Origin of the sequence: Leptospira limi, from assembly GCF_026151395.1 — a bacterium.
In the GTDB taxonomy this organism is placed as follows: Bacteria; Spirochaetota; Leptospiria; order Leptospirales; family Leptospiraceae; genus Leptospira_A; species Leptospira_A limi.
Genome location: NZ_JAMQPV010000003.1, coordinates 173,014 through 230,223, shown reverse-complemented (window position 1 = coordinate 230,223; position 57,210 = coordinate 173,014). Strand labels below are relative to the sequence as shown.

General features: G+C 39.1%; 62 protein-coding genes (2 of these 62 cut by a window edge). 26 read left to right on the top strand and 36 right to left on the bottom strand.

The genetic code is table 11. The features are described from left to right. Positions 1-1,117, top strand: the 3' portion of a protein-coding gene (locus tag ND812_RS16265) for a hybrid sensor histidine kinase/response regulator (RefSeq protein ID WP_265376402.1). The gene continues 149 nt to the left of window position 1, outside the view; the window shows 1,117 of its 1,266 coding nt (coding positions 150-1,266); its start codon lies beyond the left edge, outside the window; its stop codon occupies positions 1,115-1,117. Positions 1,118-1,135: 18 nt separating this feature from the next. Here the strand turns inward: ND812_RS16265 and ND812_RS16260 are convergent, their stop codons facing one another. Continuing rightward, the gene (locus ND812_RS16260; RefSeq protein ID WP_265376401.1) at positions 1,136-2,281 is read right to left on the bottom strand and encodes a hypothetical protein; all 1,146 of its coding nucleotides are present in this window, start codon (positions 2,279-2,281) and stop codon (positions 1,136-1,138) included. 64 nt (positions 2,282-2,345) lie between these two features. Further along, positions 2,346-2,678, bottom strand: coding sequence for an STAS domain-containing protein (locus tag ND812_RS16255; protein ID WP_100716593.1), 333 nt, complete (start codon positions 2,676-2,678; stop codon positions 2,346-2,348). Between the two features lie 61 nt (positions 2,679-2,739). Between ND812_RS16255 and ND812_RS16250 the strand changes: the two genes are divergently transcribed. After that, a complete protein-coding gene (locus ND812_RS16250; protein ID WP_265357105.1) occupies positions 2,740-3,045 on the top strand; it encodes a hypothetical protein in 306 nt (101 codons plus the stop codon). Here the strand turns inward: ND812_RS16250 and ND812_RS16245 are convergent. Both ND812_RS16245 and ND812_RS16240 read right to left on the bottom strand, forming a co-directional pair. After that, positions 3,042-3,956 carry a hypothetical protein gene (locus ND812_RS16245; protein ID WP_265376400.1) on the bottom strand — a complete coding sequence of 305 codons (915 nt, stop codon included), beginning with the start codon at positions 3,954-3,956 and terminating at the stop codon, positions 3,042-3,044. The two genes, ND812_RS16250 and ND812_RS16245, sit on opposite strands and share 4 nt — an antisense overlap. A gap of 58 nt (positions 3,957-4,014) precedes the next feature. Beyond that, positions 4,015-5,427, bottom strand: a complete 1,413-nt coding sequence (locus tag ND812_RS16240) for an LA_3751/LA_3752 family putative glycosyltransferase (RefSeq protein WP_265376399.1) — start codon at positions 5,425-5,427, stop codon at positions 4,015-4,017. A 45-nt stretch (positions 5,428-5,472) separates the two neighbouring features. Between ND812_RS16240 and ND812_RS16235 the strand changes: the two genes are divergently transcribed. After that, entirely contained in the window at positions 5,473-6,588 is a 1,116-nt protein-coding gene (locus tag ND812_RS16235; RefSeq protein ID WP_265376398.1) for an SGNH/GDSL hydrolase family protein, read from the top strand. 7 nt (positions 6,589-6,595) lie between these two features. Here ND812_RS16235 and cueR read toward each other — a convergent pair whose 3' ends face one another. Beyond that, entirely contained in the window at positions 6,596-6,985 is a 390-nt protein-coding gene (gene cueR, locus ND812_RS16230; RefSeq protein WP_265376397.1) for a Cu(I)-responsive transcriptional regulator, read from the bottom strand. Between the two features lie 122 nt (positions 6,986-7,107). Between cueR and ND812_RS16225 the strand changes: the two genes are divergently transcribed. From ND812_RS16225 to purT, 6 genes are read left to right on the top strand one after another with little or no spacing between them, the layout of a single operon-like run. Next, on the top strand, positions 7,108-7,533 hold the full coding sequence (locus tag ND812_RS16225) for a hypothetical protein (RefSeq protein WP_265376396.1): 426 nt from the start codon (positions 7,108-7,110) through the stop codon (positions 7,531-7,533). Next, on the top strand, positions 7,526-7,729 hold the full coding sequence (locus ND812_RS16220) for a heavy-metal-associated domain-containing protein (protein WP_265376395.1): 204 nt from the start codon (positions 7,526-7,528) through the stop codon (positions 7,727-7,729). Before ND812_RS16225 ends, ND812_RS16220 begins: the two co-directional genes overlap by 8 nt. Beyond that, positions 7,701-9,917 (top strand): heavy metal translocating P-type ATPase, encoded by a 2,217-nt coding sequence (locus ND812_RS16215; protein ID WP_265376394.1) that lies wholly within the window; start codon positions 7,701-7,703, stop codon positions 9,915-9,917. The genes ND812_RS16220 and ND812_RS16215 overlap by 29 nt, the downstream gene beginning before the upstream one ends. A 33-nt stretch (positions 9,918-9,950) precedes the next feature. Further along, on the top strand, positions 9,951-10,763 hold the full coding sequence (locus ND812_RS16210; RefSeq protein WP_265376393.1) for a helix-turn-helix domain-containing protein: 813 nt from the start codon (positions 9,951-9,953) through the stop codon (positions 10,761-10,763). Positions 10,764-10,775: 12 nt separating this feature from the next. Beyond that, the gene (locus ND812_RS16205; protein WP_265376392.1) at positions 10,776-11,246 is read left to right on the top strand and encodes an ankyrin repeat domain-containing protein; all 471 of its coding nucleotides are present in this window, start codon (positions 10,776-10,778) and stop codon (positions 11,244-11,246) included. A 45-nt stretch (positions 11,247-11,291) separates the two neighbouring features. Beyond that, entirely contained in the window at positions 11,292-12,470 is a 1,179-nt protein-coding gene (gene purT, locus ND812_RS16200) for a formate-dependent phosphoribosylglycinamide formyltransferase (protein ID WP_265376391.1), read from the top strand. A 42-nt stretch (positions 12,471-12,512) separates the two neighbouring features. Here the strand turns inward: purT and ND812_RS16195 are convergent, their stop codons facing one another. Continuing rightward, the gene (locus ND812_RS16195; protein ID WP_265376390.1) at positions 12,513-13,262 is read right to left on the bottom strand and encodes an adhesin OmpL37 family surface protein; all 750 of its coding nucleotides are present in this window, start codon (positions 13,260-13,262) and stop codon (positions 12,513-12,515) included. 186 nt (positions 13,263-13,448) lie between these two features. On the opposite strand from ND812_RS16195, the gene ND812_RS16190 reads away from it, so the two are divergent. Genes ND812_RS16190 through ND812_RS16180 form a run of 3 tightly spaced genes read left to right on the top strand, consistent with a single transcriptional unit; the run spans position 13,449 to position 16,626 of the window. Next, positions 13,449-14,945 carry an ABC-F family ATP-binding cassette domain-containing protein gene (locus tag ND812_RS16190; protein WP_265376389.1) on the top strand — a complete coding sequence of 499 codons (1,497 nt, stop codon included), beginning with the start codon at positions 13,449-13,451 and terminating at the stop codon, positions 14,943-14,945. Continuing rightward, a complete protein-coding gene (locus ND812_RS16185; protein WP_265376388.1) occupies positions 14,942-15,868 on the top strand; it encodes an ABC transporter ATP-binding protein in 927 nt (308 codons plus the stop codon). Before ND812_RS16190 ends, ND812_RS16185 begins: the two co-directional genes overlap by 4 nt. Beyond that, complete coding sequence (locus ND812_RS16180; RefSeq protein ID WP_100716582.1) at positions 15,865-16,626, top strand: ABC transporter permease; 762 nt, start codon at positions 15,865-15,867, stop codon at positions 16,624-16,626. The genes ND812_RS16185 and ND812_RS16180 overlap by 4 nt, the downstream gene beginning before the upstream one ends. Positions 16,627-16,680: 54 nt before the next feature. Here ND812_RS16180 and ND812_RS16175 read toward each other — a convergent pair whose 3' ends face one another. The 4 genes from ND812_RS16175 to ND812_RS16160 form a co-directional block, all read right to left on the bottom strand. Then, positions 16,681-17,400, bottom strand: a complete 720-nt coding sequence (locus ND812_RS16175; protein ID WP_265376387.1) for an SCO family protein — start codon at positions 17,398-17,400, stop codon at positions 16,681-16,683. A 34-nt stretch (positions 17,401-17,434) separates the two neighbouring features. After that, positions 17,435-18,070 carry a toxin-antitoxin system YwqK family antitoxin gene (locus ND812_RS16170; RefSeq protein WP_265376386.1) on the bottom strand — a complete coding sequence of 212 codons (636 nt, stop codon included), beginning with the start codon at positions 18,068-18,070 and terminating at the stop codon, positions 17,435-17,437. Next, positions 18,042-18,932, bottom strand: a complete 891-nt coding sequence (locus ND812_RS16165; protein WP_407658588.1) for a YHYH protein — start codon at positions 18,930-18,932, stop codon at positions 18,042-18,044. The genes ND812_RS16170 and ND812_RS16165 overlap by 29 nt, the downstream gene beginning before the upstream one ends. Positions 18,933-19,044: 112 nt before the next feature. Further along, the gene (locus ND812_RS16160) at positions 19,045-19,434 is read right to left on the bottom strand and encodes an FKBP-type peptidyl-prolyl cis-trans isomerase (RefSeq protein WP_108959439.1); all 390 of its coding nucleotides are present in this window, start codon (positions 19,432-19,434) and stop codon (positions 19,045-19,047) included. Between the two features lie 83 nt (positions 19,435-19,517). Here ND812_RS16160 and ND812_RS16155 point away from each other — a divergent pair, with 83 nt between their 5' ends. Beyond that, positions 19,518-19,832, top strand: coding sequence for a HepT-like ribonuclease domain-containing protein (locus ND812_RS16155; RefSeq protein ID WP_265376384.1), 315 nt, complete (start codon positions 19,518-19,520; stop codon positions 19,830-19,832). Positions 19,833-19,836: 4 nt separating this feature from the next. On the opposite strand, the gene ND812_RS16150 is transcribed toward ND812_RS16155, so the two are convergent. Together ND812_RS16150 and ND812_RS16145 are read right to left on the bottom strand one after the other, a co-directional pair. Further along, positions 19,837-20,970: a DUF1577 domain-containing protein gene (locus ND812_RS16150; protein WP_265376383.1), complete on the bottom strand. Its 1,134-nt coding sequence runs from the start codon at positions 20,968-20,970 to the stop codon at positions 19,837-19,839. A 100-nt stretch (positions 20,971-21,070) separates the two neighbouring features. After that, a complete protein-coding gene (locus ND812_RS16145; RefSeq protein WP_108959436.1) occupies positions 21,071-21,631 on the bottom strand; it encodes a hypothetical protein in 561 nt (186 codons plus the stop codon). Between the two features lie 105 nt (positions 21,632-21,736). On the opposite strand from ND812_RS16145, the gene ND812_RS16140 reads away from it, so the two are divergent. Then, positions 21,737-22,678, top strand: coding sequence for a patatin-like phospholipase family protein (locus ND812_RS16140; RefSeq protein ID WP_265376382.1), 942 nt, complete (start codon positions 21,737-21,739; stop codon positions 22,676-22,678). Here ND812_RS16140 and ND812_RS16135 read toward each other — a convergent pair. Further along, entirely contained in the window at positions 22,675-24,990 is a 2,316-nt protein-coding gene (locus ND812_RS16135; protein ID WP_265376381.1) for a hypothetical protein, read from the bottom strand. The two genes, ND812_RS16140 and ND812_RS16135, sit on opposite strands and share 4 nt — an antisense overlap. A 95-nt stretch (positions 24,991-25,085) precedes the next feature. Continuing rightward, positions 25,086-27,386, bottom strand: a complete 2,301-nt coding sequence (locus ND812_RS16130; RefSeq protein WP_265376380.1) for a hypothetical protein — start codon at positions 27,384-27,386, stop codon at positions 25,086-25,088. Positions 27,387-27,609: 223 nt separating this feature from the next. Between ND812_RS16130 and ND812_RS16125 the strand changes: the two genes are divergently transcribed. Together ND812_RS16125 and ND812_RS16120 are read left to right on the top strand one after the other, a co-directional pair. Beyond that, positions 27,610-27,936, top strand: coding sequence for an OmpA family protein (locus ND812_RS16125; protein WP_265376379.1), 327 nt, complete (start codon positions 27,610-27,612; stop codon positions 27,934-27,936). Positions 27,937-27,976: 40 nt separating this feature from the next. After that, positions 27,977-28,372: an acyl-CoA thioesterase gene (locus tag ND812_RS16120; protein ID WP_265376378.1), complete on the top strand. Its 396-nt coding sequence runs from the start codon at positions 27,977-27,979 to the stop codon at positions 28,370-28,372. A gap of 121 nt (positions 28,373-28,493) precedes the next feature. On the opposite strand, the gene ND812_RS16115 is transcribed toward ND812_RS16120, so the two are convergent. Further along, positions 28,494-28,880, bottom strand: coding sequence for an LIC_11502 family protein (locus tag ND812_RS16115; protein WP_265376377.1), 387 nt, complete (start codon positions 28,878-28,880; stop codon positions 28,494-28,496). Here ND812_RS16115 and queG point away from each other — a divergent pair. Continuing rightward, on the top strand, positions 28,879-29,841 hold the full coding sequence (queG, locus tag ND812_RS16110; protein ID WP_265376376.1) for a tRNA epoxyqueuosine(34) reductase QueG: 963 nt from the start codon (positions 28,879-28,881) through the stop codon (positions 29,839-29,841). The genes ND812_RS16115 and queG overlap by 2 nt on opposite strands. On the opposite strand, the gene thiE is transcribed toward queG, so the two are convergent. The 10 genes from thiE to ND812_RS16060 form a co-directional block, all read right to left on the bottom strand. Then, a complete protein-coding gene (gene thiE, locus ND812_RS16105) occupies positions 29,838-30,470 on the bottom strand; it encodes a thiamine phosphate synthase (protein WP_265376375.1) in 633 nt (210 codons plus the stop codon). The genes queG and thiE overlap by 4 nt on opposite strands. Then, entirely contained in the window at positions 30,460-31,263 is an 804-nt protein-coding gene (gene thiM / locus ND812_RS16100) for a hydroxyethylthiazole kinase (protein WP_265376374.1), read from the bottom strand. Before thiM ends, thiE begins: the two co-directional genes overlap by 11 nt. Positions 31,264-31,284: 21 nt before the next feature. Beyond that, the gene (locus tag ND812_RS16095; RefSeq protein ID WP_265357136.1) at positions 31,285-31,680 is read right to left on the bottom strand and encodes a response regulator; all 396 of its coding nucleotides are present in this window, start codon (positions 31,678-31,680) and stop codon (positions 31,285-31,287) included. 5 nt (positions 31,681-31,685) lie between these two features. Continuing rightward, positions 31,686-31,817 carry a hypothetical protein gene (locus ND812_RS16090; RefSeq protein WP_265376373.1) on the bottom strand — a complete coding sequence of 44 codons (132 nt, stop codon included), beginning with the start codon at positions 31,815-31,817 and terminating at the stop codon, positions 31,686-31,688. Positions 31,818-31,875: 58 nt separating this feature from the next. Then, a complete protein-coding gene (gene map / locus ND812_RS16085; RefSeq protein ID WP_265376372.1) occupies positions 31,876-32,631 on the bottom strand; it encodes a type I methionyl aminopeptidase in 756 nt (251 codons plus the stop codon). A gap of 3 nt (positions 32,632-32,634) precedes the next feature. Continuing rightward, positions 32,635-32,838: a hypothetical protein gene (locus ND812_RS16080; protein WP_002978419.1), complete on the bottom strand. Its 204-nt coding sequence runs from the start codon at positions 32,836-32,838 to the stop codon at positions 32,635-32,637. A gap of 11 nt (positions 32,839-32,849) precedes the next feature. Further along, positions 32,850-36,080, bottom strand: a complete 3,231-nt coding sequence (locus ND812_RS16075) for a SpiroCoCo family coiled-coil protein (protein ID WP_265376371.1) — start codon at positions 36,078-36,080, stop codon at positions 32,850-32,852. An 83-nt stretch (positions 36,081-36,163) separates the two neighbouring features. Further along, complete coding sequence (locus ND812_RS16070) at positions 36,164-36,799, bottom strand: rubrerythrin (protein WP_265376370.1); 636 nt, start codon at positions 36,797-36,799, stop codon at positions 36,164-36,166. Positions 36,800-36,830: 31 nt separating this feature from the next. Then, positions 36,831-37,469, bottom strand: coding sequence for a hypothetical protein (locus ND812_RS16065; RefSeq protein WP_407658580.1), 639 nt, complete (start codon positions 37,467-37,469; stop codon positions 36,831-36,833). A gap of 8 nt (positions 37,470-37,477) precedes the next feature. Continuing rightward, positions 37,478-38,734: a 1-acyl-sn-glycerol-3-phosphate acyltransferase gene (locus ND812_RS16060; protein ID WP_265376368.1), complete on the bottom strand. Its 1,257-nt coding sequence runs from the start codon at positions 38,732-38,734 to the stop codon at positions 37,478-37,480. 47 nt (positions 38,735-38,781) lie between these two features. Between ND812_RS16060 and lmtA the strand changes: the two genes are divergently transcribed. The 3 genes from lmtA to ND812_RS16045 are packed head-to-tail and all read left to right on the top strand — an operon-like array spanning position 38,782 to position 40,673. Further along, positions 38,782-39,543, top strand: a complete 762-nt coding sequence (gene lmtA / locus ND812_RS16055) for a lipid A Kdo2 1-phosphate O-methyltransferase (protein ID WP_265376367.1) — start codon at positions 38,782-38,784, stop codon at positions 39,541-39,543. Positions 39,544-39,549: 6 nt separating this feature from the next. Then, the gene (locus ND812_RS16050; protein ID WP_108959421.1) at positions 39,550-39,804 is read left to right on the top strand and encodes a hypothetical protein; all 255 of its coding nucleotides are present in this window, start codon (positions 39,550-39,552) and stop codon (positions 39,802-39,804) included. 29 nt (positions 39,805-39,833) lie between these two features. Further along, on the top strand, positions 39,834-40,673 hold the full coding sequence (locus ND812_RS16045) for a phytanoyl-CoA dioxygenase family protein (RefSeq protein ID WP_265376366.1): 840 nt from the start codon (positions 39,834-39,836) through the stop codon (positions 40,671-40,673). Here the strand turns inward: ND812_RS16045 and ND812_RS16040 are convergent. From ND812_RS16040 to ND812_RS16010, 7 genes are read right to left on the bottom strand one after another with little or no spacing between them, the layout of a single operon-like run. Next, positions 40,651-41,679 carry an AAA family ATPase gene (locus ND812_RS16040; RefSeq protein ID WP_265376365.1) on the bottom strand — a complete coding sequence of 343 codons (1,029 nt, stop codon included), beginning with the start codon at positions 41,677-41,679 and terminating at the stop codon, positions 40,651-40,653. The two genes, ND812_RS16045 and ND812_RS16040, sit on opposite strands and share 23 nt — an antisense overlap. Next, positions 41,676-43,085 carry an AMP-binding protein gene (locus ND812_RS16035; protein ID WP_265376364.1) on the bottom strand — a complete coding sequence of 470 codons (1,410 nt, stop codon included), beginning with the start codon at positions 43,083-43,085 and terminating at the stop codon, positions 41,676-41,678. The genes ND812_RS16040 and ND812_RS16035 overlap by 4 nt, the downstream gene beginning before the upstream one ends. Before the next feature lie 4 nt (positions 43,086-43,089). After that, positions 43,090-43,641, bottom strand: a complete 552-nt coding sequence (locus ND812_RS16030) for a hypothetical protein (protein ID WP_265376363.1) — start codon at positions 43,639-43,641, stop codon at positions 43,090-43,092. Beyond that, the gene (locus ND812_RS16025) at positions 43,616-45,262 is read right to left on the bottom strand and encodes a vWA domain-containing protein (RefSeq protein ID WP_265376362.1); all 1,647 of its coding nucleotides are present in this window, start codon (positions 45,260-45,262) and stop codon (positions 43,616-43,618) included. The genes ND812_RS16030 and ND812_RS16025 overlap by 26 nt, the downstream gene beginning before the upstream one ends. Further along, positions 45,263-46,201, bottom strand: coding sequence for a hypothetical protein (locus tag ND812_RS16020; RefSeq protein WP_265376361.1), 939 nt, complete (start codon positions 46,199-46,201; stop codon positions 45,263-45,265). It abuts the gene before it with no gap. Beyond that, positions 46,198-47,775, bottom strand: coding sequence for an AAA family ATPase (locus ND812_RS16015; RefSeq protein WP_265376360.1), 1,578 nt, complete (start codon positions 47,773-47,775; stop codon positions 46,198-46,200). Before ND812_RS16015 ends, ND812_RS16020 begins: the two co-directional genes overlap by 4 nt. Further along, entirely contained in the window at positions 47,772-48,353 is a 582-nt protein-coding gene (locus tag ND812_RS16010) for a hypothetical protein (RefSeq protein WP_265376359.1), read from the bottom strand. Before ND812_RS16010 ends, ND812_RS16015 begins: the two co-directional genes overlap by 4 nt. Positions 48,354-48,426: 73 nt before the next feature. Here ND812_RS16010 and ND812_RS16005 point away from each other — a divergent pair, with 73 nt between their 5' ends. The 6 genes from ND812_RS16005 (at position 48,427) to ND812_RS15980 (ending at position 53,912) form a co-directional block, all read left to right on the top strand. Continuing rightward, complete coding sequence (locus ND812_RS16005; RefSeq protein WP_265376358.1) at positions 48,427-49,341, top strand: TIGR01777 family oxidoreductase; 915 nt, start codon at positions 48,427-48,429, stop codon at positions 49,339-49,341. Between the two features lie 63 nt (positions 49,342-49,404). After that, the gene (locus ND812_RS16000; RefSeq protein WP_108959412.1) at positions 49,405-49,809 is read left to right on the top strand and encodes a c-type cytochrome; all 405 of its coding nucleotides are present in this window, start codon (positions 49,405-49,407) and stop codon (positions 49,807-49,809) included. A gap of 50 nt (positions 49,810-49,859) precedes the next feature. After that, the gene (locus tag ND812_RS15995) at positions 49,860-50,081 is read left to right on the top strand and encodes a hypothetical protein (protein ID WP_108959411.1); all 222 of its coding nucleotides are present in this window, start codon (positions 49,860-49,862) and stop codon (positions 50,079-50,081) included. 42 nt (positions 50,082-50,123) lie between these two features. Next, entirely contained in the window at positions 50,124-50,474 is a 351-nt protein-coding gene (locus tag ND812_RS15990) for an STAS domain-containing protein (protein WP_165780345.1), read from the top strand. Positions 50,475-50,530: 56 nt separating this feature from the next. Beyond that, positions 50,531-51,811 (top strand): citrate/2-methylcitrate synthase, encoded by a 1,281-nt coding sequence (locus ND812_RS15985; protein ID WP_100716548.1) that lies wholly within the window; start codon positions 50,531-50,533, stop codon positions 51,809-51,811. Between the two features lie 37 nt (positions 51,812-51,848). Then, on the top strand, positions 51,849-53,912 hold the full coding sequence (locus ND812_RS15980; RefSeq protein ID WP_407658587.1) for a SpoIIE family protein phosphatase: 2,064 nt from the start codon (positions 51,849-51,851) through the stop codon (positions 53,910-53,912). Between the two features lie 6 nt (positions 53,913-53,918). Here ND812_RS15980 and ND812_RS15975 read toward each other — a convergent pair whose 3' ends face one another. The 4 genes in view from ND812_RS15975 to ND812_RS15960 are tightly spaced (at most 45 nt apart) and all read right to left on the bottom strand, a layout consistent with a single transcriptional unit that may run on beyond the window. Beyond that, complete coding sequence (locus ND812_RS15975; protein WP_407658586.1) at positions 53,919-54,797, bottom strand: TPM domain-containing protein; 879 nt, start codon at positions 54,795-54,797, stop codon at positions 53,919-53,921. Between the two features lie 41 nt (positions 54,798-54,838). Beyond that, a complete protein-coding gene (locus ND812_RS15970; protein WP_265376474.1) occupies positions 54,839-55,504 on the bottom strand; it encodes a TPM domain-containing protein in 666 nt (221 codons plus the stop codon). A gap of 45 nt (positions 55,505-55,549) precedes the next feature. Continuing rightward, entirely contained in the window at positions 55,550-56,404 is an 855-nt protein-coding gene (locus ND812_RS15965) for a heme o synthase (RefSeq protein ID WP_265376355.1), read from the bottom strand. Then, on the bottom strand, positions 56,404-57,210 hold the 3' portion of the coding sequence (locus ND812_RS15960) for a COX15/CtaA family protein (protein WP_265376354.1). 75 nt of this gene lie beyond the right edge of the window; the window shows 807 of its 882 coding nt (coding positions 76-882); its start codon lies beyond the right edge, outside the window; it ends in the stop codon at positions 56,404-56,406. Before ND812_RS15960 ends, ND812_RS15965 begins: the two co-directional genes overlap by 1 nt.

The window sequence follows — 57,210 nt, the reverse complement described above, 5'->3', positions numbered from 1 at the left end:
AGAATATCCATTTCCTGTTGTCATTACAGATCATGAAATGCCTGGATTGAATGGCGAAGAATTGATTACCGCTTTAAATGCATATGATGTTGAGCCTGTTATCATTATGATCACAGGAAATACAGATCCAAAATTTATAGTGAAAGTGATGAAATTAGGGATTTTTGATTATATCATAAAACCAATTCAAGATTTTGAAATCGCAATCAAAGTAAAACGTGCATTAGAGTTTTACGGAATGAAACGTGTTGAAACAATCTCACGTAAAGAACAACAATTGAGATTAGAAGGCCAGCTGGAATGGATCCAATGGAAAGAAAAGATGGGATCTGTAGGGAAATTCAAAAGACAGAACCAAAATCTATTTGAAAGTTTAAAACATAGTTTTTGCCAAGGTGCTGGATTTGGTGCTTTGGTTTCAATCTTAAAGATGATTCGAGATACTAGTGAGTTCGATGGAAAATTTTACAAAATCGAATCAGAGTTAATGGAATTAATCCAAATAAATGCAGATATGGCAGAGAAGTCTGTAAATCAATTTGCGGAAATTGATTCATTGATAAGCTCAGATGTACCACTAAAAAAATACACAATCCAAGAGTTATACCATGAATTAAAAACTTGGCTCGTAGAAATTTCATACATTCTGAAAATTCAAAATCACAATGTTATTATCAGCGAGATCAATCAAAACCATTCAGTGAAATTTTTATTAGTAAATGAAATCTGTATTAAAACATCATTTATAGAGATTATGACAAATGCTTGTAAATTCTCTGTGCCAAATTCCACTGTAACAGTTATCATTAAAGTGGAACAGGATTGGTTTAAATGTGCTGTATATAATGAACCAATCCCAAATTTTGATGGTACGATTGGCATACCAATTCAATCAGAGCATTTGATTTTTGAGCCATTTTATCGGTTATCGAAAAATGTTTTTGAACAGTATGGAACTCTAGACTTTGGCTTAGGATTGAGTTATGTTGATACCTGCATCAAAAAACATAATGGCAAAATTTCTATTTTTAATGTGAAAGACCATTTGGATTGGAATGGGAATCCGAAAACCAAAGTAGCCTTTCAAATTGCTTTACCAATCCAACCTATGAACTAATCATAAGTTGGAGTTTTTTTAGTGTTTATGTCTATGGCGTTTTTGCAATTTTATTACAACCACTAACATTGTGATTAAGATTGGTAATAGAAATGCAATTAATACATTACTATTCGATAAAAAGATAGGCATTTGATTCGAAAGGATCCATTGGTTGAATCCATTGATATTCCATCGAACACTGTGTTTGCCTGGGCCCTGTCCTTTCACCACTTGTAAAATCAATTCCTTTTGGATGGTAACCAAAGTACCTACAGGAATAGGAAATACGTTGATGGGATTACTATCATAAAGTTGGCCTGTGTTTGGATTAGTGGTGCCACAATAATTGGTTTCACATTGTTTGCAACTCCCAAGATCACTTCCATTCTGAAGGTTACCAGCGATGTATGCATTCTCTGCATACCCTTCCAATTTACGATGTTCATTCCCAAAGAATGTACAGGTTGTAAAAAGGGAATCCTCGGTGATAAATTTTAATAAGAGAGTATGTGATCCTGCATGTCCATCACCATCGTTAGGAAGGATTGGAAATTCCTTCGGCATTAAAAATTCTGCTCTTCCAAAAATGGGAAAAAAATCAATACATTGATTTTCACTCCAACTTGTTTCACATTGGATATTTTTTAATTTGTTCGTTTGCAATTGGAAACTATACATTTCGACATGTTCTTTGTCTTTTGGGAACTCTTGGCGAAAACAGATCAAATTTGATTTGGAGTTCAATGGATACGTTTCAGCAGGTACTTCTAGTTCTTCCACCATTGAAAGACCAACAAAACTTCTAGGATCAGTGGTTTTGATGGAACCATCTTCATTGTATAAAAACGTAACACAATTTGCATTCAATTCATTAGGAGCACAAGTTTTAAGATCTCCTTTTTTGTATTGGATAAAGACTCCACCATACATCGGACAAAGTTCGTCTGTGGAAGGTGGAGTAAGTATGGTAAGATGGATTGTTGTGGGAACTGTTGGATCTTGGATGGGATTTGGAGTTTCAGGAATTGAATTTGAATTTTGAGATGAGTTTGATCCTAGAAGTGCCAAGAGCCATAAATAAGAGGTTGGTTCTTTTTTTTCGCAACTGTTAAAGAGCAGAATGGAAATCAGAAATAGAAAAAATGTTCGCTTCATAACGAGTATGACGGAATCAAATTTCATACTCTTACAAGTTAGTATTCGGCTAAAGAAGAAATGTTCGGTTCAATTCGTACGTTTCCGTAGATTAATCGATTAAATGTAAAATGGTATCGAGTTTGTTGAGCCGGAAGACAGTTCGAATCAATTTATTAACTCCAGAGAGTTTTAATTGAAGATTTTGAGATTCAAGTGCGGCGTGGTATTTCATCAATTCACCGATGGTTGCACTATCCAAGGACATAGTGATCTCCGAAAAATCGAGTTGAACATCTTCTTTCGAATTTTGAATGGTAGACATAATCCTTTCACGAAACCCACTCAACCCATCGAAAGAAATATCTTCGTTTTTGATTTGAATCACTACTGCCAATGTTCTCTCTTTTTTTTCTGTATTGGAAAATTTGAAAGAATTTTTCATGACAAATGACAAATTCTGTCTTGTTTTTTAGGATTCAAATTGTTGGAATAGCTTCTTACCTATGTCTGTAAGCAATCGCCAAATCAAATTGATCAAAGAAGCGGCCGAGTTACTTGTGATGGAGCACCGCCTAACAACAGATGATGCGGTGTTGGTTATATCTTCTGCACTGAAAAAAGAGTTATCTGCCAGACAAACGACATTTGAAAAACTTGAAAGTGGATCAAAAATCGACAGAACCAGTTTCATTCGAAGTGTTGTCAAACATGTGCAAATCTCTCTAGAAAATAATCCTTATTGGCGTTCTCATAATTTAGACAAATCCATCGAAAACTTTTACCAAGTCCTTCACAAACAATGGGATTAGTTTGCACCTGTTTCTTGATTCATGCCATCTGATTCACAATAGTATAAAGTTGGGAATTCATTCGTTCGGTAAAATTCAAAGGAAAACTTTTGTGTTTCCTTTGGTAAAAAATCTTCTTTTTCTAAAACAACTGTTCCATAATCACTCACCAAATTATCACTTCCAATAATTAAACATTTGATGCGAGTAAAGTTGGCAATGGAAGTCCCTTGGTTTTGGATTTTCCCCGTTAGGAGTGTACCTTTGTTTTTTATTTTTTTTAGTTCTATCGATTTTAGAATCAAATCGGGTCGATTCAAATCTCCCTCATGAGTTGATGCGGTAACTGAAATTTCGTAATGATGGTATTTTGGAATTTTGGACCACAAAACTTCAAATATAACAGATTCATTATTTGCGATTAGATTTTTTTCACCATATCCATCACTGGAGCCAATAGTTGACCCATCCTCATTGAATAAGGTCACAGTGAATTTTGGCATGAGTATGGTAGATCCACTCGTATTGGTAAAGGTTCCTACAAAGTATGAATTTCCAATGGTATCTGGTAATTCATTTGTGTAATAAAAATCACCTTCTGGATGGAATTCTGATGCATTGTTGTTTGGATCGATGATGGTGTTTTGACTCTCGTCTACTTGCGTAGAAGTTGTTGTGATGTTTTGGAATAACGCAGTGAATGTACTCCCAAGGATCATCCACCCAACAACGACAGAAATGATGATGTATTTGTACTTTGTAAAATTAGTTGGATCTGAATTTTTTTGCGTTCCATAAACTTTCGGAGGTGGTGAGTCGTAAATGGCACCTGATGGCAGTTTGTCGAAACAATCAGAACACCGATAAACGGTTGCAGATTCTTGATAAATATTGGTGCTACCACAGCTAGGGCATTGTTTCGATTGAGTCATTTTTTTACCTGGTAAAGGATGGGTTGTCTCTTTTCAGAAATCAAGCGAGAAATTAATTTCATGGGAATACCCTTTGGAAACTTGTTACCATAATTGGCAACATTGCATTTGGTAATGGGTATTGGTCCACAATGCGGAATTGGCAATTGTTGTCACAGTTGGGAATCACAAGTGGATTGGGAATTGCATAGGGTGATGGAGGTAATTCGACAAACGCAAAGGAATGGATGTGGTTCCCAGCCAAAAATGAACTAAAGGCATTCTCTTCTGGATTTTCCTTTAGTAAAAATAGGTTCTTGTTTTGTTCGTTGAGTGGTAAGGCAACAAAAGAAAAATCAGAATTATTAAATACAATTGTTTGTTCAGGGATTTGGTTTAAGCATACCAATGTATTGGATTGGAATTTTGAAATTTTAATCAATTCTTTTGTTTGGTATTGCCATTGGTAGATAGAATAGATCGTGAGGAGTAATACCATAAGGATACCAAAATTATTTCGATGTAATGTTTCGTAAAGATTGGAATGGAGTGACAGAACGTAAAAAGGAACTAAACAAAATAGATATCTAGGTGTATTGTGTCCTCCTGTGTTAGGTGAGGATAGTATGATCACACAAGTAAAAAGAATTAAAATAAAAAATTGTAATTTGAATTGTTTTCGGAAAACAGAAATAACACTTAAAATTAAAAATATAGTGAATGCCGGGATTTGTTCGATTAACAATCGAAATAAATAAACAACGATTTCCGAGTTCAAATGGTATGTGGAGTTTTTAAAAAGCCGAAGGGGTAAAACGGTAGAATATAAAATAAAATTGGTAGTGAGAAAAATAAAAAGAAAGAAACCAAACCACATTAAGTATTGTTTCCAAATGTTTTTCCATTCAAAATAAGAGGGAAGTAAACAAATGACAAAAATAAATTCCGGTCTCATCCAAACTAAAAACAAACTCAGTAAGGATGCGAAGGTAACGTTTTGTCTTTGGAGATTATACAATAAGAGAACTTCTAAGAAAAATATAAAAATTGAATCGTGGATTAAATTGGTATAAATCGAGATCGAAGACCCAAACAAAAGAATAAGAGTGAGTATATGGTCTCGTTTGATTGAAAAAAAGAGCCATATCGCCCAAAAGAAAAGGATGAGTTGGATCAATTGTATCCCTGTTTTTCCTCCGATCCAATAAAAAGGAGAAAATAAGATGGGATATAAATTGGGAAACGTTGAATCGATGTTGGTATTTGTTAGGTGAAAGAATACATTCGGTAAGGGGAAAAATTCTAAGTTCGGGTCAGTGGTGATAAAAGGATAAGGTAGATGTAAAGAGCCTTTCAAAACTTGTTTCAATTGCCATTCAAACAAGGAAAAATCGGAAAATGATATCGTTGGAATTGTTTTGAAGAAAATGTAAAGGATGGCTAAAAAACCAACTCCATATAAGAAACCTATTGCTTTTTTAGAATGGATCATTTGCAATCGAAACTAACACAATTAAATCAATTCAAAGTATCATCAATGAAAAAAGTAGATCCTCAATCAAAATCAAGTTCTTGGTCAAAACTGGGATTATTCCTTTCTGTGATGGTCGTACTATTTTTTGGACTACGTTGGCTCGACCAAAATCAATTCCAATACAATTTGCCTTATGGATATTTCCATTATCCCAAAGAGCAAACAATTCCATTTTTTAGAAAGGGTGTACCGGAACCTGGTAAAATTGGGAAATTTGGAATTCGTGAATCGACTGTAAAAGACAAATCAAATTGCCACGAATTATTTTTAGGAGATTCACAAACGTTTGGTTCTGGTATTTTTTGGAAGGATACTTTTTCGGAAATTCTAAATCGAGAAACAAACTGCCAATGGACAAATGTAAGTATGCCTGGGTTTACCTTGGAAAATGAATATGCAATGTTTCAAGAGATCAAAGACCATATTCCTTTTGAACATGTATATCTAGTTGTGTATGGCAATGATATTTATGAAACAGGAGAGACACCTGATTATATCCACTTTGTAGACAAACAAAAATGGACCACAAAAGTTTTGGGATTGTTTCTCCCTAATTACACTTGGCTCGTATTGAAAAAACAATATTTTGATTCAGTGCAAAAGAGAATGGAAATTGAGATTCAAAAGTTTGCTAATACCAATTACCAATCAGAACAAAGTCCTCCACCTTCCAATGAAGAAGAAACGGGAGAGGAAACATTTCCTTCCTTTCGAACTTTATATTCCATCAGTCCAAATTATTTCAAAGAATCCTTGGATGTGAATTCAGTATCCAATCAAAATTTCCAAAAATGGAAACGTATTTTGTTACATTTGTTTTCAGACTTACAAACAAATCATAAGAAGTTTACAATGATTTATATCCCACTCGATGTGGAATTTGATCCAAAACGATTTGCTGTGTATGAAAAAATTGGATTCTCAATGGATAGAAAATGGTTGGTTGGGGATTCGGAATTCATTCTCGCATTACGAACTTTTAGCGAATCAAACCAGATACAATTGATTGATATGCGTGAAATTTTTAGAAATCAAAATCAACTTTTGCAAAAAGAAGACATCCACTTCAATGAAAAAGCAAATCGTTTGATTGCAGATGCCATCAAACAATCAATGTAATTTTTCTCTAATTCATTTCTAAATTTTTTAGGATAGGGCAGTCGGGTCTATGGTCACCATGGCAATTGTGGACCAAATGTTTTAATGTATCTGCCATATCTTTGATTTGTTTTAATTTTAAATTGAGATATTCAAGGTGTTTTTCGGCAAGTTGTTTCACTTGTCTGCTACTTCTGGATTTGTTTTTCCAAAGCCCTAACAAACTTTTAATGTCTTCCAACGAAAATCCAAGTTCTCTTGATCGTTTGATGAATCGTACATAGTGTACGTCATCGTCCGTGTACAATCGATAACCATTATCATTCCTTCTTGTCTCTGGGATAAGCCCAATACTTTCGTAATGGCGAATGAGTTTGGATGAGACTCCAGATGATTTGGAAAGTTCTCCAATATTCACAATTTTCCTCCTAAAATTTTTTTTAAAAAAAACGTAAAAAAAACGAAATCGCCTATTGACCTTCCAACGATTGGAAGGTTTACACTGGGATTCATGATAACAAAGGAGTTAACATAAAAACAATGAAAAATCTAATCAAAATCACTGTTTTTTCTGCGTTTCTAGCGATCCAACCCATCGCCGCGCACGGAGAACACAAACCAGGTCCAAATGGAGGTGTAATCAGGATGCCTGGAGCATTTCACACCGAAGTTTTGGCCTACCAGAATCTCGGCTTTAAAGTGTATCTTTTGGATATCAACTTTGAAAATCAGACTTCCAAAAATTCGAATGTCAGTGCTACTATTGTGAATGCTGGCAAAGAAGTCAGACTGAAGTGTACTGGTCACCCAGATCACTTTTACTGTGAATTACCAAAAGGGGTCACACTAACAGAAGGAGAGTTACTTCTTTCTCCTGTTTGGAAAGGACAAAAAGGGGCAGAGGTAAAATACAAACTGCCATTAAATGAAATGAAAGAAGAGAAGAAGGAGCACCACCATGGTTAATTATGAAATAGAAGGAATGACTTGTAATCATTGTAAGATGACTGTAGAAAAAATTTTTGCCGAAAATGGCAAAAAAGCAACTGCTGATGTAGATCACGAAATTGTATCAGTGAATGAAACTCTAACAGAAGAGGAGTTGGAAAAACTTCGAAACCGTTTGAGTGAGGATGGTTATACACTTGGAAACGTTAAATAAAACCACAGAACATACGTTAGATCTCTTTGGTATGACCTGTGCGAATTGTGCCCTTCGAATTGAGAAGGGCCTTTCCAAACTCCCCGGTGTATCTGAAGTGAGAGTCAATTTTGCTCGTGAATCGGTTTTCCTAAGAGCAGAAGAACAAATACCAGTTGATACACTCTTAAAAACAGTGGAGTCTCTCGGTTACCAAGCAACGGAACATGATCCAAACAAACAATCAGAAACAGAAAAAAAACAGAAAGATCACATTCGGGTTTTAAAAATTCGATTTATCCTTTCTACACTTTTTTCACTTCCTCTGTTTTATGGAATGGTGACTCATTTCCAATTTTTATCCTTTTTACCAATGCCCCATATTTTGATGGACCGATGGGTGCAGATGATCATCGCAACTCCTGTTCAATTTTTGATAGGGTTTCCATTTTATCAATCTGCTTACCGTGCACTTCGCAATGGAACAGCGAATATGGATGTACTTGTGGTGATTGGAACGTCGGCGGCTTATGGATATAGTATCTTTGGAAAAGATTTATATTTTGAGACTTCAGCTGTCCTCATCACATTTATATTAGGTGGTAAGTGGATTGAACATATGGCGAAAGGGAAAAGTAGTGATGGGATAAAAGCATTACTTTCACTTCGTCCAGAAACTGCTACAGTGAAATCAAACGGAGTTTGGACAGAAGTTCCCAATGAATACCTAAAACAAGGGGACTTGGTTCTAGTCAAAGCTCTGGAAAGATTTCCAATGGATGGGATTGTAAAGGAAGGAGAAAGTTTTGCCGATGAATCCATGTTAACCGGTGAGAGTATGCCAGTGGAGAAAAAACTAGGAGATAAAATCCTTGGTGGAACAGTGAATGGGAACGGCTCACTCGTTGTGAAAGCCATGAAGGTAGGAAATGATACCACTTTATCCCATATCATCAAATCGGTAGAGGAATCTCTTGGAACCAAAGCTCCCATCCAAAGGATTGCAGACCAGATATCAGCTTACTTTGTACCAGTTGTTATTGCCCTTAGTGTCCTAGACTTTCTTGTTTGGTACTTTGTTCTGGCGCCGGGTGAGATCACAAAGGCGATTGAAACAAGTATTGCCATCCTTGTCATTGCATGTCCTTGTGCACTTGGTCTTGCAACTCCGATCTCACTCCTTGTTGGAACGGGAAGAGCTGCCAAACGCGGGGTACTCTTTCGTAGTGCAGAGGCGTTGGAATCAGTATCAAAGATCAATATGATCTTTTTTGATAAAACGGGAACTCTCACGGAAGGAAAACCTAAGATAACAGGTGTTCTCACATCTGGGATATCGGAAGATCAAAAATCTTTAGTTTTTGGGCATGTGCTTGCAATGGAAGAAACATCTGATCACCCTTTAGCAAAAGCCATTTTGGCTTTTGGAAAAGAGAAGGACTATCGATCTGTCGATCTTGGGATCGTAAAAACGATCACTTCTCCTGGTGGAGGAATTCAAACCGAAATTGAAGGTTATGTATATTATGCCGGAAAACAATCGTTTGTGGAAGAAAAGGGGTTTTTTATCCCAGACAGCATTAATACTAGTGTCGAAGAATGGATCCGTGAAGGTGTGAGTTTGGTGTTTGTTGGAATCAAAGGGAAAATCGATGGTATGATCGTTTTTCGCATCGAAGACCAAATCCGTGAATCCGCAAAACAAGCGATTGACGACTTACGTTCCATTGGAGTAGAACCCGTCCTTCTAACGGGAGACAATCCAACAGCTGCCAATAAAGTCGCTAAATCAGTGGGGATCACTGCTGTGTATTCGAGTTTGTTACCTGAAGAAAAAGCAAAGATCATAAAACAACTGAAGGATTCCAATATCCATAGTGCAATGGTGGGAGATGGGATCAATGATGCTCCTGCACTTGCTTCTGCTGGTGTCGGTATTGCGATGGGAACCGGATCAGACATTGCCATCAGTACGGCGGATGTTGTCCTTGTGAATGGTGATATCCAAAGGATTATGGATTTGATCAAAATCGGAAAGGATACAGTTTTAAATATCCGCCAAAATTTTGGTTGGGCACTTGGATATAATTTACTTGGAATTCCGATTGCTGCTTCTGGTTTACTTGCTCCATGGGTGAGTGGTGCTGCCATGGCGTTTAGTTCTGTGTCCGTTGTCTTCAATGCCCTTCGTATGAGTCGATGGAAATAGGATAATAAAAAGAGAAACACTAGGAACCAATTCGTGGACATTCTATTTATAAAACCTCCTTCTGAATGGGAATCTTTTATCAAAGAGTTTTGGGTTTGGAGGGAGGTAAAATCAATCGAATTACCTTGGATCATACCGTCTTACGAATGTGAGATGGTTTTTCATTTGGGAGAGCCACCGATGGTAGAAACAGAATCGGGAGAAACCTTATTATTGCCTAAATCCCATCTGGTTGGTCCACAAACAAGAAGGTGGCGTGTTCTCTCTCCATCTCAGTTAAACTTAGTTTCCATCCGTTTTTATGTGGCATCTCTCTATGCACTCTTTTCTAAACAAGGTCTAAATTTAAAAAATCAATTTCCGGAAATTCCGTATAACGCTGGATTGGTGAAAAGGTTCCAAGGAGCAAAAATGAAGGAAACGGATATCATCCAATCTTTGTCGGAGTATTTAAAGAATTTTCCTGGGAAACAAACAGAAGTTCCGACTTATGTTAGATTTGCCCTTATGGAACTAACTAATCCCAAAACCAGAATCAATTCGGTTACAAAAAAATTAGGCATCTCAAGAAAACAATTGGAACGAAAATTCCAAGAAGTGGTGGGACTCAATCCATCCGAATACCGATCTGTCCATCGTGTGTTATCACTTGTAAGGAATCCCGAACATTACCAAACAAACAATCCAAATCTTCGTCTAACCGATATAGCACAGAATTTTGAATACGCAGACCAGTCCCATTTCAATCATGATTTTAAACGAAATTCGGGAACGATCCCAAAAGATTGGTTTGCCGAATTTGAAAAAATGTCTCATTTTTACAAGCAAACAAACGAGGAAAAGTGATACGATATGGGTATGATCCAAAACATAATCGATTTCGCATTGAAATCAAAATCCAATATTCGGCTTCGCAGTTTGTGTTCTGCTATCTCCCGGGGTGACAGAGATAGTTTTGATTTGTTGTTATCCGATTCAGAATTAAAAAAAATTTGTTTAACTGAGTCCGCTTTACTACTGGGGCTAGCAGTGGTTGAGGTATCTGATCTCTATTTTTTAAAACGCTTACTCGCCATTGGTCTGAATCCTGACGTACCAGATAACATGGGTTTGTATCCAATTCATAAAGCCACAGAAACAGGGAATATCGAAGCAGTGGAAGTATTACTGTATGCAGGTGCAAATCCCAATGCCGCAGATCCGAGTGGTGTCACTCCTTTGCACATTGCCAATAGTTTTGATGGACTTAGCGAATTGTCTGACTTACTCATTCGAATGGGTGCCAATATTTACCAAAGAGACAAACTTGGAAAACGTTATCTGATGTAACGATTCGTTCTTGTCGTACAACTAGGTGTCGAAATCTTTACGATTATGATAGGAACACCATTTACGAAACAGGCAACAAAACTCCTCCTTCTTGGTTCAGGAGAATTAGGGAAGGAGGTAGCGATAGAAGCCAATCGATTAGGTGTCCATGTCATTGCTGTAGATCGTTATCCAAATGCACCTGCTATGCTTGTGGCACAAGAGTCACGTGTCATCAATATGCTCGATCCAAAGGAGCTGGAAGCCACCATACGCGAGTTAAAGCCAAATTATGTTGTGCCTGAAATTGAAGCCATCCATACAGAAACATTAGTCCGTTTAGAGTCCGAGGGATTCAAAATCATTCCCAGTGCCAAAGCTGTCAACCTCACTATGAACCGAGAGGGAATTCGAAACTTCGTAGCAAAAGAATTGGGTTTAAAAACATCTTCATATCTTTTTGCAGATACAGAAGATGATTTTACAAAAGCCATCCATACGATTGGATTTCCTTGTGTGGTAAAACCCATCATGAGTTCTTCTGGGAAAGGACAGAGTTTGGTCAAAACAGAATCAGACATCCACAAAGCTTGGGAGTACGGTCAAACAGGAGGGCGCACTGGTAAAGGGAAGATGATCATTGAAGAGTTCATCTCTTTTGATTTTGAAATTACTTTACTCACAATCCGTCACATTGGTGGCACAAGTTTTTTACCACCAATTGGGCACAGGCAAGTTAACGGGGATTATGTGGAGTCTTGGATGCCCCAACCTATGTCAAACTTAGCATTAGAATCCGCAAAACAAATTGCTGAGAAAGTCACCACAGGTCTTGGTGGTTTTGGAATCTTTGGTGTGGAACTTTTTGTCAAAGGGGACGAAGTGTACTTTAGTGAGGTTTCTCCAAGACCACATGATACAGGACTTGTCACCCTGATCTCTCAAAATATTTCTGAATTTTCATTGCATGCTAGGGCACTTCTTGGCCTACCAATCCCTGAGCTCATATTCCAAACACCTGCTGCTAGTTCTGCGATCTTACTGGAAGGGGATACCAAATCACCAGAATATCGGGGTCTAAAAGAGGCTTTGTCAATTCCAGGAGTTGACATTCGTATTTTTGGAAAACCAGAAGTGGTTGGAAAGCGCCGAATGGGTGTTAGTTTGGCACTTGGCAAAACCATTGAGGAAGCAAAAGAAAAAGCAAATCGTGCAAGGGACTTCATCCAATTAAAAACTTCCTAATCGGTATTTCTGTAAGGATAAATCGATTGGCCAACACAGATTTTATTTCAGTGTTTCGTTTTGGTTGATGGTTTGGGTTTTGAAATTTGTCATTTTGTCTTCATAGATACTTTCTTCTCGGAAGGGGAGAAAGGCATTGTCGTAATGGATGGCAAGGTATTTGGAACTCGGACCAAATCCACGAATGAGTTCTGATTCGATTGAATCAAAATCATAAAACTCGATGGAATCCATATACTGGCCATCATGGAGTAAGTTCAAAAAAATAACAAACTTGCCAGAATGTTTCAAAATCTTCAGAGCAAACAACATTTCTCTCAGTTTCAAAAGATACAAATAGGGGCGTATGTTCCTTGCCATCACCAATTTTTGTTCCGCTTCACTGACATCACGTAACGCCAAACGCAAAAAAGCCTTGGTTTGTGTTTTTTCTTTATCTCTTGCTTTTCTACCGAGTAACTCAAGTTCGCTTCGAACAAGTGTTATGTTTTTAGTAAGGATTTTATCATACAGTTGGATGAGTTTGTATTGTGTGGAACGAACGGCAAGGTAAGCTTCTCCATAATTCCCCTGGATATGAAGGCTTTTGAAACGTAAGTATTCATCGATGATGTTTCGGTATTCTATTTTATCTTCCGCATCTCCTAAATGGATGACACTGGAATCGAGGGAACGAACGAGGAGGTAGTTTTCTTCTGCACCAAAGGCCACTTGTAAGTTTCCATTGGAGTAGGACGAGTCCACTCCTAACAAACAAAGGCCTCCTAGTAAATACAAAAGATAAGTTCGCACAGTACAGTTTCGGCCTTTTAGGTGGCCAAAAAAAGTTCATAATTTCTAACGTTTGTGCCTTAGTGATTATGTCAGAAATTTCTCACTAAATCCTTAAAAAACACATTTGATTCCATTTCTTTCTACTCGTCCTTTCGGATACTTTTTGCATCTTGGTTTTATCTCTACTCTCCCTTCGGAAATTATATGATCAAAATATCTGGCTTAAACAAACAATTCAATGGTAACGTTTTATTTGATGATTTACAATTCAGTGTGAATCGCGGGGAAAGGGTTGGACTTGTCGGTCGTAATGGACATGGTAAATCAACCCTTGTCCAAATCATCCAAGGGAAAACCGAACCCGATTCGGGAAACATCACCATTCCCAAAGGATACCGCATTGGCCACTTGGAACAACATTTAGTCTTCACCAAACCAACCGTACTCGAAGAATGTGCACTGGGTCTTCCTGAAGGGGATGAATACGAGACTTGGAAGGTGGAACGCATTTTATTTGGACTCGGGTTCTCTGAAAAAGACATGGAACGTAGCCCCGAAGAGTTTTCGGGTGGTTATCAAATCCGAATGAACTTGGCAAAACTTTTAGTGTCTGCACCTGATATGCTTATCCTAGATGAACCAAACAACTATTTGGACATTGTCACCATACGTTGGTTAGAGGAATTCCTTAAGGAATGGGAAGGAGAGATCATTCTCATCACACACGATAGAAGTTTTATGGACAGTGTCGTGACACATACAGTCGCCATCCACCGCACAAAGGCAATCAAAGTGCAGGGTGATACTGAAAAGTTGTACACTCAAATCAACCAAGCTGAAGAAATTTATGAAAAAACTCGGTTGAACGAAGCCAAAAAACGCAAACAAGAAGAGATGTTTATCGCTAAGTTTAAAGCAAAAGCAAGTTTTGCAAGTCGCACCCAATCGCGTGTCAAAAAATTAGAAAAACAAGGTGAGATGAAGGCACTTGATACCATCGAAGATATGGAATTATACTTTAATAGTGCGCCATTTTCCGCCAACCAAATGTTAAGCGTAGAAGATGTCTCATTTTCTTATGATGGAAAATCGCCTTATTTGTTTGAAAATTTTTCCATCAGTGTTGGGCCTGAAGATCGGATTTGTATCATCGGAAAAAACGGAAAAGGAAAATCAACCCTTCTCAAATTGATAGCGGGTGAACTCACTCCTGTTTCAGGTAGTGTGAAAAAACATCCGATCTTAAAAGAAGGATATTTTGGACAAACAAACAAACTCAACATGAACGAAAGTAATACGGTTGTCCAAGAGATTATGAGTGCTGATCCCAACTGTTCGGAAGGGAAAGCTCGAAATATTGCCGGTGGTTTGATGTTCTCGGAAGACCTTGCCTTAAAAAGAATCAAAGTGCTTTCTGGGGGAGAAAAGAGCCGAGTATTACTTGGAAAAATCCTTGTGACTCCTTGCCACTTACTTTACTTAGATGAGCCCACAAACCACTTGGACATGCAATCTTGTGACTCCCTCATTGAGGCGATTGATAATTTTGATGGATCTGTGATTATGGTTACCCACAACGAAATGCACTTGCGCGCTGTGGCCACAAAACTCATTGTATTCGATGATGACCGAGTTTTTGTCTATGATGGTGGTTATGACGACTTCCTCAGTGACATTGGCTGGAAGGATGAAACCGTTTGAAACCAATCCTAACTGTAAAACAAGTTTCCAAGTCCTATGACAATGGATTCCAAGCACTCAAATCCGTGAATTGGGAAGTGGGTGAGGGAGAAATCCATGCCCTACTTGGACCGAATGGTGCCGGGAAAACCACTCTGATCAATTTGATCTGTGGCATTGTTTCACCTAGTGCCGGTGAGGTGAAAGTCGCTGGATATGATATCATCCATGATTTCAAAAAAACAAGATCCCTCATTGGACTTGTCCCACAAGAACTCAGTGTCCATGCATTTGAAACCGTTTGGGCAAGTGTGAGTTTTACTCGTGGTTTGTATGGAAAACCAGCCAATCCTAAGTACATCGAAGAAGTATTAAAATCCCTTTCCCTTTGGGACAAAAAAGACCAAAGGATCATGACATTATCTGGTGGGATGAAACGACGAGTATTGATCGCCAAAGCATTGTCACACGAACCAAAAATTTTGTTTCTGGATGAACCAAGTGCGGGTGTGGATGTGGAACTCCGTAAGGATATGTGGAAGATTGTAGAATCCCTTCGTAAAAATGGAGTTACCATCATCCTCACAACCCATTATATCGAAGAAGCTGAGTTAATTGCCGACCGTATCTCTGTGATCCGTAAGGGAGAAATTTTCCTCACCGAAAACAAAAACAAACTCATGAAACAATTGGGAACCAAACAATTGCGGATCGAATTGAAAAAGTCTGTAAAATCCATCCCAAAGTCGTTATCAAAGTACAAACTTGAACTTTCTGATAACAATTCAGCCATTGTATTCACTTACGATCGTTCTGATGATAGCAGTGTGATGACCAAACTTTTGGATGATCTCAAAAAAGAAAAAATCCAATTCAGTGATTTGAGTACAAAACAAAGTAGCTTAGAAGAAATTTTTGTTCAATTATTACAGGAGACCGTATGAATTTCCATGCCATCCAAGCAATTTACCAATTTGAAATGGCTCGTACATTTCGTACGTTATTACAAAGTATAGCCTCTCCTGTTTTATCCACATCTTTGTACTTCATTGTATTTGGATCTGCGATTGGGTCTCGGATCCAAGAAATTGATGGAATCCATTATGGAAGTTTTATTGTACCAGGCCTTGTGATGTTGTCACTCCTCACGGAAAGTATCTCCAATGCATCCTTTGGGATTTATTTTCCCAAGTTCAATGGAACCATTTATGAAATCCTTTCGGCACCTGTGACCATGTGGGAAGTGGTGATTGGGTATGTGGGAGCTGCGGCAACTAAATCACTGATGCTCGGGATTTTAATGCTTATCACTGCTTCTTTTTTTGTTCCCATTCGCATTGACCATCCATTCCTGATGGTATTTTTTCTCTTACTAACCTGCATTAGTTTTAGTTTGTTTGGGTTTGTGATTGGGATTTGGGCAGACAGTTTTGAAAAACTACAAATGATTCCGATGCTTGTCATCACTCCTCTTGTATTTCTCGGTGGGAGTTTTTATTCCATCCAAATGTTACCCAGTTTTTGGCAAAAAATCAGTATGTTTAACCCCGTATTGTATTTGGTGAGTGGGTTTCGTTATAGTTTTTTTGAACGAGCGGATGTTGCTTTGTCTGTGAGTATTGGGATGATCCTTGTGTTCCTTTCGGTTTGTTTGGCAGTCACATGGCTTATCTTTCGCACTGGGTACAAAATCAAAAATTAAAATCCCTAGAATCTTCGATTTGTACTCTCCGCTTCACCTTAGGAACCCAACCAACTATTTGGTGAGGATCCTAAGGTCTGCAACTAACCTCTGTATATCGCCCGTACCTTTGGCGCGGTAAATCCCCCGGAGGTATTTGTTCCCATCAAATAAAAAAATATTTTCGGTATGAACAAATTCGTATTTGTTTTTTTCCACAGAAAATCCTTCTACTTCCGCCCCACATGTGTTTTTGGCAAACGATTCAATGTCCAAAAGTTCCCCTGTATAAAAATTCCAGTTTGGATTTTGGATTTTATAGAGAGTGCGGTACTTGGAAAGAACTGCGGGTGTGTCTTCTTTGGGATTGATGGAGATAGAACTAATTTCCAAGTCTTTGAATTCGGATAACTGTGGTTCGATTTGGATGATATTTTTTGTAATCATTGGACAAATCCCACGACAGGTTGCATAGAAGAAAACAACCAAACTGATTTTAGGTGAATGTTCTCTGAGCTGAATTTGGTTTCCCAAATGGTTTGTGAGTTTGAACCCTTCGGGGATTTGGTGTAAGTTAGAGGTTTCGTTTGGAACTTTTGTCCAAATGGGATCAAAGTCTTTTCCTGAAAAATAAGGCAAAGAATCCGTCTCGGGAGAAGACTGGTTTTCCTTACAATTTCCCAAAACAAACAAACTCACCAAACAGAAAAGAAAGATGGAAATGGTTCTAAGAATCGATTTCTGAAAAAAGAGATTTGGTTTCATCAACTTATGGTTTGGTTTTGTTTCATTCATTTGCAAAAAGGATACCTTCCCTTATTTCGGCTTATCAAAGTTTGGTGGTGGTGTTAGGAGAATTAATGCCAGTTTGGTTTACTGTCTCTTCGGGGATGGGATCACAGAGTTTACTGCCTGGACGGCCAAAACTTTCTCCTGATTCCAAAAACACTTGGTTCAAATAAATTTGTCCCCGTTTGTTCCATTTTTTCACCACCTTTGGTTTCCCAGAGGGGAAGAAGGTTTGGTAGGTTGCCAATTGTCCATTGTCAAAGTATTCAAAATGTTCGCCGACTGGAACTCCCATTTCATATTCCGAAGATTGGCGGATTTGGCCCGATGGGAAATACAAGGTTTGGGTTCCATGTTTTTGTCCATACCGAATGTGCCGGGATTCGAGTAAAACTCCCGAAAAGGATTTTACCGTATAACTTCCGTGAGGTACACCTTTGTAAAATTCGGTTTCATAGGTTTCGGCAAGTACGGCATTTTCGGCCACATAAAACCCATTGAATGGTTTTCCCTTGTACAAAAGGAAATGGTTTTGGTCTTCCGAAAGGTCTTTGTCCCCTTGTTTGACCGTTTCTTTGCCACAAGACAAACAAAGGAAAAACAAAAGTGAAACAAAGACAAATCGAATTGGGAACAACAAGGCCTTGTTAGTTGGAAACCGTTCCTGGTGTTCCATAAAAATAAGAACCAATTAGTGTAGGGATTCCTGCAGTCGGATCAGAAGTGTAGTGATAATGATATGTTGCTACTGAAAAATGTTGCGTTGTTGTTATATGACCATGATTTGAATCTAGACCTGAACCAATTGTTGGAGTTGTAGTTACATTACTCGCATTTGTACAATCACGTCCATATAGTGCAAAACCATCAATTAATACCCCAATCAAATTGGAATTGTTGTTCGATACATTCAAAGGTTGTGAATGGTGGTGGTACACACCTGAATTTTGTGGGTGTCCATTGTATTGGTCAAAGGTTTGTGCTTCTGTCGAAAGTGTATCAGGGGCTGCTGCTGCATTATTAAAAATGGCAAGTCCATTCACAGTGATCCCCACGGAAGCATACCCACTTTGGGTTCCTGTGAGGGTTCCTGATTTCGCAGCAGGCGAACTAGGGATGGTGTACACCAAACACTGGGAGGAAATTTGGTTGGTACCTGCTGCTTTTTGTCCACTGCCTAAGGCTTCATACCGTGGTGAAGTGGAACCAAAATAATAACTTTTGTTATTCGGGATATTTTGAGAACGGAATACATAATTACTTCCGGAAACAGAACCTACTGCACATTTAAAATTGTTTCGGATCCATGCAGGTAAGTCTGCTGACATAGAAGATGTCATACCAGTGATACAATCGGTATTGGTATCCAAAGTGGCAGTGGAGTTCACAACCGTGGTTCCTGTGTATGCCGAATTGGCACAAATTTTAGAAGCTGCTACAGCTAACAAAAGTAAGGTTTCATCATCAGAATCTGATTTGGGTTTGCAGTTTGTGAGGAGAAGTACGAAGAGTACGAGAAGAGAGGTGGTCGCTAAAATTTGTTTCCTTTCCATAGAGGAAACAGCATAGAACGATTCTAGGTCTTGTCAAGGAATTTCCCTAATTGAAATTCCTTTCTTTCGAATATTGGAAAGTTGATGAGTCTTTGTACTAATAGATCTTCAACAGTTCGACTTCAAAGATAAGTGTGGAATCAGGAGGGATGTTTCCCACACGTTTGCTTCCATACCCAAGTTCTGGTGGGATGATGAGTTTTCGTTTGCCACCCACTCGCATGCCTTTGATTCCTTTGTCCCATCCCTTCACCACTTCCCCAGCACCAAGATTAAATTCAAAGGGACGGTTGCGGTCTCTGGAACTATCAAATTTGGTTCCGTTTTGCAATTTGCCTACATAATGAACAGTCACATAAGAGCCAGAAAATGCTTCATCCCCTTTACCAATGACAATGTCAATGATCTGGAAATCTTTTTCTGCGGACGCGATGGGGAGAACCAAAAGAAACAATATCGAAATCAAAAGGGAAAGGAATGGTTTCATATCTATCGAAAGGGTAAAGAAACGGCAGAACTTTGCCAATGAAAAAAACTAGCCTAGGGAACTTAGAATTTTAAGTTGAAACCATGTTTCATGAATTGGTCTTTTATTGCAAAGAATTGGAAGCTTTTATTTTCCGAAATCAAATCCAAGAATTCAAAGAAGGGGAACACGATAGTTTTTTTGCAGAAGAAATGTTAAAAACCATCCAAACGGAATCATTAAAAATTCCGACTTCGGAAAAACAAAAGTACCCAAATCTTCCTTGGGAAAAAATGGATAGCATGTGGCAAAAGGATTTGGCAAGAGCCTACGATTACATCGACTTAAAGATGTTATACTATGTTTGCGCCTACGAAATTCCCAAATTCTCTAAAACAATCAAATTGGAAATTCGTTAAAAAATTAGGCAGCTGTCCTACCATTGTTTTTGATGATTTCAATGTTCTCTTCAAAACGAACTTTTTCAGCATAGGTTCGTTTTCCAGAAAATTCTACACCCACAAGCAAATCACCTGATTCTTCTTTATGAGACCAAGCAATTTTCCCAAAAAAACGAAATGGGGTTTGGAGTTTGAATACCAATTCTAATAAAATTCCTTTTTGTTTTGGAAGAGTTTCCACCAAACTGCTATTTGAGATCTTAAGTTTGAGACCAGTCGCAGATAAGTCGAGGACTGGAAATTTTTCCACAGTTGTCATTAGATTTGCATCTTTGATCCTTTCGATCATTTCTGCAATTTGTGTTTGGTAAAACTTTAAATCGTCTTCGGTGATGTTTTTGTCTTTGGTTTGTAAGAAATAATATCCAATAGGAATAATTTCTTCTAATTCGTTTTTGTACAAAATTGGTAATATGAGTTCCGATTTGATTTTTTTGTCACGAGCGGCAAACGCGAGTTTGTCGACATTCTCTTCGATATCATCTTCGTAATTTAAAAAACCTTCCGCGTCCATTCGGTAACTTTCTGGATTTGTTGCATCTTTGATGAACAAAATCTTTTGTGTTGATTTCACAACATCAAACTTACGTTCCATTCCCGATTTAAAAATGTCCATCATTCCAGCTTCACCAGAACGAACCATCATACGTTTGCGATAGTCTTCAAAGTTAACACGTACAAGTGTTGGGATATTAAACATATTTGCTTCGATGATGGTTTTGGAACTGACGATATTGGTTACATTGACCATTCCTTCTTCGGTGATGGTAAATCGAGGGTTTAACCTTTCTTTTTTGGCTATGAGTACTTTTTCGACCTTTAATTGGATTTTATGTGGGGCCAATTGTTTGACAAAGGTACAATGGAGTTCTAGATAACGAGCAAGTAACTTGGAAAGAACAACAGTAGATCCTTCACCAATAGGCCAAACTTCTGCCCATTGCACAATAATTTCTTCACCACCAGGCACTTCTTGTAAAACCGTCATGGTTTGCACCTGACCATTCCAATTGGCTTTCATTTCCTGATTCATTAAATAGTGTAAGATCACATGGTTTTTTTGTTCTTTGCCTGTGATTTGGTCCATTGGTCGCATAGCTAATTTCCAAGTTCTATTCTATAGTAACGGGAAATAAATTTCCCATCTATTGGAAAGTAAAGCCCATCCGCATCTCTTTGGCAAGAAAAAGGATTTTTTAAAGAAGGAGTAAGTGTTTTTTTTCAGTGAATTCATAACAGAAACGAATCCACGAAAAATGATTTTGTAAGTGGGAAAACTCGGGAAGGTACTGAGATAAAAATGATTCGCAACGTTTCTCGCGTTCATTTTGTTTTTTTTCCATGACAGTTGTTAGATCATAAATTGTTTTTTCGTATATGGCTTTGTCCATATAACCTGCAAGCATTGCCTGTTTTAAAAATTCATTTTTTTGTTTCCACTCACTTGGGGAAAGTACCGGGATTGATTGGATCTCCGTCCAAAACTCTTTGAGGGCTGTTTCAATCTTAGGGATTTCCTTCTTTATGCCTTCACATTTATAATACAAAGTACGAAGGTGGCTTTTGGCATTTTGTTCGATTTCCGCCAAAGTTTCTTCTTGGAAGGGAGGGAATAGTTTCGGAAAGGAAAATGTGTAAACAGGTCCTGAGTAGGGGACATACATTTCCAATTGGTAAAAAGAATGGGTAGACCATTGTAAGGTTCCCTTGACAGACAAACCTTCGACTTCGATTTCAATGGTACGAATTCCGAGCATACAAATCAATTGCCTTCGTAGCGATTTTTATTGTCCTCTTTCCATTTTTTTTGAATCCTTTTTGCAACCAAATCTGGGTGGGAAGACTCTGGTATGGAGAGACTTATGACTGACCAAAATCCAAACCAAACTCCCAAAATTCCCAAGGCAAAAGGGACAAAACGGGCCCTATTAGTGGAAGGTGGTGGGATGAAGGGAGCCTTTTCGGGTGGCGTACTTTATGCTTGGAACCGGTTCCTTAGGCCAAATTACTTTGATTTGGTGGTGGGTGTCTCATCTGGGGCTTGTGCTGCGGCCTATTACGTGTCGATGCCGAAAGTTGAGCCTGTAAAAAGTGAAAAAGCACTTGGGGTTTGGTACAGAGATCTCTCTGGCAGTAAACTCATTTCCTACTTTCACCCATTCCAAGGGAAAACATTCTTAAACCAAGAATACCTAATTGATTTTATCTTTCGTAAAAAAGTTCGTTTGGAATCCGAAACTCTGGATTCGAAAAAATTGCCTCATTTTGTCATTGCCGTTAGTAATTTACACACACATTCCATCGAATACATCAAAGCCACATCCAATAATGTTTTTGATTTATTAAAAGCTGCAACTTCTTTGCCGATTGCTACTAGAGGGAAACACATGTTAAATGGGAAATTATATTCAGATGCAGCCATCCTCAATCCACTTCCCATCCAAGATATCATTGAAGCTGGTTACAAAGAAATTGTAGTCATTATGAATTCTCCAATTCGGCATATCTCAGGCCCTCTCACTCGCCTAACAAGTCTACTCGCCTTCCCAAAACACAGAACCATCAGAAGGATGATGCGTAAACTCCACCATTTTCATTTTAATTTAGCGAGAGAAATTGTGGTAAAACCTCCGAGAGGGGTAAAGATCATCACAGTGGCTCCTGACGAACCTCTGCCGGTCAAACTCACAACCACCATTCGTACTAAATTGTATAAAACGGCTTTACTCGGTGTCAAAAAAGGAGAAGAAGCCATTCAATTCATTCTCAAACGTAAGAAAAAACAAAATAATTGTTCATCTTAGTTGTTAGGTGGTTCTGTTAGGTCGGTTAAAAAGAATCCGCCATACGGTTTGTTGAAAGCATGGATAAACTCGCCACCAACATGCCATTTTCCATTTCGATACATACTGACAAATACCGTATTATCAGGGTTTGGTGCCCAATTGATGATTGTATTGGATTTTGATTGGAACGCCCCAGCATAATTGGAAGTTGTCGATCCATTGAGTCCCGTAAACGATCCTCCTACAAAAAATTTCCCATCCGCACCAGGTGTGATGGTATTCACAAAACCATTTGCATAAATGGGAGAGGGGTTTACGTAGGATTGTGTACCTAAATCAAAAATTGCAAAGTTTGGAAAACTCCCAATCCCTGAAATGGATGTAAAGATTCCACCCAAATAAATTTTTCCCTCATATAGGCTTTGTGTTGTCACATCACTCGACGGATAATTACTTGTGGAAGGTAAGGATATGGCTGTACCATTCACCAAATCAACTGCTCGGTAATTGCTGATGGTATTATTACCATTTAACGTTGTGTAAAGCCCACCTAAATATAAAGCATCACCAATCACTAGCATGGAAGTAGCGCTATTTGCGCCTAAGTTTGGGTTCCAATTGGTGAGTTGGAATGTATCCGAAGAAATGGCCGCAACACCATTTCTTGTTTGCCCAGACACAGTGGTCATCCCTGTTCCGCCAAAGAAAATTTGGCCATTGGCACTCGTGATGGTTCTGATTTCAAGCGAAGGGTCAGTGATTAGTAAGTCTGTTGGGTTTAATTCATAATTGGGTAAATTGAGAACTGCAAATCCTCTGCGAGCGATGCCATTGATGGTTTCAAAACTTCCACCAAGAAAAAGATGATTGTCTTTCACATGAATGGATTTAATGGGATAATCGAATTGGGGAGTTCCATCAATGGGCGCACCAGATGCTTCATCAATCACAACAAAATTTCTTTTTGCTTGGACATTCACTGATGATTTAGCATTTGTTAGTGCTACGGCACCTCCATAAGGTATGATGGCACCACCAGGATTTGTAACAGGTTCTTCCAAAGAAGGATTCCAATTGGTGAGATTACCACTAGGTAGATCAAAACCAGCTGCATAATTTCTGGGAATCCCTTTCGCATTTGTAAATTGGCCAAGGGCATACAATTGATTCCCGATGATTTGTATGGTAGATACAGATTGGTCCAGACCAAATGTATTATTGGTCGCAGTTCCCAATTGGTTATCCACGGCAACAAGGCCATTTGTTGTCGCCGCTCCTGTAACAGAAGTAAACGATCCTCCTAGATACACTTGATTTTCATACTGTTGGATGGATTCTACAGTTGCATTGGGATTTGGATTCCATGATGCTAAGGTCCCATCAGGATAAAAGGCTACCGCGTTATTTCTGGGTGTTGTAAAACTCCCACCCACATACAGAATTGGGCTTCCTTGGATATCCGTACCCAAATATAATTCGTAAGCGGATCCAGAAGCAGAGAGTTGGCTTGTAAAACTAGAATCGATACTCCCATTCGATGCAGATAGTTTCACAATTCCAAATTTGGAGAGTGAATTGACTGTCTGGAAACTACCTCCCACAAATAGAGAAGACCCAAAGGATGTGATCGCATAAACAAAGTTATCGATCGCCCCTGCATTAAAACCGCTATTCAATTGGCCCGAATACCGATTCAAAGAAGCAAGATTACTTTGTGTGCCAGATCCCCAAGAGCCAAAAAACCCACCTACATATAAATTATCACCTAGTACGTGTAAGGCATAGATCGTACGCGAAGGATCGGAGACTGGATTAAAATTAGGATCCAATTGGCATCCAGGAAGGATATGGGCTACTTGGCTTCTTGCAAACCCTTGGACATGGGTGAATTCTCCTCCAATGTAAAAACCTCCACTGCCATCCGATACGGCGGTGTAGGTAGCTCCTTTCACTTTTAAAAACGGACAAAAACGACTTGGGACTGCTGACCCTGATTGTGGGTGTAAAACAGATACACTTCCAGTCGCAAGCCCAGCTAACGTAAAATCACCAGCAATCAAAAGATGATTTCTGTAGGATGTCATTGCATACACTTTTGCAGGTGGACCAAAGACTCCTCCATACAATCCAAACTCCTCGTAGAATGGAAAGGCAGGAAGACAAGAGGGAGATTTATCACCAGTGGCAAATCTCATAAGGGATGCTAGAAAAAAAGATTTAGACTCTACATCACAAGTGCTTTCTAAAGGACTTGGTTTGCATAGAGTAAAGGATAGAGTGAAGGAAAATAGAATCAAAAGCCGAAGGGACACTCGGAAAAATCGAACCATTCTCTCTATTCTAAAAATGGTCTTTACTTGTCGACTGTTTTGGAGGGGATCGATTTGATTTTGTTTTTAAATTCCAACTAACGAGAAGTTGGTTTTCATTCTGTTAATGTGGTTCTGACAATGCCTCCATTCATTTCGCGGAGAGCAACACTGAAGATTCCAGCTAAGTAATACCTCCCATTTTTAAACATAGAAGAGTAGACAACATTCGTGATACCCGCGTTCCATTGGTACATCGAATTGGTATAGGTTTGGTAGACTCCAAAAGTATTAAATTTGGTATCTCCATTGATGTTTACGAAGGATCCACCATAAAACACATTCCCATCTGGATATGCTGCAACATAATTTACCATATTTTCTGCAGATACAGGATTGGGTTGGAGGTAGGATTGTGAACTTAGGTCGTATACAGCTGCATTATTAAACGTACCAAGCCCGGTAATGGATGAAAAGAATCCACCAATATAGATTTTGGAATTCGCATAGGCGAGGCTATACACAAGACCACCTGGTAAATTAGAAGAACTTGGAAGATTCATCCTTGTTCCATTCAGTTTGTCGACAGCTTGTAAATTTTGGTAACCACCAACTCCGTTGATTTGGGTAAAACTTCCCCCAATCCAAACTAGATCGTTCACAACAAGGATACTTTCTCCACTACTTCCACTACCTAAATCTGGATTCCAAGTACTTAAGGAAAGGTCAGATAAGTTTAATGCAAACACTCCATTTCTTGTTTGGCCATTCACAGTACCCAAACCGATCCCACCAGCATATACTTTTGACTCATCACTGGAAATCGTTCGGATTTCTGGAGAACCCGATAATACGGTATTAGTAGAACTCACTTGGTAATGGGGTAAATCTAAAATAGCAAAGGAAGTTCTTGCTTGTCCACCAATGTTTGTAAACGTACCTCCCACAAACAATCGATTCCCATTTACATGCATCGATTTGATCGGATAATCAAAATTAGGTGTGCCTTCGATTGGTGCTCCCGTATACTCATCGATGACAGCAAAATGATTTCTACGCACAACATTCACAGTCGAACGATCAAACGTAACGAAGACAACTCCATTCCCGGCAGGTAAAATAGAAGATCCAGGATTACTGATCAGACCTTCGAAATTTGGATCAAATGTGGTCACGGATTCATTTGTTAGATCGAGGGAAGCCATCGAAACTCTGGGGATTCCTTTTACAGTAGTAAACTGTCCACTGATGTACAATGTATTTTCAATGACTTGTAGACTTGCCACATATGCATCCAATGCATAATTATTGGTGATGAAAACACCTGTATTCTGGTTCACAGAAGCCATATAAGAGGCAACAGTTCCACCGTTAATCGTTGTGAACCCGCCGCCCAAATAAATTTTATCTTGGTATTGTTGGACAGAGTTAACTTGTGCATTTGGATTTGGGTTCCAACTTGTCAATGTGCCATCCGGGGTAACCGAAAGAGCATAATTTCTGCTAGGTGCAGTGAAGTCCCCAACGATAAACAGATTAGGGCTACCTTGAGAATCGGTTCCGAAATGTAAATCGAGACAAGATCCGGTTGTAATGGAAGGGTTAAACGATGTATCCACAGCGCCATTGGCGAAAGAAACTTTTGCAATTCCTCGTTTAGTGATTCCACCTATCTGTGAAAAACCACCACAAACATAAAGAGAATTGAAGATCGTATCTAAATCAAAAACGGTACTATCTATATTTTGGACTGAAAACGATGGATCAATATCACCAGTATAACGATTCAATCGAACTAGGTATTTTTGAGTGGTGTCACCCCAGGAAGTAAAGTCTCCTCCCACATACAAGTGTTCACCGTTTAAGTATAACGAATAAATGATCCGAGTATCGGTTACATCTCTCGGGACTTTAAACACACGGTCCACTTGGCAACCAGGTAAGATATGTGCAACGGCGTATCTTGCTTCCCCTTGGACGGCATAAAATTCTCCACCGATATAAAATCCACCTGCTCCATCGGAAATAGCGATCAAGGTAGTGCCCACAATTTTCAGATAACGACAATACCTGCTTGGTACTACTTTCCCATTTGATGTTTGCAAAAAGACAGCACTCCCCGTAGAAGGTCCCATCAATTGAAAATTTCCACCAATGATGATTTGGTCATTGTAACTTGTTATCGCATTTACACCCACATCACCAGACGGAGCTTGGAAAACCCCCCACAAGTCTTGGAAATCAAAAGAGGGAAGGCAAGAAGGAGAACGATCTCCAGTGACAAAACGAATGAGGGACCCAAGTGCATAACCTTTTGATTTTCCATCACAGGCATTTGAAAGTTCAGGGGGTTTGCATTGGAAGAGCACAATACAGAATAAAACATACGTTAGAATCTTAGATCGTGCCGTACCCATGGGGAAGATGTTACCAAACGGGAAATAAATTGTCTAGCGGTTTGTTAGATTCCAATCTTTCTTTTTTTAGTCTAATCGGTGTATGTTTTGGATTTCCCTAATCTTGGTTAGTTTGTTCGTGTTTCTCTATTGGCTTTGGCCAAAAAGAAACAGATCGCAGTTAAAAACTGTTACTCCATCGTACAATCTGTCCTCATTACAACCATTAGAACCAATCTCCAGAATGGTAGAAAGTGTAGTCTACTTTCAAGCGGGAGAATCTAAATTGGAACATCAGGAAATACGAAAACTCAAAGAATGGATGCGTCCTTTTTTAAAACAAACGTTAGATTCTGTCCTTCTTGTGGGTTCAGCAGACACATCGGGCAATTTGGCAAAAAATCGAAAATTGGCAAAAGAGAGGGTCCATTACATCCGCCAAGTTTTGGTGTCTTTGGGGATTGATTCCAAGTTGATCCAAACTGTCTCCTTAGAACCAATTTTTGGGAGAACAGCAAAGGAACGAAAATTGTTTCGATCTGTTGGAATCAAACTTTCTATTTTAGGATAAGGGTGACAAATCTGAATGTCATACCAATTTTGTCAGAGAGATGATCCGAACTGAAATCCAAATTCGATTTAATGATATGGACCCGATGCGTAGAGTGAATAACGCAAGTTATTCGGCGTATTTAGAGTTGGCAAGACTTGATTTTTGTAATCGGTATTTATCAGTTGCTACACTGGAAGACATTCCCTTTGTCTTAGCACGAGTGGAAATAGATTTAGTTTCTTCTGTATTGCCTGGAGATTCCATTTATGTAAACACTTGGGTTTCTCAAATTGGAAATAGTTCTTGGGAATTTTCGTATGAAATCAAAAACCAAATAACAGATGTTTTGTATGTGAAAGCAAAAACTGTCCAAGTGTATTTTGATTACAGGGAAAAGAAAAAATTACCCATTCCGAAAGAGTTTCGTACTTCGTTAGAAAAAGAAATGTTGTGATTCAAGGCATTCCTTACCAATTGGAATGGATGATGGATACGATAAGTCAAATGACTTACAAGAAAGAAAAATAGATCACAATCCAATTGAAAGGTTTGTGACTAGTACCATTTTACCTATTTCAAAACAACTCTTTGGAATCAAAATGTTTCCACTCCCAATGGTAGGCGGACTTATCTCCAAACTGGATGCATTCCTCTAACCAATTTGATTCCACTTCTGGTTTGAGTGTTTCAAAGGTTTCGATAATGGTGCGGATGAGTTCCTTGTATTCAGGAACAATTTCTGGTAACAGGGGATCCGTTTCTCTGTTTAAAAGGCGGACCACCGATTGTAAGAGGGCAAAATAGATTCCTTTTTTTAAGAGATCTGGTAATTCTTTTGGCAAAGGAACCAGGGCTTCTAGTTTTTGAAAATGCGGGATGAGTTTTGGAACCTGGACCAACAAATGGCTTGGCAAAAGGTTTTGGATTTTTGTAAGATACACTTCATTCTCTTCATTTGCCATGGAACCATCCCACCTTCCTATCCAATCTCAAATCAAGTCGCTTTGTGAAAAAGAAGGATTTTCCTTTGTCGGATTCACAAAAGCGGAAATCCCAGAAAAAGACCTAGAGTATTTGGACCAGTGGATTTCTGAAAAAAAACACGGGAATATGGACTGGTTTGCCAAAGACCATGCTCTTTCCATTCGCAATCGATTTGAGAATTTGGGTTTTAAACCCACATCGGCCATTTGTTTGGGATTTGTTTACCGATCGAGTGAAGGGGAAGGCCTGTTAGCTCATATGAAAAGGAAGGTATCTCGTTATGCTCTTGGCACTGATTACCATATTGTACTACGAAAAAAAGGAAACCAAATCCTAAAAGAACTGAAGGCACTATACCCCAAAAATCATTTTCGCCAATCTGTTGATAGTTTGCCCATCGCCGAAAAAATTCTCACAAGGGAATCAAAGATCGTATGGCAAGGGAAACATACAAACCTTATCCATCCAAAGTTAGGATCTTATTTTTTTCTATCCATCATACTCACCGATTTAGAGTTAGGTGAAACAAATCCAGAGGAAACCACAACTGACCATTGTGGGAGTTGCAGGCGTTGTTTGGATGTATGCCCAACAAATGCCTTGGAACCATACCAGCTCGATGCATCCAAATGTATTTCGTACCTCACTATCGAAGATAGAACTCATACAGAAGTCACAGATTCTTTTTTAAAATGGGATAAACAGGGCTGGGTCTATGGTTGCGACCTTTGCCAAGAAGTTTGCCCTTGGAATGAAGGCATCGCCAAACGAAACCAAGTAGAAACGATGGAACCTAGTTTTTTACCTAGGGAATTTTGGAGAGATACGATATTTCAAGAGAAACATATGTTATCGGAAGAAGAATTCCAAACTTACTTCCAAGATTCACCAATCGAACGAATTGGCGTTTCGATTTGGAACCGGAACCAATCCACTTAAAACAAATTTCGTAAGGATTCTGTCGCGAGTTTTGGGTCCTTTGCCGAACAAATGGCACTCACAACCGCGAGTGAATTGGCACCTGCCTCGATCACATCCTTTGCATTGTCTAAATGGATCCCACCAATGGCTACTATCGGTAGAGTCGTTTTTTCTCTAAGCCAACGAACACCTGCTAGGCCCCATGCAGGTTTTGTATTGGTTTTGGTTTTTGTATCGAATACGGGTGAAACTGCCAGATAATCGAGGTTGGGATTTGGATTTTCTTTTTGTAAATTTTCCCAATCTTCTTTTGTTTCGATGGAAAGACCAATGATCGCTCTTTCTCCAAGGAGTTTCCTTGCAACAATCCACGGTAGGTCCGATTGGCCCAGATGGACACCATCAGCTCCCGATGCCAAACAGAGATCCACTCGGTCATTGATGAGGAGGGGAACTTGGAAAGGGCTTAGGATTTTTTTTAGGTGGATCGCAAGTTCTAAAAATTCACGGGAAGAGGTTTCTTTTTCCCTCAGTTGGACAAGGGAAACTCCACCAGTCGCAGACAAACGAACAACATCTTCTAAACGATGGTGGAGACAAAGAGGCCTATCTGTCACCAGATACACCCCTTGGATTCTATTTTGCATTTAACTTTTGTTTAATGGTATCTGCATTCAGTTCATATAGGGCATCAAGGAATGCCACTTGGAAACTGCCTGGGCTGGAAGTTTTGGTTTTTGCCATTTCACCTGCAATTCCCATGACTGCCATCGCAGAAGTTGCCGCACGAAACTGGTCTTTTTGAACTGCTGCAAAGGCACCACAGAGGGCAGAAGCTGTACAACCAAGGCCTGTCACCTTTGTCATCAGTGAATCACCATTGGAGATTTGGGCTTGGTTTGTGCCTTTTAAGATATAATCAGTAGCACCACTGATCACAACCACTCCACCAGTGACATTGGATAAGGACTTACCTGTGTCCACAGCGGACTCGGAGGAATCAGTTGCATCCACACCTTTTGTTTTTCCGGAAGATGAAAGTGTAGATAAAATTTCAGATGCATTGCCTCTGATTATACTTGGGTGGCCTGCATCCAAAATCCTACGGATTGCCGTATTACGAATGTTACTTGCTCCTGCTCCAACTGGATCTAAGACCAATGGTTTCCCAATGGAAACAGCTTTTTTAGCTGCTTTTTCCATACTTTGGATCCAAGGTTCGGAAAGAGTTCCAATATTGATGACCGTTGCCGAACAGATTGTAACCATTTCTTCCACTTCTTCAATGGCATGAGCCATAATGGGAGAAGCACCAATGGCAAGAAGTGCATTGGCAGTGTTGTTCATCACAACGTAGTTGGTAATATTATGAACTAAAGGGACTGTCGAACGTAGGAGTTCTAAATCTTCGATTGTATTTTTTAAAATGTTTTGGGACATACGGAGGTTTCCTAGGAAAACCTAGGCAATCTTCGTTATAGCGTCTTCTACTTTTTTGATTAAATCCGATTCCGACCAAGGTTTGTTTAAAAAACTATGGAGATCCACTTCCCCTTTTAATTGGTTAAGGGAATGTTCATCAATGTGTCCGGAAATAATTATTTTTTTGATTTTGGGGTAGGTTTTATGTACTTCACGTAAGAACTCATCACCACGTTGGTTTGGCATGAGCCAATCGGAAATGATGATGAGGATGTTGATGCCTTCTTCTGCTAATTCTTCAATGATGGACCATGCCTCTTCTGTATTCTGGGCAGTCTCATAACGATACTCGTTCCCAAAATGTTTTTTCAGCTGAGATTTCAAACTCATCAATATGATTTGTTCGTCATCGACGAAGAGGATGGCACGGTTCATGGGAATTATTTTCCGTCGTGTGGGCACTCAACCAATTTGTCATGGCCTGGGCAGGAACGTTTTTCTTTTCCTGGGCAAATGGCAAATACGGATGTTGCAAAGAATAAAATGGATACTAAACTCACTGTTAATTTCATACGAAATCCTCTCTCTCGATTAGACGACAATTGATTGGGGAATGCAAGAACGTTTTCTTCAGACTTTGGTTAGAATTTCATACCCTTTGTCTGTGACAAGGATGGTATGTTCAAACTGCGCTGATAATTTACCGTCTTTGGTGCGGACGGTCCATTTGTCAGAACGATCAAAATTCACTTCCCAAGTTCCCAAATTGACCATCGGTTCTACGGTAAAAATCATACCTGTTTCCATTTTGGCTAATTTTCGGGGAGAACGAAAGTGGGGAACTTGTGGTTCTTCATGGAAATTTCTTCCTACACCATGGCCCATGAGATCACGAACGATCCCGTACCCCATTGGGGTTAAAAAATCATCAATGGCGTTCCCGATATCATCAATGCGGTTTCCCGGTTTGATTTGTTCGATTCCAATCCACATGGCTTTTTCGGTATCAGCTACCAGTTTTTCAGCTTCGGGAGAGGTTTTTCCACCCACAATAAATGTTTTGGAAGTGTCTCCGATGTAACCATCCACAATAGGAGAGACATCTAAATTCACGATGTCACCGTCTTGCAAAACATCTTCTTTTTTGGGAATCCCATGGCAGACCACTTGGTTGATGGATGTACATATGGATTTCGGGAATCCTTTGTAACCGAGTGGGGCAGAACGGTGTCCATTCTTTTTGGTAAAAGTTTCGGCGATATCGTTTAGTTCCAATGTGGAAACACCCGATTTCACAAAAGGTTCCAAATAAACTAGGAGTTCGGCGGCAAATTTACCCGCCTTCCTCATCTTTTCAATTTCTGATTTGTTTTTGATATAAATCACGGATTAGAAATCAGTCGACCGAACCGTTGTTCTTTTGTTGGCAGAAGTTCTTTCGAGAGCTTTGTCGATCAAACGGTAAATTTCTTCGTTGATACCGTCAATGGCATCCCCGGAAGTCATAAATCCCTTACTTTTGATGTAAGCTTTCACTTTAGAAGTGACAATAAGGGATTCTTTCGACGTTGTTTCTGTTTGTTCTTCGGACATGGATACCTCGGTTATTTCTTTCTAACTCCGAGGATGGTATCCACGAGGGATTTTTCAATATTTAATTTTTCACTAATTGCCTCGGAAGACCATTGGTAGTTGTCGTGGAGGCTTTGGATTGTGGCTCTTTTTCGCTCGACCAAGGGATTTCCCGAATTTTTCCGGTCCAATTTGGGGGAGGCGGAGGGATTTTGCATCGCTCCTTGCACTATGTCCAAAAATTGGGAGAGTTTTTCGAAGGTTTCGTCTGCTTCCCCAAGGAGAGATTCCAAATCGTCCTTGGTGTCCTTTGTGGAATCCCTCAGGTCTTCCAAACGTTTTTGTAAGGTGAGGATTTGGCGGTGGCGGTCCGATAAGTCACCTAGCAGCTCTTCAATTTTGTCAAATTTGCGTTCGACGGAATCAATTTGTGCTTCTCGTTCCACAAGGAAGGAAGTTCGGTTTTCTGCTTGGCGGATAGTTTCTGTGAGTTCTTTTTCTCTCGCTTCCACCACATCGATTTCACGGTCGAGGATGTCGAGGCGAGCTTGAAGTTCCCGTGCATTGTGTTTTTGACCTTCCAAGTTTTCCACCAAATGGAAAACAGAATCTTGTGACTCTTGGAGTGAAGACAAAAAGGATTCGATTTTGGATTGTTCTTTTGTAAGATTTGTCACACGAGATTCGATGGACGTAATCTCTGTTAGACTCTGTTCAAACCCTTCCATAGTTTCGGAAACATGGACTAAATTGGATGCAAGGATTTGGATTTGTTTATCAATGTCTTCTGATTGGAACTGTGCTTCTTTCAATGCCTCAAGTTCGTTGGCGATTTGAGATCTCATTTCGCTGAATTCAAAGATGGCAGATTGTATAAGTTCCAAATCTGGTTTTCCTTTTTCCAAGGAACGTAAGGCTTCTGAAATTTCTTCTACTGCTTTGTTTGATTCGTCTGCAATTTGTTTGGCGGATGCAAATAAATCAGAGTGTTCTTTGACAGTTTCAAGTTCACTCGATAAAGTTAAGATTTCTTCTTTGAGTGATTCCAGTTCGTTTTGGAAACCAGATAAAGTTTCTTCTTTGGTTTCGTTTAAGGTTTCTAATCCATTTTGGATTTCATATTTGAGATCATGGAAACGGTTCAGGCTGTCCTTTAAGAAATCTTGGCTTTCTTTTGCAATTTCTTTGAACGATTTTTCGTAATCCCTTTGGTAAGTCTCAATTTGTTTTTTGGATTCGTCTTTGGAACGTTTGATACTTTCTTCTAGGTTGCGACGAACTGTATTTAGGTGATTCGAAATTTTTTCTTCCAATTGACCAAGTTGGACATTGCCTTTGTCGAGAAGTTTGGTAAGTTGGTGTGAGATTTTGGAATCGATGGTTTCGTTCAAACGATCCATTTTCTCTTCTTGTAAATTGAAAAAAGATTCCCCAGATTCTTCTAAGTGTTTGAGGATCCTTTCTACTTCACTGCGAGCCAGTTTTGATTCTTCTTCCAATCGTGAGATACTTTCTTTGGTTTTGGATTCGGCCACAAGTTCCAAATTGGATTTTGCTTTTTGGAATTGGTTTTGGAATTCACCAAGTAAGTCGGCACCTTCCACATGGATTTCTTTTAGTCGGTCTTGGAGTTTTTCGATGCTATAGTTTTGGTCTTCGCGGATCCTACTGAGTTCTTCTTCCCATTTGCTCACAAATTGTTCTAAATTCGCATTCGCGATACGGATCTTTTCTGTGACGATTGTTTCGGATTCTTTTGCTTTTTCTTCTGCCGTTTCTAAGATTTCATGAGCTGATTCGCGGAGTGCAGACTTCAATTCTTCTACGTATTCATCTACATCTTTGGTTTGCGCTGTGATGGTTTCGTTCAGTTCTTTTACTTGCGATTGGATGGATCCTAGGTCTGATTCCATTTCATGTTTTTGGATTTTGAAATCAGAATGCATTCTTTCTTCTAATTCTTTTTTCAAATCAAAAAGAGAGGATTTGATCACCATCTCTTGGCCAGAACGAACCGTTTCGAGTTCGCGATCAAATTCTTTTAACTCTTGTAATGCGCTTTTTTTGAGAGTGTTTGCTTCTTCTCTGAGTTCTTCTGAAATTCTATGAAATTCTTCTGAGAAGGCTTCGATCTCACGGATGAGTTCTTGTTTGCGAATGTCTGCTTGGCGGAGGAGTTTATTCTCTGCTTCTAAGTATTTTTCTTGGAATTGGATGATGGTTTGGTTGATTCCATCCGCTTGCCTTCTGGTTTCATTGATGATGTCATCTCGTTTGGAAAGTGTTTCGAGAGAGAGGTCTTCAATTTCTCGTTTGATCGCATCCGTTTCTTGGCTTAGACCTTTCATAAACGAATCTTTGGTATGGCTTACTTGGTCTACGATGGATTCAAAACGTTCTTGGATTTTTTTCTCAAGGAGTGATACTTTCTCTTCTACTTTCGAAGATGCTCTTTGGTATTTTTCTTCTAACCTTTCATCAAACTTATCTACTTTGTCAGAAAGTAAGGAAGACGTATCTTCAAACTTCGTAAGCCGAACATCTAAATCACCTTGTGCATACTTCATGGATTCAAGGAGTAAATCCATTTCTTTTCTCGCATGGTCAAGTCGGCCCGCTGTTTCATTCACCATCACATCAGCATGGGTTAATAATTTTTCTCTAGCAGTCTCTGCAATTTTTGAAAGGGAATTGTCGAGGAAGTCTGACTTGGTTTCGAGTAGGCTTTCGAGTTCCACCATCTTTTGAGCAACGGATTGTAAAATTTCATCACTACGTAAGTTCAATTTGTTTTGGAAGGTATCTAACATCGAAATGGATTCGTTATGAAGTGCTTCCATATCTTCTGATACTTCACGTAACTCGCGTTTGTGGGTATTGATTTGGGAAAGTCCTTCTTCCATGTATTGTTTTTCACGGCGGACTTGGTTACTCAAATCTTGGATTTGTTCCATTTCTCCAGAGAGGGAGGAGAGGTAATCTTTGCTTGCTCTGATTTTTTCGAAGAGGTCCCTTGATTCGGCACTTAAATGTTGGATGTCTTCTGCAACTTTTCGTGATTGTTTGACAAGGATATCCAAATCAATCCCAGCATCCTTGACCATTTGGATCTTTTGGAGGGCGACACCTTGCATTTCTTCCGTGAGTTTAGAGGCATACCTCTTTAATTGGGACAGTTTGGTATTGGATTTGTCCAAACGACGGAGTCCGATAGTCACGGCTACACTCGCCAAAAAAGGCAATAAAAAGACTTCTAATCCCATTTTCTCAAAGATCCAATAATAGTATTATGTCGCATGAAGATGGTTGAAGGAAACCAGTCTCGGATTTTTTTCGCAAGCCTTTTTTAATTTAGGGAGAATTCGCTGATTTGGCGCCAAAAACGGGCGAAAATTTTCGCTTCTTCCGCTTCCAATTGGGCAAGCCTTTCGGAAGCATTTGGGTCCAAACGGAACATTTCTGCACTCATCTCGGACAAATGGCCTTCCTCTTCTAGGATGAGGTTGGTTAGGCGGATGGGAGAACCAGACTCGTTCAAAATTTCGTCGTAAGCAGTGTAGATGACCATCGCTCTTTTTTCAATCACCGTTGTAGTGTACAAATAGGCAAGGTAGGTGAAGGTTTTTTCCTCTGGGAAAACCTTTCGCAAATTCCGGCGCACCAGCGTGTCCAGTTTTGCGAAATAAATTCTTGCAGCTGTCCCCCGAACCAGTGAGGAGTTTTGGTACCCAGATCGGAACTCTGGTTGGATCATCCTTGCGGCTTTTTTGAAAAAGAGGGCATGCCTTGCTTCTTCCGTGGCATGGCGTAAAATCATTTCGGAAGTATCTTCACTCGATTGTGTGAGAAGGATTTTGCGGGACCCGATGTGTTCGAGTAGAGAGAGAGTGTTCAGCCAAAGAGCATGGTTTGTCTCATTTGTGATGATGGCTTGTAAAACTTGCGGGATCGAATCGTTTTTTGTCTCTGTCGCTTGGCCCATACATCCAAGTTGGGAAACCTGGGATTCTCTGCTAGCCTTTCTTTAGAGGAATGGTGAGTTGGGCGATGGTTTCGCCGTCTTCATGGTAGATACGAAACTGGTCTGTGGGAAGCCCTTCCCCTTTGAGAAGGATGATACAAAGTGCAATTCCAATCCCTTCCCCTTCGGAATTATCACCCCTTTCGATGTAGTATTCCATGATGTCGTTGTAGTTCTGTGCGTGCAGAAGGGAGTTTCTGATTTTTTGCATTTCCCCTCGCACTAACATTGAATTGTTGCGGATATCAAATTTGATTTGGGTATCGTTATGTTCGATTTTAACATGGACGTACAAATTTTTTTCGCGAGCGAGAGGCTCAAAACTATTCCCTCTGCCTGATAAGATGAGGCTTTTATACATCCGAACACCTAATTCGTAGTCGGCGGGAGATTGGATGTCGAGTAGGTTCTCTTGGAAAAACAATCGTTTAAAATTGGCTTTGAATCCATTGAGGATCAAATCTTTGACAATGGTAAAAAGAATCGCAGATAGGTTTTCAATTTTGTATTTATTTGTTAACGAATCGAGTAACTGCACTAAATTTTCATCTAAATTTTTGGAAGCTCCATAGGCTGAAAATTCCAAAGGACTAGGTGATTTTAACCAGTCCTCAATTTGAGATGGCAACATTTGTTCCATTAAAAAATATACTGACTCGGGAATAGTGGATTTGATTTGGACTTTTCATCTACTAACATAGATTGTAACTCATCTCTTAGACGTTCTGTAATGTTGTCTATAGTTTTCTTTTTGTCTTCCTTATAAGAACCAAGATAGTCATTGATCTTAAATGGGTTTCCTAGTCTAACGACTGCTTTGTGAGGCCTGGATTTAGTTTCGCCTAAAATTTCGTTTTCATAACGGTACAAAAATTCATATAAGCGTTCAGGGCTTGGTAATTCTTTGATGTAAGCAGTTTGGATGGAGATAAAATCATAAGCTTTTGTGGCGGCATTCCTTGCCCACCTTGCCATTTCCAAACTAGGGAGTTCTCCATTGGGGTCAGGCATCCCTACAGAAACCATTTCGAGAACACTGAGTATCTTTCTCAGTTTTTCGATTGCATTGGCATCTCCATCCCATTTTGGGATGTTCGCTTTTCTTGCGATATTATCTAACATTGCATGTCGCATCCGACCCAATCGGTAGTCAAAATCATCGGCCTTACTTTCGTCAACAGGCACACCATATTCTTTTTCTTCCCGTTCCATCATTCGTTTCCCAACCGATAAAAATCGGTGCACAATGTCCTTTCCCGTTTTGGAAATTCCAAGTCTCTCTTCCATTCTCGTCAGACTTTGGTCGATGTCTCGTTGCATGGATTGGATGGAACTCGTCATCCGATATTTGATGAAAGTAGGAAGGACCCAGATGGTAGCATTTGGATCTTGTTTGAGTGCGTCTTCTAAACCCCAAATCCCAAGTTGGGCAACTCCTGGTTGGAAGGGGAGTAAGGTATCATTCATTCCACTTGTGGGTTCCCCTTCTGGAAACAGAGCCAATTTGCCTGAGTTGTTTGCAAGGATGGATCTTGAGGCCTTTAAGGATTCGCGGTCAGGTGCACCAGCTAACACAGAGTAGGCTCCGATTGACTGGATAAAATCACCAACAAACCCATACCCCCATTCAAATACCTCCCTTGCTGCCATGTAATGAAAACGAGAACCCATAATGTTTGCAACATGGAAGGCAACACCCGGTTCTTTGGTTGTGGGGTGGTTGGAAATGTAAACCAGGCGTTCTTTTTGTAAGGATTTTAAAGTTTTTATGTCATTTTCAGAGATTTCAATCGAATCGATATTGTGAACCAATTTGTTGAGAAGAGGTAGTGTCAGATCGGTAAACCAAAGAGCAGGGAGATTGAACTTTGCAGGAATGAAGGATTTGATTGACATAGGACGAATGCTGACAGCTTAATCAAAGGAAGCAAGTACGATTTAACATGGCACTTATAGAAGAACTCAACCAACAAGGCAATTTTCTCTTCCGATGGCGCTCCTACATTCCAGGAGTCATTTTGTTCCTTTCCTTACTGTATCTACCGTATGTTCCTTATTTCCAAGGGAATTATATGTCCAATTTGTATTGGTTAACAGCTGCATTTGTAGTTAGTTTAGCAGGTCTTTTTGTAAGATGTTTTACCATTGGTTACACTCCCAAAAATACATCTGGTCGAAATACAAAACAACAAGTAGCCGATGTCGTCAACCAATCAGGGATTTATTCTCTTGTGAGACATCCCCTTTATGTGGGAAACTTTTTAATGTATTTGGGGCCAGTAATCATTTTACGAGATTTTGCTTTTGCATTAGTATACATCATGTTCTTTTATCTATATTATGAAAGGATTATCTTTGCTGAAGAGTATTTCCTACGTGGTAAATTCAAAGATGCTTATTTAAAATGGGCAGACAAAACACCAGCATTTATCCCTCGTTTGTCGGGTTATGTAAAACCGAATTTGGACTTTTCTTTTCGTAATATTTGGAAACGAGAATACCCAAGTTTGTTTGGAATCATCGTTGTGTTTACAGTGTTTGATTTAATCCAAATTTATTACCAAGAACCAAACTTACGTGCAGTCGACATTGTTGGGATCTGGAAACCATTTCATACTTGGTTTTTTGGGTTTGGACTTGTGTTTTATGTTGTCACACGTCTTATTGTAAAGACCACCAAACTTTTAGAAGTCGAAGGGCGCTAAATTTCGATGAGTCGTTTGTCCAATGGATGGAAAGTTCCTGAGTCTTTAGAAGACAAAAAGGAACTTTTGGAATCCTACCAAAAAACGGTAGAAAGTATGGAAAGTGAAAATCCACTGACCATCTTTCGGGAACATATGGACAACGGCTTACTTTTCAAAGCTGGGTTACAAGACGCGATGAACCAACTCACCACTTTTGCGAACCTCTACATGAGTATCATCGAACTAAAAGATGAAATCAAAAAACAAACCAATGTTTAATGGTGATAAAACAGTCACAAAATTAAGGTATGGACATTTTATCCCTTTATCAAGGTAAAGCCTACAAAGGTTCTCTTTCTAACGAATCAAAATCTTTTTTAAACCCCATACACAACTGCATCCAAGAAGAATTTTCGAAAGGAATTCCAACCAAAGTCAGTTCAGAAATTTCGTATCCTGAATTACAAACTGCAATGGCAAACATCCGTTCTAGGATTTACGAGAATGTTTCCATCAAAGGATTTTTGTTCCCCATTTTAGAAGAATGGAAAGTAGATGCAAATGATGTGTATGTAGATTTATTTCGACTCCGTTGTGTTCCCAATGGATTTCATACCTTAGAAGGTGCAAAATCTGTCCAGTACATCCACCGTGACCCTTGGTATGCGAATCCGCAAAACCAAATTAACCTTTGGCTTCCGATCACAAACGTAGAGTTAGGTTCTGGATTTTCCTTGTATCCATCCTATTTTGAAAAGCCCATTCCCAATAATTCTTCTTTGTTCGAATACGAACATTGGAAAGAAACAGGTGGCTTCCAAACAAATACAACCCACCCGCGTATTGGCGAAAAAATATTTCCAAAACCATTAGAGGAAGTAAAAGATCCAAATCCACTTTCGGTGTATGGTGATTTTGGAGATTGTTTTATTTTCGCCTCACACCACTTACACGGAACAAACGATAATACACAAGGGTATTCTCGATTTAGTTTGGAAGTAAGGTTCGTCATTGGTGAACATACCAAACAACACTTAGGCCCGAAAAATATCGATAATGGATCCCAAGGTACCACGCTTTTTGACATGAAACATCTATTGACTGGCGAAATTTTACCAAGTGAGGTCATTCAATCATACGTAAATTGATCTGCTCTTTTGTGAATGAGAATGGATTGATTGGTAGGTCTTTGATTTGGTTCACAAACTCGATCGCAAGTTTTTCTCTTTCTAAAAAATTCCCTTTCACCAAAAAATAATCTCGTTTTGCCTCTTCCATCGCATTTACAAAGCGAATTTTCATCTCCTCTCTTTCTCCACCTAAGTCCCGTAATTTGTCCTTTTCCCAAGGGATGTCGATGTCTAAAAATAAAGAGGCATCATAACGTAAACCAAGCGCTCGTTCGGTGAGCCAAGGGATTTCTGACCCGTAATACCGTTCCAAATAAACTTTTGTCGTAAGTAAATCCGTATCTAAAAATAAAAGCCCGTTGGAAGTTTTGGTTGTTTCGACCTCTGATAATAAATGTCCTTTTGCGATTGGTAGAAAATCAGATTCTTCCATTGGACTTGGTTTTTTTTCTAAGTAATCTCTGGCAAATTCAGGGATCCAATTGGTTTGGAACAATTCAGCTAGTTTTTTCGCTAGTGTCGTTTTCCCCACCGATTCACTCCCCGTAAGTACAATTTTTTTTACAAAATAAGGTCGAATCGGTTCAGGGATGTACTCCCAATACTTCAGTGGGAATTCACGGATTTTTGTAGCAGAGATTGGAATTTGGTTTCTTCCGATATCAACAGGTATGTGTTTGCATCCTAAAACAGATGCTAGTGGGTCTCCATAGGTTTCAGATGTAAAGAGAGAATGAATGGGGTATGGCGTATGGGACTCAATGGTTTGTTTCCATATCTGCCAAAAATGGGGATGGTCTTCGGGGAATTGTGGGTTTTCATCCTTTATCCATATGATGTTTATGTTTTGATTTGGCAGGAGTTCCTTCATCCATTCAAATCGAAGTGCACCAGGAATGATCTCCTTTTCCAAGGAACAAACAAGGACTGTCAAAACCTCACACTGCTTCTTCGCTTCCTGAACCAAATGCAGATGGCCTTTGTGAGGTGGGTAAAACTTGCCTAAGATGAGTCCATGTTTCATATTTTTGTTTCTCTTTGGGAAAGATAGGAATTGATAAAAACAATTTGTTTTTTACCATCTAACGGAAAATTTGTGCTTATATACACTTGAGATCCTTCTCCAAAAAGGGATTCAAGTTCTGCTTTGATTTTCGTTTTTTCTTTTTCCAAGTTGGATTTACCTATTTCAATCTCCTCAGAAAGTGATAACCTACATTCCCATCTCACTTCAGTGACTTGTTCCACTTGGAATTGGTAGATGATGGGATTTTTTCTGAGAATCCTTGCCACATCAATTGGATTGATCGTTTCCCCATTTGGTTTTTGGAAGTAGACTGGTTTTCGACCAGATAACAGGCGTAAACGAGGGAAATGGTCCCCACATTCACAAGTTCCGTATTGGATTTCTCCTTGGTCACCAGTTCTATACCTAAGGAGAGGTAAGTAAGGATTCCTCCCACCTGTGAGGACAATCTCACCCACATTGCCAGTGGGGAGTGGTGTGAGTGTTTCATTGGAGATCACCTCTATATACAAATCATGTGGCAGTAGGTGCATCCATTCTGGATCTTTGGGACAGGAATAAGCGATGGGACCAGTTTCATTTAGCGAATAAAAATTGATAATGGGGCATTGGAAGTATTCGGAAAGATTATTTCGTAAAGCGGGTGTTAGCTCTAAAGCTGTAGAATGAATGGCTTCAGGTTTATATTTGATACCCATTTTCATTGCCGATTCAAATGCATAAGGGTCACCTGTTAAAATTTGTGGGGAAAATTCTAAAAGAAAGTTTTGTAAATCGGTAGTTTTGTTCCAAGAATTGGGATGGATATTGATTTTTGCAAATTTGGCTCCTCCCGCCAAACTATGGCAGGTGGCATATACAATTGTATTTTGTTGGTAACAAAGTTGAATGGCAAAGGTGGAATTTGGAGAATGGATGGGAGTTACTCCATACTTTTTGACAGTGTATTCGATTAGAGGCACATAACATCCAATCGCCTTTGGGTGGTTTGGTGCAAGGATCGGTTTTCCTGTTGTACCAGAAGTCGGATTGATCACCATATTCTCTAGCTTTGCATCTATTGGGATGATGTCTGTGATTTTTGACTGTAAGTCATCACGGTTTGTAAAGGGGATGGACTCAAAGTTTTGTTTCCATTGGATCCCTTCCAGTTGTTTTTTAAAAAATGCAGATGGTTTGATGTAAGTTTCGATAAAGGAGAGGATCGATTCTTTTGTTTGATACAGAGAATGTTCTTTTGCATACACTAAATCCTTTTGGAAGGACTTTACAAATTCAAATTCCACTTCGCCAATTCGGTCCCCAATGTTTGCATTCCATTTGGGCGCAAAACGTGACTCGAACATTTTTTGTAATTCGAGATCCCATTCCTCTCGTAAAAGTGGTGTTCTTTTTGAATCCAAAACTTTATTCACGGTTGTATTTAGAAGCGGCTTCTTCCTCTTCTTTTTGCCTGAGTTGCCTTAAAATTTCTTTGGCTCTTTCTTGAGCTTTTTTCGTTTCCTCCAAAATTCGAACTCTCTCTCTGGAATCTATGGAACGATACCGATCCGTAAAGTATTCCTTTGTTTCAGTTGCGGGGAGGATATGAATCGCATCAAATAAACTTCTGACAAGTTCTTCTGCTCGTTCAGAATCGCTTGTCCAAGTATGATAGTCTGGAACCAATTCACATAATTTAGGTAAGGTGTTTGAAAGGTATTCGTAAAAAGATTGTAAGGTAAATTCAGGGATTTGTGATTCTTTATCATACAATACATTCGCCAATATGATGTGAATTGCCTTTAGATTGAGGTTGGTTATGGTATCAAATGATTTTGGGAACGGGAACAACTTTCCTTGGTTCGTACGAGAGAAAAACACATCAAACCATAAAGCATCTAAGGACACTGAAGATAAGTCCACTAAGTGGAAAGGTGTATTGAGAATTTGTTTAATGTAATGTCTGATTTCTAACATAATTTTTTTCTACGAAATCTTTGCTAAACTGAAGTAAATCTGTCCAATTTTGAATGGGATAAATGTCCCATCCACTTTCTTCCAATTCTTTTACCACAGGATTATGGTTTGGTTGGTAAAGTTGTAAAACCATAGAACCTCCACCTTGCGCTTGTTCGAGTGCATTTTTAACTATGGCCCTCGGATCCCTTGGGTAGTTTTGCGTAAACATCGTATCAATTCCATCATCGGAGATCACAAGGATATGCCTTTTTCGTTTGGGAGGATCCTTGTATTCGTCTTCCAAGAGTTCTAAAGGAAAACAAGTTCCGCCTCCAAAATAACCTGTCAGTACTTTTAAAATTTCCTTTTCATTCTGAATGAAGCCATCAGTGGTTAAAAATTCCCTTTCTCCTGACCATAATGTAACTCTCACAGAACTACCTGTTTTCAGGGCAGACAGTGCTATGATAGCACCAGCCAATGTTAAGTAGGATAAATCTTGCTTCGGATTGGGCATCGAACCAGAACAATCAACAAACAAGTCTAAGTCGATTGGGTTCACCTTGATTTCATTCGATTCGGTCTCACCATAAACATCTTCCACTGTTGTGTAACCAGGAATGATCACAGGACTTTTGATCGTAGATTCCAACCAATTGATTTTTTCAATTGGAGAACCAGGATCCCATAAATCATTTCCTTCCAGGATTTCTTCTTTTGCTCCAGGAATTTTCCGTTCGGGGAATGGAACAAGGTATGGTAGTGCTTTATCTTTATAATATCTGTATGTAATTTCTGATATGTCAGCATCAATACCCATACTTTTACAAATGCTTGAATAATCAGAAGGAGTAAGTGAATTTTTGGAACCAGTGACTCCTTCTAACGGAAATAGTTCGGATGAAATTTCGACATCTGATAAACCAGAAGGTGGACTCATCCCTTTTCCTGCATCAAGTGTGTCTAACAACAATTTTAAATGATTTGGTTCAGATTCTTTTTCCCCTTCAAAAAAATAAGGGAAACAAATACTAGCAAAATCGAACATACCTTTTGACCAATCATTGGGGAAATTTCGAATCATACGAGAGACTAAAGCAGCATCCGATTGGATTTGGTCACTTAACGTCCCTTCGGTGAGAGTTGCAGTGGGAAGTGCCCACAATAACTCATAAGTACGCATATAAAAATTCCAAAATGGATCCTTCTGTTTTCCTAACTTTAGGTATACTTCTTCCATTCTTAAATGATTTTGTCGTTTGAGATGGTCGTTGATAAACAAATCTTCGTAAATATTCACGATCATCGGAGTTAGGTGATTTAGCCTTGGCATGGCAACGTTCGAGATATAAACAAGTTTTGCTTGGTCGGCCAAATCACCTGGGCAATACACATGGTGTCCGATTTCATGTCCTAAAATTTCCAATGCAAAATCTTCGAGATGATAGTTTTGGATTTGGTTCACAGAAAGTAAGACTCTATGGTCTTTTAAGCGAATGGCAGCAAAGGATGAAGTGAGTCCTTCTGTTTTTTCCTCTTCTTCTGAAAATAAAAATTTTGCAGGTGATAGTTTTACATAATCACTCCAAAGTTTGAGAGCTTCTTCCCATTTTGATTCCCAAACCTTGACAAAATCCACTTAGGTTCTCCCCAAATAGAATAAGTATAACTGATACGAATGTTTTAAAGTGTAAAGAGCATAGGTTTCCGTTTCAATCGAAGATGTGATTGAATTTGGATCCAATTTTTGTGCGAGGATTTGTTTCCAAACATTGGACACTGGAGAACTTGTGATGGTGGGTGACATTGGAGGTTCAATTAAGTACAAACTCGTTCCAAACTCATCAACAAATAGTTGGTACCAAGATTCCCCTGATGATACCAAGACGTTTCCAAGATTTGCATATAGTTTAGGAAGATTTGTGAAATTGCCACCTAACAAAGTGTATCCAGGTATGGAACGAAAGTGGAAATTTCCTTTTGGAGTTTGGTTTTGGGTTGATGGAACAAAGGGAGATTGGATCGAATTCACATCGATTCCGAGTATCTTTTTACATTCTGTTTTTAGATCATCACCTAGAAGTGGAAACAAAGATTGGATCACTTCACGGTATTCTGGTTTTCCACTCGCCCAATACAAAACAGCCAAAACAATTTTTAGTTCTTCCATGGTTTGTACTTTTGGAAGCAGTGAAAGTAATCGTTTTAAATATAATTCTTTTTTTCCATCTTCCACTTTTGAGATGGCATTCGAAAGATAAGGAATGAATAGGTTTGGGCTTTGTTTTAGGTTAGGGTGGCATTCTTTGATGACTTGGTAAAAAAAAGGTTCAAAGTTCCCCAGTCGTTGCAGAAACTGTTTTGAAAGGAGACTAACAAATGTTTCAAAGAGAGATAAAATCACACCTTCTTCCCATTGCCAAACAAAATTGAAAAACAATGAGTCAAAAAAAAGGACTAAATGATGGGATACATCTTCCTCTGTGATTTGTGGGTTTAGTTTCCTTGCGGCAAAAATGATTTGATTACATACTTCCTTTTCTTTTTTTAAGGTATCCTTCCATGAAGTGGAGTTCATACATTCGATTCCGCCCACTTTAAATAATTTGTATACCTTTGGTGTAAATACTTTAAGTTTAATAAATCATCAAACATATGCCCGTATAACTTTCGTTGTTTGGATATTGATTCGATTTCTTTCTCAATTTCTACAAGTCTTTGTTTGGTTTCTTTTGTCGACAAACCTTCCAATCCCATTTCGAATGTTTCTGTAAGTTTGGCAATTTTATCGTTTTTATCCAAACCAAGTCGTTCGTATTCACTGAGAGATAATGTAAATAATTTTCGAATCCAACTCACACGATCACTTCGGTAAATTTGGTTATCTGCTTCTTCAAAAAAAGGTGAGTCTATATTTTGAACCAATTTATCATGTAAAACAAATGGTAATATATGGCTTAGGTCATCGAGTGTTACTTCACTGAGTCCTCGAAAATAAGCGAGAGCCTTTGCATAATTGATACAAGTAAAGATGGCTCGTACACTCAGTCCGTTTTTTGTTTGGGATCCGATGTCTTTAATTTTATCTTTCCCTGTTTCTAAAGAAGACAAACGGCCAAAATCTGTGGCACTCAGTTTTGCAGTGTCTTTGGTTTTGTATTCCAATTGTTCACCTGCATATTCCATAAATTCAAATTGAGAGGCAAAAAATTCCATCCGACGGCGAAGTCCTGGTGGAAAATTTACCCGTTTGATTTGTTCCCCTATGTTTTTCATTTCCTCTTCCGAAAAAATGATTTCTTTGGGTACGAGGGATTCCGGTTTATAACCTTCTTCGACCCTTTGGATGAGTTCTTTAATGAAACGAGTATTAAAGTGTGGAGCCTTTACTACTACATCAATCCTATCCTTTAGTGCTTCAATGACTTGGTAAGTACCTCCACCCGCATCATCATTTGCTGTTAAATACCAAGCGGCATCAGGGCATTCATAAATTTGGTCATAAATCTCAGCGTAGTTATCTCCCATGATAGTGAGTAGGGCAGACTGGGTCCTTGTGGGAATCCGATTGTATTCATCGATGATTTTTACTTGCATCCCAAGCCATTTTCGCCATGCAATTTTGATTTCATCCATTGATTTGGCTTGCATCATATCACTTGGAAGAGGGTTCCCTAATAAATCTGTAATTGTCATTTGTGGTTGGCCGTGTTGAATGGCTCGTTTGATTTCTTTGATGGAATAACCAGCAAGAACACCCATAAGGATTGCTGATGCAGTTTTCCCTCGCCCGGGTCCACCAACTAACAAACATTTTCCTTTTACGATCAGTGATAGTAGAGGGAGTAAAACAAAACTCGAATAACTTTGTGCAGTTGGGAGTGTGATAGTGGATTTAGAATCACCAATTGAAAACCTTAATGGTGGTGTGTCATTGTATTCAATGTCATAAAACGGATTGATGATGGCAAAATTGGTGATCCAAAAATATGCCTTCCTTAATTTTTCATCCAAATCTAGGTTTTGTGGTTCCCCCTTTCCCAAAGGGATTGGTCCATCTTCCAGAATGTCGGAGATATCAAATTTTTTCTCCTTACCCTTGTTTTGTGGGATGGTTGGTGATGCAGAAAGTTTATTGGGAGAAGAAGTCATCGTTTTTCCTTTAGGATTACTTCTGCCAAACACCCGTTTTGTGACTCAATTTTGAATTCTGGAGTTAGGATGAAAATTTGATTGGGGTAGTCTCTTTCCATTTGGAACTTAGGAAGTTTGTCCAAAGGTATGGAAATTTGTTTTTTCCCTTTTTCTTGGAAAGGATATACAAATGCAATTTTATCTTTTGGCATTCGTAATTCTTTATCCACATTGATACTCTCTCTTAGTAAAAAACGTAATGTGAAAGGGGGAATGGTCTCTCCAGGGCATGCTTCTACATCTAAGGATTGGAATGTTCTTGGTTGGAACACTTCTCCATCCCAAACATGGGAAAGTTTCATTTCTAAGAAAAAATCAAAATCGAGTGGAGAGTTTCGAATCTTTCTCCAAACTGTGGAAGGATTTTTGTCTAATAAGAGCGAAAGACCATTGGAAGCAGTGGCATCCTCAATGCGAAATGGTGGATTTTCTTTGTAGCCTTCTATCTTTTTGTTTGTTCCGGAAACTAAAAAGTAATTTCCAAACAATACAAATACAATGGCAGAGAAAATTGGGATTACGATTACAGGTCTCATAGAAAGAAAAAATGAAACTGAATGCGAAAAAGGGCTACTTCTTTTTTTATTTACACCAACTCTTGGAGTCTTTATGAAAATAGGAATTTTAGGTGGAACGGGACTGATTGGAACGTCATTCATCACCACCGCCATCAAAAACGGCCATCAATTTCGTGTCTTTTCTCGTCAGAAATCCATTCCCAAATCTCTATCCTCATTCTCTGGCATAGAATTTATAACCTGCCTTCTTCCCCAATCATCCGATTTGGAGGGACTTGACGCAATCATCAATTTAGTTGGAGAACCGATTGCGGGCGTTAGGTGGACAGAAGAAAGAAAACAATTAATCAGTACTTCGAGAATCGAATTCACTCGAGGGCTAGTTGCTCGTATCTTAGATTTAAAACAACCACCCAAAGTTTTTTTGAATGCAAGTGCAGTTGGTTATTATGGAATGTCTGAGACAGAACACCCTGCTTACACAGAAAGTTCACCTCCGGGAGATGATTTTTTAGCAAAACTCTGTGTTGAATGGGAAAACCAAACAAATCCTCTGAAAGGGAATGGAATCCGAACGGTTTTACTCAGAACGGGGATTGTACTTTCTCCAAAAGGTGGTGCCTTAGAAAAAATGATTCCACCTTTTTTACTAGGAGTAGGAGGTGCAATTGCTTCCGGAAACCAAGGAATGAGTTGGATTCATATTTCCGATTTTATCAATGCATGCATTCATCTCATGACAAATGAACAAACAAATGGAGCTTATAATTTAGTTTCTCCTAATCCGACAAGTAATGCAGAGTTTTCCAAACAATTGGCAAAAACTTTAAAACGCCCCAATCTTTTTAAGGTCCCTAGTTTCGCTATACAAGCGTTATTTGGAGAAGGCAGTGTAGTCGTGACAAAAGGGCAGTATGTAGTGCCTGAACGATTGTTACAATCGGGATATGAGTTTCAGTTTCAAAATTTAGATGCGGCACTCTCAAATCTTTTGGAAAAAAACTGATTTCTTCTTTTCAAAAGATGAGAAGGGCAGGAGACTGGAGCCATCCTTATCTCGGAGTAAGAAATGAACTCAAAAAAAGTATTAGTCTCTCTACTCGCTGTCTCCTTCGCATTTGTGATGGTGGCTTGTGGCGACTCCAAACCAAAAGAAGAAGCACCTGCAGTGCAAGAAACCAGTGCCAGTGCTGATCCTGATTTAGTGAAAGGGGAAGAATTATACCTCCAAAACTGTTCTTCTTGCCACGGTGAAAAAGGGGCTGGTGACGGAGCTGCTGCGGCTGCACTCAATCCAAAACCACGTAACTACAAAGCTCCTGCTGCTGAATGGAAAAATGGAAACACAATCGCAGGAATCACAAAAACTTTGAAAGAAGGAATCAAAGGATCTCCAATGGTAGCTTATGGCCATTTGGGTGATGACAATATCAAAATCCTTGCAAAATACGTAGAACACCTTTCTAAAAATTAAATTGCCTTATTTCGGTTCCGTTTTTTTGGCGGAACCGAAATCCTTCCTATATGAACCAAATCGTTAAAAAAGCTGACCGACCCACTTGTGATTGTGGAACCACTCGCGAGGATGAAAACGCACGTAAGGTTGTGAAATATTCAACTTGGGGACTGATTGCTATGGGACTTGTCGGGATATCTGCTACACCAACTGATGTCTACTTTGTTTGCCGTAAATGCAAACAACCCTTCGGCCGATTGACAAAAGAAGAAAGAAAATCGAAATCCTAATTTTTGTTGACCCGCGTTCTTAGTGGAATTCCCTGGAGGCTAATGATGGAAGAGTTTAAGATTCGATTGGGTTTTGAGAATGGTGGAAACCTCCCGGTGATCCACATTTCTGGCGAAATCACATCCGAAGCGGAAGAAGAAATTGTGCAATCTTACGAATCGATTCCACAAGACAAACGCACACGAGTGATCCTCAACTTTTCCGAAACCTCGTACATCAACTCAGCTGGCATTGCCACTCTCATTAGTCTCATCACAAAATCTTCTGAGAACCAAGGTAAAATTGAATTCGCAGGTCTCAACACCCACTTTCGAAAGGTGATGGACATTGTAGGTTTAACTGATTTTGTTCTCATCCACGATTCTCTCAATTCTGCACTCGCCCAAGTGTAAATTCTTCTAGATTCCTAACTTACGTTTGGTAAGATAGGAGGGAGAGAGGTCTTTTCATGAGTGAAGTGGAAATCCACATCAAAGGCAAAACATATAAACTTCCAGTGATTACTGGAACTGATGGAAAAGAAGGTATCGACCTTACTGACTTTTACCGAAAAACAGGGCTCGTTACTGTAGACCCTGGTCTTTTTAATACTGCCCTTGGTTTATCAAAGGTTTCTAGAAGGGATCCCGAAAAAGGGGAACTCACTTACCGTGGTTATGACTTAAAAGAATTAGCATACCAATCTACTTTTGTTGAAACTTCATTTTTATTAATTTATGGAAATCTTCCCACAAAACAAGAGTTAAATGATTTTTCAAGTCGCCTCTCCAAACACTCCATGATCCATGAAGATATGTTAAATCTATTTGATGGATTCCCGGGTGTTGCGAACCCTCTTGCTGTTCTATCTGTGATGGTAACTTCTTTATCTAGTTATTACTTAGAAGAATACGAAGAAAAATTAGATATGGGTGTGGATTTGATTGCACGTTTACTTGCTAAAATTCGTACCATTGCTGCTTTTACTTACAAACACGCAGTGGGACATCCTTTTGTATACCCACTCGATAAAAATCCATATTGCACAAACTTTTTGTATATGATGCACAAACTCCCAGCAGACAATTATAATGTCCCTGAAGAATTTGATCGTATCCTAAACCAAATGTGGATTCTACATGCAGACCATGAACAAAATGTATCCAATACCGCCGTACAAGTAGTAGGTTCCACACAAGCCAATCTCTTTGCATCTATCTCTGCAGGGATTATGGCACAATGGGGAGCAAGGGAAGGGGGAAGGCCAACTGCTGCGATTGGACTCATCGAAGACATCATCAAAACAAAAACTCCTGTGAAAGATTATTTTGAAAGATTCAAAAGGGGAGGACTCACCATCCGTACGAATGGATTTGGACAAAAAGCTTATGATGTGGTAAGTCCAAGAGCACAGGTCGCAAGAGAGATCATCAAAGAATTTTACAAAAACCGCAAACTCAGTGCGGTAGAAGACATTGCTTTACAAATTGATGAAGTTGTCTGGAACGATTCTTACTTTATGGAAAATCTTTTGTACCCGAATTTAGAATACTATTCTGGATTGGTGTTCCATACATTGGGAATCCCGAAAAATATGTTTTCTGTCATGCAAGTGATTGGAAGGCTTCCAGGTTGGCTTGCCCATTGGAGAGAACAAAGGATGAAAGGAGATTTCTCAAAAGTTCGTCCAAAACAAATCTATGTGGGCGAAAACCAAAGAAAGTACATCCCAATCGCCAACCGTCTCTAAGGGAAATCGGGACCAAGTGAAACTTCATCTCCGTTGGATGGGATTCCTTTGGAGTTTGGTACTTTTGTCATGTTCTATGACAGAAGTACCGCCTACCGCTTCGAAAGGCCATCTAACAGCCGATACTTATTTATCACAATCTCACAAAACAATTCAACTCACTGGGGAGTGGGAATATTACCCGGGGCTTTTGTTTTCTCCTACGGAGCTGCCAGAACTTAAATCCATCCGTGAACCCCATTATTTTATGGTGCCTGGAGTTTGGACAAAGTCCTTTCTCGACAAAGGATTTTTGGCAGGAGATGGGTATGCTACCTTTCAATTGGAAATGGTTCATGGCCTAAAAGGAATTCCATTGTCCATGAAAGTTCCTGAAATGGAATCCGCTTATATATTGTTTGTTGATGGTGAACGATTATCATCAAATGGTTTTGTTTCTACATCTTACCAAACGGGAATACCCGAATACAGACCACAAATCATTGATTTTATACCGAAAGAAAACCACACTTCCTTTTTAATCCAAATTTCGAATTACCATCATAGAAAAGGTGGCCCAGCCCAAGTTATCACTTTGGGTCGAACCTCAGACATACACAAACAATACGAATTTGAAATCCTTAGAGATATGTTACTCGTCGGTAGCATCCTATTTATGGGCTTGTATCATATTTTCCTTTATTGGAATCGCAAAAAAGATCCATTTACCTATTGGTTTGCTCTCACTTGTATCCTTGTTGCCTTACGTGTTTTCATCACTGGAAATAAATACCTAGTCCAATTGTATCCAAACCTTCCATGGGAAATTCACTTAAAACTCAGTTACTTAAGTTTTTTCTTCATCACTCCTATATTTGCAAAGTATGTTTATTTATTATTTAAACCATATTTTTCAAGAAGGATATATGAACTCCTTAAATACTTTGGGTTTGCTTTTTGTTTCATCGTGCTTGTTACACGTTCTTCGTTTTACACATATTTGATGGTCCCTTTCCAGATATTTACTCTATTTGGAGCAATTTATACTGTTTTAGTTTTAACAAGGTCAATCCGAGATTCTTTACCAGGTTCCGTTATTTTTCTTTTTAGTTTTTTGGTTTTTGTCGCTAGTTTTGTAAACGATATCTTAGTAAACAATCTCATCATTAATTCTCCGCTCACTATCCACTTCGGGATTTTTATGATGTTCTTCGTACAATCGATTTACATTGCGCGAAATTTTTCAAAGGGATTTGTAGATGCAGAAAACCTTGCGATTGAATTATCAGAAAAAAACCAAACACTGCAAAAAGTACAAAACCAAATTACCATTTTAAATGAACGGTTAGAAACAAGAGTCAAAGACAAAACCATCGAATTACAAAGTAAGTTGGACCAAATTACTAAGGATATGAAACTTGCAAAGTCCATCATCCAAAGTGTTACAAAGGTTCCTGATATGGATCCACACATCAAAGTGGACATTCTGTACAAACCAACGGCTGATGTAGGTGGAGATATTTTCTTTGTCAAAAGAATTCAAGATTTTTATTATCGATTCTTTTTGGGAGATGCAACGGGCCATGGATTACAAGCTGCATTGTATTCTATGATGATCCAATCTGAATTTGAAAGAGTTTCTGCTGTTGCAATGCGACCTAACGATCTTTTGTTTTATATGAACCAACATTTTTATGATAAAAATGCTGATTTAAGAATTTATTTTCCTGCTCTTGTTATGGATTTCGATTTCCACCAAAGTATCCTCCGTTATGCGGGAGGTGGTGTACAAAACCAAATCATTCTAAGAAAAAATGCAGACCCAGTTATTTTGGAAAATACAGGCCCAATCATTGGTATTTTGGAACACTACCGGTACGGAATTTTTGAATCAAAAGTGGAATCGGGGGATCGAATTTTTTTGTTTACCGATGGTTTGTTTGAAGAATTAAACGAAGCAGATGGTTTGCAAGCATGGGATGATTTATTGTCCGTGATCCGAAGTACGAGAGACTTACCTTTCCAGGAAGTCATCTCATCCGTCCAAACCATGTTGTATCAGAAGATGAATAAATCGAGTTGGAAAGATGATTCCACTCTCATATTCATTGAAATCACCTAATTTATGTTACCAGTCTCCGGAAGAACCACCACCTGCGGAATCTCCACCTCCACCTGACCAACTGTCACTCGAATCACTCGAAGACCATGAATCCCCACCAGAAGACCAACCTCCGTAATATCCACCACCGCTGGATCCGCCACCACCTATGTTGGATCCAATTTTACTCCTTAGGTACATAACTAGGATAAATAAAACAATGGCTGTTATGAGTCCGAATGTACTTCCAAGGAATAAGAATAAAAACGGTACCATCGATAGTAAACCGATGATAGTGAAGATCACTCCACCAAAAGATGGGATAAAGATAGAAATTAAGGTGAAAATTCCACCAACAATGCCAGATGGAATCACATCAGCAGTGGTTTGCCTTCCAGAAGTTTGAACATCATCCTCACTCGGTGCATACTCCCCGCGTATGGCTGCCATAATTGCATTCACTCCTGCGGTAACTCCACCGTCCATATCACCCGATTTAAAACTGGGACGAAGTTCATTTCGGATGATTTGTTTTGCTTGTAAATCTGTGAGTGCACCTTCAAGTCCTCTGCCAACTGCAATTCTCATTTTGCGTTCGTTAGGTGCAATGATCAGGAGAACTCCATTGTTTTTCGATTTTTGGCCTAGTTTCCATTCGTCGAAAATTTCATTGGCAACTTCTTCAATCGTTTCATCATGAAGGCTTGGTGTTGTGTATACTGCGATTTGGTTACTTGTCTCAGCTTCAAATTGTTTTAAATTTGATTCCAATTGGTCGACTGTTGCTTGTGATAAAATGCCAGCATGGTCCATTACCCTTCTTTCCAATTTTGGAACTGGGTAACTGAAGGTAACGGCAGGGAAAGAACACAACAAGATCAAACTAAAGATACGAAATCGATTCATCTTTTGAAAACTTGTGTATAAATTTCGAGTTTTGGATTCCATCACATCAAATTCCCACCGTCACGGATTTCATTGGAAATTTCGTTTTTATCATCTTTTTCGATTTTGATATTATATTTTTTTAGTAAATCGCCACAGAAGAGAATACTCGAAACAATTCCCTCTTTCTTTTTTCCTGTTTTCATTCCTTCGATGATGAGCCTAACTGCTTCATTCCATTCCGATTTTGGAACAACTCTTGCGATTTCTTTATCTGGATACACCCGTACAAAATGTTCGAAAAGGGAAATATAAATGAGAATTCCAGTGCGATTTTTAGTTCGAAATACCTCTTCCTCCAAGAATGCTTCCTTGGTCCTTAACTCAACGAAGTATTGTTTCGAATTTTTGGGAACAAGAAGGATTCGAAGTTTAGGGAATAAAGTGAAAACTCCAAGTCCAATGATGGCTCCTACCCAAACGGAAAGAATCGCAAACATAGATTCATTTCCCCATACCAAGCCATAAACATTTTGAGCAGTATAAAAACTAATGCCTGTTATGCCGCCTGTTAAAAAAGCACCAAACCATGACCACTCTTTGTACTGATGGGAGGATTCAGCGAAAAATGGAACAATTTCGGCTGAAGTTTTTGATTCTGCTTCGCCAACAGCGGATTTGATTTCATCTAAATCTGTTTTTGAGAAATAACGCGCAAGTACACTCATGGGCAAAATGAAAACAGAATTCCCTGCCCAAATCAATCAAAAAACCTAAATTTTAGAATCGATTACGATGACTATACTCACAAGAAATAAGTGTAAAATACTAAAAAAGAAAAAACGTTTTGCAAAGCCTTTGTCCATAGACTGTTTCAATCGGAAGGCAAATGTAAGGATGAGAATTGTGAGTACGATGGCAGACAATAAAAACAAATACCCCATTCGATCATCGACAAAATAAAACCCAATGACCGAAACTGAGTAGGCGATAGCATAGATAAAAATTTGATTCACTGTCTTTTGAATGCCAGAAACAACAGGCATCATAGGAATGCCCGCAAATTCATAATCATCCTTTAGAAAAATGGCAAGGGCCCAAAAATGAGCAGGGGTCCAAAGGAAAATCATGAGGAACATGATCCACGCTTGGATGGGTAGCGAATTGGCCATCGCTGCATAGCCAATGAGTGGCCCAATACAACCCGAGATTCCACCAATCACAATATTTTGTTCTGTTCTTGGTTTTAACCAAATTGTATACAAAAATACATACAATAATAATGCTGAAAGTGCACAAACAGCTGTTAGAAGATTAACGAAATAAGTTAAGATCACAAAGGCGACGATCGCAACAAAAATTCCAAGTAATAATGCATTTGTGGGAGAAATTTCACCTGCAGGGATTGGCCTTTGTTTTGTTCTATACATGACAGCATCTCTTTCTCTCTCAATGTATTGATTGAGGATAAAAGAAGCAGAACTCATTAAATAGGTTCCAAATAAAGTAATCAGAATGGCGCTAAAACTAGGGTACCCCGTTGTTCCGAGATACATTCCCGGTAGTACTGTGGCCAGTACAAGCACTGTTACTCTCGGTTTTGTCAGTTGGTTCCACAAACGGAACATCAATGGGCCTCTTCTTTATTGGTTCTAAAATGATAAAAAGATGCGATGAAACAGCATAAAAAGACTAGGACTCCATTGAGTGTATGGAGGCCTGTGATTAATTTTGGCAAATGATATAATACATTCATCGCACCTAAAAAGATTTGGATCGAAACTAAATAAGCCGCTAGTTTTAAGAACTGTTTCACTTTTGGGTTTTCTAATGTGAGGATCGCATACGCAGATAAAGAAAGCACAAGTAATGCCGTTAGATAACCAAAGAGACGATGTTCCATATGAAATCGAATGGTTCCTACCATTTCTGGGAACCACTCTCCATGGCATGTAGGAAAGTCTGGGCAAGCCAAACCTGCATAATGAGAACTTACTTTTCCACCTAAAAATAATTGATACAATACAACAATGAGTACAATCGCAAAATAGTATTTCCCTCTTTTGTTTGTATCAAAGGTTGAATTTTTAGCTTCTGGAATCAACAATCGTATCGTTAGACATGATGATAACAAAAGGACTGCATTGAGCAAATGCAAGTTAACAGTTGTTGGGTGAAGAAGCTTTGTGACGGTTAATCCACCGAGAATGACTTGTGAAATGAGAAATAGGAGTGAGAGTCCTGCTGGAATTCCCAAAGGTTTTCTTGTTTCAGGATTTTTTAGAATCCATACAAACCCAATCCCAACGAGGATTCCTAAGATCCCTGAATAATACCGATGCCCTACTTCCATAAAAATCTGGAATGTAAACTCTGGGACAAATTTCCCATGGCATAAAGGCCAATCAGGGCATGCGAGTCCAGAATCTGTAGC

Excerpts from the sequence above, each read along its gene's own strand:
- ND812_RS16255 (WP_100716593.1), bottom strand. The coding sequence starts at position 2,678 with ATGAAAAATTCTTTCAAATTTTCCAATACAGAAAAAAAAGAGAGAACA.
- ND812_RS15975 (WP_407658586.1), bottom strand. The coding sequence starts at position 54,797 with ATGAATCGATTTCGTATCTTTAGTTTGATCTTGTTGTGTTCTTTCCCT.
- ND812_RS16115 (WP_265376377.1), bottom strand. The coding sequence starts at position 28,880 with ATGGCAAATGAAGAGAATGAAGTGTATCTTACAAAAATCCAAAACCTT.
- thiM (WP_265376374.1), bottom strand. The coding sequence starts at position 31,263 with ATGTCCCAAAACATTTTAAAAAATACAATCGAAGATTTAGAACTCCTA.
- ND812_RS16120 (WP_265376378.1), top strand. The coding sequence starts at position 27,977 with ATGATCCGAACTGAAATCCAAATTCGATTTAATGATATGGACCCGATG.
- ND812_RS16215 (WP_265376394.1), top strand. The coding sequence starts at position 7,701 with ATGGTTATACACTTGGAAACGTTAAATAAAACCACAGAACATACGTTA.
- ND812_RS16175 (WP_265376387.1), bottom strand. The coding sequence starts at position 17,400 with ATGAATGAAACAAAACCAAACCATAAGTTGATGAAACCAAATCTCTTT.
- thiE (WP_265376375.1), bottom strand. The coding sequence starts at position 30,470 with ATGCAAAATAGAATCCAAGGGGTGTATCTGGTGACAGATAGGCCTCTT.
- ND812_RS16030 (WP_265376363.1), bottom strand. The coding sequence starts at position 43,641 with ATGTTAGAAATCAGACATTACATTAAACAAATTCTCAATACACCTTTC.
- ND812_RS15980 (WP_407658587.1), top strand. The coding sequence starts at position 51,849 with ATGGGATTCCTTTGGAGTTTGGTACTTTTGTCATGTTCTATGACAGAA.
- ND812_RS16020 (WP_265376361.1), bottom strand. The coding sequence starts at position 46,201 with ATGAACTCCACTTCATGGAAGGATACCTTAAAAAAAGAAAAGGAAGTA.
- ND812_RS15965 (WP_265376355.1), bottom strand. The coding sequence starts at position 56,404 with ATGTTCCGTTTGTGGAACCAACTGACAAAACCGAGAGTAACAGTGCTT.
- ND812_RS16245 (WP_265376400.1), bottom strand. The coding sequence starts at position 3,956 with ATGACTCAATCGAAACAATGCCCTAGCTGTGGTAGCACCAATATTTAT.
- ND812_RS16070 (WP_265376370.1), bottom strand. The coding sequence starts at position 36,799 with ATGGGCCAAGCGACAGAGACAAAAAACGATTCGATCCCGCAAGTTTTA.
- ND812_RS16145 (WP_108959436.1), bottom strand. The coding sequence starts at position 21,631 with ATGCTCGGAATTCGTACCATTGAAATCGAAGTCGAAGGTTTGTCTGTC.
- ND812_RS16220 (WP_265376395.1), top strand. The coding sequence starts at position 7,526 with ATGGTTAATTATGAAATAGAAGGAATGACTTGTAATCATTGTAAGATG.
- ND812_RS16125 (WP_265376379.1), top strand. The coding sequence starts at position 27,610 with ATGGTAGAAAGTGTAGTCTACTTTCAAGCGGGAGAATCTAAATTGGAA.
- ND812_RS16095 (WP_265357136.1), bottom strand. The coding sequence starts at position 31,680 with ATGAACCGTGCCATCCTCTTCGTCGATGACGAACAAATCATATTGATG.
- ND812_RS16250 (WP_265357105.1), top strand. The coding sequence starts at position 2,740 with ATGTCTGTAAGCAATCGCCAAATCAAATTGATCAAAGAAGCGGCCGAG.
- ND812_RS16000 (WP_108959412.1), top strand. The coding sequence starts at position 49,405 with ATGAACTCAAAAAAAGTATTAGTCTCTCTACTCGCTGTCTCCTTCGCA.
- ND812_RS16150 (WP_265376383.1), bottom strand. The coding sequence starts at position 20,970 with ATGCGACCAATGGACCAAATCACAGGCAAAGAACAAAAAAACCATGTG.
- ND812_RS16190 (WP_265376389.1), top strand. The coding sequence starts at position 13,449 with ATGATCAAAATATCTGGCTTAAACAAACAATTCAATGGTAACGTTTTA.
- ND812_RS16005 (WP_265376358.1), top strand. The coding sequence starts at position 48,427 with ATGAAAATAGGAATTTTAGGTGGAACGGGACTGATTGGAACGTCATTC.
- ND812_RS16235 (WP_265376398.1), top strand. The coding sequence starts at position 5,473 with ATGAAAAAAGTAGATCCTCAATCAAAATCAAGTTCTTGGTCAAAACTG.
- ND812_RS16180 (WP_100716582.1), top strand. The coding sequence starts at position 15,865 with ATGAATTTCCATGCCATCCAAGCAATTTACCAATTTGAAATGGCTCGT.
- ND812_RS16075 (WP_265376371.1), bottom strand. The coding sequence starts at position 36,080 with ATGGGATTAGAAGTCTTTTTATTGCCTTTTTTGGCGAGTGTAGCCGTG.
- ND812_RS16050 (WP_108959421.1), top strand. The coding sequence starts at position 39,550 with ATGAGTCGTTTGTCCAATGGATGGAAAGTTCCTGAGTCTTTAGAAGAC.
- ND812_RS16135 (WP_265376381.1), bottom strand. The coding sequence starts at position 24,990 with ATGGTTCGATTTTTCCGAGTGTCCCTTCGGCTTTTGATTCTATTTTCC.
- ND812_RS16240 (WP_265376399.1), bottom strand. The coding sequence starts at position 5,427 with ATGATCCATTCTAAAAAAGCAATAGGTTTCTTATATGGAGTTGGTTTT.
- ND812_RS15970 (WP_265376474.1), bottom strand. The coding sequence starts at position 55,504 with ATGAGTGTACTTGCGCGTTATTTCTCAAAAACAGATTTAGATGAAATC.
- ND812_RS16015 (WP_265376360.1), bottom strand. The coding sequence starts at position 47,775 with ATGACTTCTTCTCCCAATAAACTTTCTGCATCACCAACCATCCCACAA.
- ND812_RS16045 (WP_265376366.1), top strand. The coding sequence starts at position 39,834 with ATGGACATTTTATCCCTTTATCAAGGTAAAGCCTACAAAGGTTCTCTT.
- ND812_RS16065 (WP_407658580.1), bottom strand. The coding sequence starts at position 37,469 with ATGTTGCCATCTCAAATTGAGGACTGGTTAAAATCACCTAGTCCTTTG.
- ND812_RS16260 (WP_265376401.1), bottom strand. The coding sequence starts at position 2,281 with ATGAAATTTGATTCCGTCATACTCGTTATGAAGCGAACATTTTTTCTA.
- ND812_RS16160 (WP_108959439.1), bottom strand. The coding sequence starts at position 19,434 with ATGAAACCATTCCTTTCCCTTTTGATTTCGATATTGTTTCTTTTGGTT.
- ND812_RS15985 (WP_100716548.1), top strand. The coding sequence starts at position 50,531 with ATGAGTGAAGTGGAAATCCACATCAAAGGCAAAACATATAAACTTCCA.
- ND812_RS16225 (WP_265376396.1), top strand. The coding sequence starts at position 7,108 with ATGAAAAATCTAATCAAAATCACTGTTTTTTCTGCGTTTCTAGCGATC.
- queG (WP_265376376.1), top strand. The coding sequence starts at position 28,879 with ATGGAACCATCCCACCTTCCTATCCAATCTCAAATCAAGTCGCTTTGT.
- ND812_RS16010 (WP_265376359.1), bottom strand. The coding sequence starts at position 48,353 with ATGAGACCTGTAATCGTAATCCCAATTTTCTCTGCCATTGTATTTGTA.
- purT (WP_265376391.1), top strand. The coding sequence starts at position 11,292 with ATGATAGGAACACCATTTACGAAACAGGCAACAAAACTCCTCCTTCTT.
- lmtA (WP_265376367.1), top strand. The coding sequence starts at position 38,782 with ATGGCACTTATAGAAGAACTCAACCAACAAGGCAATTTTCTCTTCCGA.
- ND812_RS16140 (WP_265376382.1), top strand. The coding sequence starts at position 21,737 with ATGACTGACCAAAATCCAAACCAAACTCCCAAAATTCCCAAGGCAAAA.
- ND812_RS16170 (WP_265376386.1), bottom strand. The coding sequence starts at position 18,070 with ATGGAACACCAGGAACGGTTTCCAACTAACAAGGCCTTGTTGTTCCCA.
- ND812_RS16155 (WP_265376384.1), top strand. The coding sequence starts at position 19,518 with ATGTTTCATGAATTGGTCTTTTATTGCAAAGAATTGGAAGCTTTTATT.
- ND812_RS16060 (WP_265376368.1), bottom strand. The coding sequence starts at position 38,734 with ATGTCAATCAAATCCTTCATTCCTGCAAAGTTCAATCTCCCTGCTCTT.
- ND812_RS16040 (WP_265376365.1), bottom strand. The coding sequence starts at position 41,679 with ATGAAACATGGACTCATCTTAGGCAAGTTTTACCCACCTCACAAAGGC.
- ND812_RS15990 (WP_165780345.1), top strand. The coding sequence starts at position 50,124 with ATGATGGAAGAGTTTAAGATTCGATTGGGTTTTGAGAATGGTGGAAAC.
- ND812_RS15995 (WP_108959411.1), top strand. The coding sequence starts at position 49,860 with ATGAACCAAATCGTTAAAAAAGCTGACCGACCCACTTGTGATTGTGGA.
- ND812_RS16090 (WP_265376373.1), bottom strand. The coding sequence starts at position 31,817 with ATGAAATTAACAGTGAGTTTAGTATCCATTTTATTCTTTGCAACATCC.
- ND812_RS16080 (WP_002978419.1), bottom strand. The coding sequence starts at position 32,838 with ATGTCCGAAGAACAAACAGAAACAACGTCGAAAGAATCCCTTATTGTC.
- ND812_RS16130 (WP_265376380.1), bottom strand. The coding sequence starts at position 27,386 with ATGGGTACGGCACGATCTAAGATTCTAACGTATGTTTTATTCTGTATT.
- ND812_RS16205 (WP_265376392.1), top strand. The coding sequence starts at position 10,776 with ATGATCCAAAACATAATCGATTTCGCATTGAAATCAAAATCCAATATT.